This is a genomic window from Pseudomonas sp. EggHat1 (assembly GCF_014892995.1).
GTDB classification, from domain to species: Bacteria; Pseudomonadota; Gammaproteobacteria; order Pseudomonadales; family Pseudomonadaceae; genus Aquipseudomonas; species Aquipseudomonas chaetocerotis.
Genome location: NZ_JACKQK010000011.1, coordinates 172,225 through 228,706 on the forward strand (window position 1 = coordinate 172,225; position 56,482 = coordinate 228,706).

The following is a 56,482-nucleotide window of genomic DNA, read 5'->3' on the forward strand; positions in this document are numbered from 1 at the left end:
GGTGGTCTGCGTGCGCTGCACAGCAGCAAGCAAGCCCAGCTGCGCGTGCTCGACGAGCAATTGCTGGGCCTGCGCGAGCTGGCGGCGGACAACTATATTCCGCGCAACCGCCTGCTCGATGTCGAGCGCCAGCGTGCCGAGCTGATCGGTCTGCTGGCCGATGATGCCGGTCGCATCGGCCAGTTGCAGCGGCAAATCGCCGAATTGCGCCTGCGCGCCGCGCAGCGCCGCGAGCAGTTCCAGGAACAGGTGCGCAGCCAGTTGGCCGAGACGCAGATCCGCAGCGAAGAGCTGCACCATCGCCTGGCCGGGGTCGAGATCGAGTTGCAGCGCACCCTGTTGCGTGCGCCGGCCAGCGGCCTGGTGGTCGGGCTCAGCGTGTTCACCGAGGGTGGCGTTGTCGCCCCCGGGCAGGCCCTGCTGGAGATCGTCCCGCAGGATCAGCCGCTGCTGGTCGAGGGCCGGCTGAGCCCGGCTTTGGTGGACAAGGTGCACCCTGGCCTGCCGGTCGAGTTGCTGTTCACCGCCTTCGAGCAGCGCACCACGCCGCGTGTCGCCGGCACGGTGGAGCTGGTTTCCGCCGACCGCTTGCAGGATGAGCGCAGCGGCGAGCCGTACTATGCCATCCGCATTCGCGTGGGCGGGGACGCCATGCAGCAACTGGCCGGCCTGCGCATCCGCCCCGGTATGCCGGTGGAGGCCTTCATCGGCACCGGCGAGCGCTCGCTGCTCAACTACCTGTTCAAGCCGTTGCTCGATCGCACTCACCTGGCCCTGGTTGAAGACTGACGATGCGCGTGCTCTGTTTCGTCCTGCTGCTGTGCTTCACCTCGCCTGTGCTGGCCCTCGGCCTGCTCGATGCCTATGCCCTGGCGCTGCGCCATGACCCGACGTTCCAGGCCGCCATTGCCGAGCGCGACGCCGGCCTGGAGAGCCAGGCGATTGGCCGTGCCGGACTGCTGCCGCGCCTGTCGTGGAGCTACAGCAATCAGCGCAACGACTCGCAAGTGACGGCGGGCGGTAAGCGCGTCGACCGCGATTACCGCAGTTACGCCTCGGTGCTCAGCCTGCAGCAGCCGCTGTTCGACTACGCCGCCTGGGCCGACTACCGCCAGGGCGTGGCGCGCACGCTGCTGGCCGACGAGCGCTTTCGCGGGCGCAGCCAGGAGCTGGCGGTGCGCCTGTTCGAGGCCTACAGCCAGGCGCTGCTGAGTGACGAGCGCATCGCCCTGGCGCGCGCCCAGCGTCGCGCTCTGGTCGAGCGTCTGCATCTCAATCAACGCTTGGTGCGGGCCGGCGAGGGCACCCGCACCGACGAGCTGGAAACCGAAGCGCGCCTGGCCCTGGCCGAGGCCGAGCTGATCCAGGCCCAGGATGATCTGGACATCGCCCTGCGCGCGCTGGAGGCCATCGTCGGCGAGCCGTTGGCGCACAGCGACCTGCAACCGCTGCTTGATGATTTCCCGATTCAGCCCCCGCAGCCTGCGCGCTTCGAGGCCTGGCGCGACCTGGCTGTGGCCGGCAATGCCGAACTGGCCGCGCAGCGACGCGCCGTCGAGGTGGCGGCCCAGGGCATCGAGAAACAGCGCGCCGGCCATCTACCGACCCTGAGTCTGGTGGCCAGCAGCCGCCTGACCAGCTCCGATTCGGAAAGCGCCTACAACCAGCAGTACGACACCGACAGCATCGGCATTCAGCTCAGCGTGCCGTTGTTCGCCGGTGGCGGCGTGAGTGCAGCGACCCGCCAGGCCAGCGCCGCGCATACGCAGGCCGGCTTCGAGCTGGACGCGCAAACTGCCGAGCTGCTCACCCGTCTGCGCCAGCAGTTCAACCTGTGCAACAGCGCGGCAGCACGGGTGCGTGCCTATCGTCTGGCCGTGAGCGCTGCCGAGACGCTGGTGCAGGCGACGCGCAAGAGCGTGGTCGGTGGCGAACGGGTCAACCTCGACGTGCTCGACGCCGAGCAGCAACTGCATGGCGCCCGCCGCGACCTGGCCGAGGCGCGGCATGGCTACCTGCGTGCCTGGTTGCAGCTGCGTTATCTGAGCGGATTGATGGGCGAGGCTGACTTGAGCCGGTTGGCGGGGTACTTCGCCGCGAAGCAGGGCTAGCAGGCCGTTGAAAAACGTAGGCGAGGCAGCCAGTGCAATACCGATGGCGGCCCCGAAAAAACAGGCGAAAAACGGTCGGGGTCGCGGTCGACTTTACGAGCTGTAAATGAGCATTTTGACTGGGCTCGCACGCGAGCCTGTTTTTAACGCAGCAATGGCAACGCAGGTAGTTTTTCAACAGCCTGCTAGCAAAGACCGGAGGCGGCCGCTGCGACCGCCTCCAGTGCCTGGGCTCAGATGTCCCAGACCAGGTTGATCGAGAAGTTGCGCCCCGGTTGAGTCAGGCGGTCGAGATTGGCGGGGGCGGTCACGCCGGCCTCTCCGTTGCCGTCGTAGCCGCGCACGTCGTCCCACTGCCAGTACTTCTTATCCGTCAGGTTGTACAGACCGGCATTGACGGTGAGATCGTCGGTCAGCTTGTAGTAGCCGGTCAGATCGACAATGCCATAGCCGGGTGTGGCGAACTGGCTGCCGTCGCCGGTCGGAGAGTTGAAGCCGCTTTGGTCGATGCGGGATTTGCGCTTGACCAGTGTCCAGTTCAGCAGGCCGCCGAAGCGTTCCTGCTCGTAGCCCAGGCCAAATACGCCGGTCAGCGGGTTGATGCTGTTCAGCGGCTCGCCGGTTTCCTCGTCGCGACCACGGGCATAGGCGATCGAGCCTTGCGCGTACAGACCGGGCAGTGCGCCGAAGTTGTCCAGATTCAGGCGGCCCTTGGCTTCCGCACCACGAATGCTGGCACGGCTGATGTTGCGGCTCTGGAACACTGTCAGGCCGCCAGCTGCACCTACGGCATCCTCGTCGATGAAGTCGCGATAGCGGTTATAGAACACGGCCAGGCTGAAGCTGCCGCCCTCGAAGTTGCCACGCAGACCGGTCTCGAGACTGCGGCTGGTTTCCGGGTCGAGGTCGGGGTTGGGCTCCACGATGTAGGGCGGGTTGTTGTTCTGGAAGCGGCCATACATTTCCTTGGCCGTAGGTGTGCGGAAGCCTTCGGCGTACTGGGCGAAGCCGGTGTAGTGCTCATCGAAGGCATAGGTCACGCCGAGCTTGGGTGAAACGCGCTGCCAGGCCGTGCTCGCGTCTGTGGGGTCGAAGGTACTGCTTGCGGGGGCGCTGGCGAGGTACTCGTCGGTCAGATCGGGTTTGAGTTTGGTCCGGTCGTAGCGAACACCCGGCAGGAACGTCCACTGGTTCCAGCGGATTTCGTCTTGCAGAAATACGCCGTAGACATCGATGGTTGGATCCGGGAAGTCGCTCTGGGTGGTCAGGGTATCGCCGCTATTGCTGCTGATCGCGCCGACGGTGGGGCAGTTGGCGCCCAGCGCCCGCAGGCAGACGCCATAACCGCTGCGCTGGCCGGTGACTTCCTGGCGCTTGAGGTTGAAGCCGTAGGTCAGCAGGTGATCGGTTTCGCCCAGGGCGAAGGCCTTGTCCAGCTGTGCGTTGAGCACCCACTGGCGATCCTTGTAGTCGGTGCTGCGATAGCGCATCACGTCGCGGGTGATGGCCTGGGTAAAGAAGTTCCTGGGGGTGTAGCGCTCCTGGGTGCTCTGGTCGGTCTTGGCGATCTGGTAATTCAGGCTCCATTTCAGGCTGTCGGCCAGCAGACTGTCCAGCGCCAGGCTGTGCTCCAGGCCGAAGCGCTCGCGGGTGATGGTGTCGTTGCCAGCACGACTCGCGTAGTAATTCTGCCCCGCACCGATGGTCGGAGCGTTGAACGGCCCGCCGACGGCGCTGAGTTGATTGCTGTCGCGATCATCCTTGTACTTCTCATAGGTCAGCTGCAGGCGGTCGCTGTCGTTGTAGTTCCAACCCAGTTTGGCCAGGACATTGGTGGTGCGTACGTCTTCCGGGTTGGCCGCAGTACGATCCAGGCCGGTACCGCCGTGGTTGCCGTAGGATTCGGTCTCATGGCCGTTGCGCTGGGACAGGTGCAGCAGCGCATCGAAGTCCTCATGGCGACCGGCGACGGTGGCCGAGTTCAGCCAGCTTTCGTCGGCGGAGCTGTAGCCTGTCTTCAGGCGGGCGCCGCTATTGCGGCCATCCTTGATGATGTCGTCAGCATCGAGGGTGAAGTAGCTCACCGCACCACCAATGGCATTGCTGCCGTACAGGGCCGAGGCCGGGCCGCGGAGAATTTCCACCCGCTTGATGATCTCCGGGTCGACATAGTTGCGCTGGGTATTGGCATAGGGACCGTAGTAGAAGCTGGCAGGGATCTCGACGCCGTCGACCTGCGTCAACACCCGGTTACCATCGATGCCACGGATGTTGTAGCCGGTGAGGCCGGAGCGCTGACCAGTGCCACCGACGGAGACGCCAGGCTCATCGCGTACCAGCTGCTTGATGGTGTTGATGTTGTTGCGGTCCAGGACGGTTCGATCGCGCACGCTGACCGTGCTGGGAACGGCGTTTACATCCTGCTCGTGAAGCGTGGCGGTGACCGTAGTTGGTTGGAGGGCGAGCGATTGCGCAGGATTCTTCACCAGCACCACGCTACGTTCCCCAACGCTGCGGTAGCTCAAACCGGTGCCTTCGAGCAGGCGCGCCAGGGCCAGCTCCGGCGATTGGCGGCCACTGGTTCCCGGCGAGTCGATGCCGTCGGCCAATTGTGCCGGCAGGCCGATCTGCCACCCCGTGACGTCGCTGAATGCGTTCAGCGCCGAAACCAGTGGCTGGCGCTCGATGGCGAAGCGGTAACCGCTCTGGCTCTGCTGCTGTGCCGCAGGCGACGGCTCGGCAGCGTTGGCCAGCGGCAGGCTGGCGCAGGCGATGGAGAGTGCCAGCAGCGACAGGCTGGCGGTGGACAGTCGCGGGAAATGCGGGCGCCTGGTGTGAAGGGGCATCGTTGTGCTCTCTGCGGGTGTCGTCGGAAGGTCAGTTAATGCGAATTATTTGCATTGTTATGACGGGACGAACGAAGCCCTCCTGGAGCGTAAAAATTCTTTTTCTCAGTTGAGAATCAGCAGCGATGGGTACTCTTGAAGCTGCGCCGAGGTCACCTGCGCCAGCGAGCGCATGATGTCGGCCGGTTCGCTCAGGCGATAGTTGCCGGTGATGCGCAGATCATCCAGACGGGCGTTGCGGTTGATGATCCAGCCGGGGTAGTAGCGGCGCAGTTCATCCAGGACTTCGTACAAAGGGCGGTCATCGAAGATCAGGCGGCCCTGAACCCACGCGAGCTGATTGGCTGTGGCGCCGTGTATGCGCTTGTCGACACCGTCCGGGCCGACACGGATGCTATCGCCGCTTACCAGGTAGATGCGCGTGTCGTTGCCGCGCGCATGCACTTCGATCTCGCCCCGCTCGACGCTGACTTCGGCGGTATCGTCGAGGTAGCGCACGGAGAATGCGGTGCCGCGTACCGATATCAGAACGGGGCCAGCGGCAACCTGAAATGGACGGCTGCTGTCCTTGGCGACATCGAAATAGGCTTCGCCTCTGAACAACTGCGTGACGCGCTGACTCGCGTCGATCTGGCTGGAGAACGCGCTACCGGTGTTGAGCAGAACGTGCGAGCCATCGGCCAGATCCAGGCTCTGGCGCTGGCCAACGGCAGTGACATGATCGGCGCGCAGGCGCAGCAGCAGATCGCTTTGCAGGGTGATGCCGACCACCAGCAGCAGCGAGGCGGCGATCGCCAGCGTTCTACCGATGCGCCGCGAGCGCCTGGGCGCCGGTTGTCTGCGCTGCTCCAGGCGCGCGGCTGCGGTGACCAGCGTGGATGATTGCCAGCACTGTTGCGCACGCTCGAATGCTTCGGCATTGGCAGGGGAGGCGGCCAGCCATTCGGTGAATCGCGCCCGGCAATCATCGTCCGCATGTTCCAGCAGAAGCAGCCAGTCCAGCGCCTGGCTCAGCGATGCGTCGCTGTCGTTGGGGGTTCCCTGCTGCGGGTGCATCGGGCTGTTCTCGAAACCGGGGGGCGATATTCTGGCCGAAGGTGCGGGTGAGCGATAGTTGCTCATGTCGGAGGCGCGAGGCGCTCGAGCAGGGTCATGCACAGGGTCATGATCAACTTGAGCTCTTTCTGCACCGTGCTGGCTGACACGCCGAGCTCTGCAGCGATCTCGGCATAACCCTGACCATGCAGACGGCTGAGGATGAAGATGCGCTGCTGGCGTTCGCTCAACTGCTCCAGTGCGTTGCCCAGCCGTTGTAGCAGGCGTTCGGCGTGCAGACTGTCTTCGCTGGATGAACCCGGAGCGGGAACGGCCTGCATGATGGCGTCCGGCACGTCATCGAGCATGGTGCGTGACTGCATGCGCTCGCGGCGCAAGTGGTCGAGCGCCAGATTGCGGCCTGTCTGGAAGAGAAAGGGTTCGAGGTGATCGACCGGTTTGTCGCGCAGGCTGCGGGCGACCCGCAGGTAGGTTTCCTGCACCAGTTCCTCGGCGATGCTGGCGTTCTTAACGATTTTTACCAGCGTGCGCAGCAGCGGGGTGCGCTGGCTGATGAATACGCTGTCTAGATTGGAGATGGTCACTGGCAAGCCTGATTCGCCGACTACTTCGTGAATAATAATCACTTTTAATAAGGCCGGATAGCGAGCGCGTGCGCGAAGCCCGTCTGTAGCGTGATATCCCTGTGTTTCGCTTTATTTTTACGGAGCTTGGCAGGTTCGTTCGTCTTTATAAGGCAGTGGCGGTCTAACGTCCTGCACGCTTCATCGAGCGGTGCAAGGGACGGGCTGCCTTACTTCATGCCAGTCATCAGCGAGCTTTCCATGACCGCCTCTTCGCAACTGTCCCATCCTCTGCGTTCGCAGCGCCTGAACCAGATTACCCACGAGCCGCACAGTCACCTCGACAACCTGGTCAAGAGCCATGATCCGTTCGGGAGCCCGGAGCGGTTTTCCCACTTCGTGGCCGCCCAATATCTGTTCCAGCGTGATCTGGAAAAGCTCTATAACGACCCGCAGCTGATCAGGCTCGTGCCTGATCTGCCGCAGCGCTGCCGTGTCGAGCAGGCCGTGCTGGACCTGGCCGATCTGCAGCGCGCGCTGCCAGAGGGCGATGACGCCATCCGCAACAAGGTCATGGGCACCGGCGAAGCGCTCGCCTGGCTGTTCGTTTCCGAAGGCTCCAAGCTGGGCGCCGCTTTCCTGCTCAAGCGCATGCCGGCGCTGGGCCTGAGCGAGACCTTTGGCGCGCGTCATCTGGGCGAGCCGGAAGGTGGTCGCGCGCAGGGTTGGAAGGCTTTTACCGCCGTGCTCGACAGCGTCGAACTGGATGCCGAGCAGGAGCGTCTGGCCGAGGTAGCGGCCATCGCGGCCTTCGAGCGTTTCACCGTACACCTGGAACGCTGCTTTGCCTGAAATCACGCTGGCGCGCTCGGCCTGGCAGCGTTGGCTATGGCTGCTGTTGGCCTACCTGAGCATTGGTATGGCCATGCTCGGAGTGATATTGCCGGGCCTTCCCACGACCGAGTTCGTGCTGTTGGCGGCCTGGGCAGCGTCGCGCAGTTCTCCGCGTCTGGCCGCGTGGCTGGAGAATCATCGGGTGTTCGGCCCGCTGCTGCGCGACTGGAAGAACGGCGGCCTGATCGCCCGGCGTACCAAGTGGGTGGCGAGTGGCAGCATGCTGCTAGCGCTGATCATCCTGCTGCTGACCGTCGATCACCTGCCTTCCGTGCTGTTCGCCGCCGCCGGCATGAGTTGCGGCGCACTGTTCATCTGGACGCGGCCGGAAAAAACCAGAGTCAAGTAGGGTGCGCCGTGCGCACCGACGATTTCGGATGATCGTAGCCCGGATGCAATCCGGGGCGGTGGTCGCGTTGCCCCCGGTGCGCACGGCACACCCTACGGATCGCCGAGGGCTTGCCGATGCATGCCGCACATGAAAATGCCGCGCAGCTTTGCAGCGGCGCGGCATCGGGTACAGCGTCAGCGGTGATCAGAACGCCGGGACGACGGCGCCTTTGTACTTCTCTTCGATGAACTGCTTGACCTCGGCGCTGTGCAGGGCCTTGACCAGCTTCTGTACGGCGTCGCTGTCCTTGTTGTCGGCGCGGGTCACTAGGATGTTGACGTACGGCGAGTCGCTGCCTTCGATGGCCAGGGCATCCTGGGTCGGGTTCAGCTTGGCTTCTAGGGCGTAGTTGGTGTTGATCAGGGCGAGGTCGACCTGGCTCAGCACGCGCGGCAGGGTGGCCGCTTCCAGTTCACGCACCTTGATCGCCTTCGGGTTCTCGACGATGTCCTTCGGCGTGGCGAGGATGCCGGCTTCCGGTTTGAGCGTGATCACACCGGCTTTCTGCAGCAGCAGCAGGGCGCGGCCGCCATTGGTGGCATCGTTGGGGATGGCCACGGTGGCGCCCTGCGGCAGCTCGCTGAGGTCCTTGATCTTGCTCGAGTACGCGCCGAAGGGCTCGACGTGCACACCGGCAACGCTGACCAGATCGGTCTTGCGGCTGGCATTGAACTCGTCCAGGTACGGCTGGTGCTGGAAGAAGTTGGCGTCGAGGTTCTTCTGCTGCACCTGCAGGTTGGGCTGCACGTAGTCGGTGAACACGCGCACCTTCAGCTCCACGCCTTCTTTGGCCAGGGCCGGTTTGACGAACTCGAGGATCTCCGCGTGCGGCACCGGGGTGGCAGCGACGTTGAGGGTTTCGGCCTGGGCCGAGAAGGCCGCGCAGGCGGCGATGGCAGTCAGCAGCTTCTTCATTTCAAGGTTCCTTTTGGGAAGGTTGGCGCGGGTCTCGCGGGTGGCGAGTCGCCGCTTTTCATAATCACTTGCGAGAAAAATGTACGACCAGCCGATCACCGACCATCTGCAGCACCTGCACCAGGATCAGTAGCAGGATCACGGTCACGGCCATCACGTCCGGCTGGTAGCGCTGGTAGCCGTAGCGCACGGCCAGGTCGCCGAGGCCGCCGCCGCCGATCAGGCCGCTCATGGCGGTGTAGGACACCAGGGTAATCGCGGTGACGGTGGTGGCCGCGAGCAGACCGGGCAACGCCTCGGGCAGCAGCGCGCGGGTGATGATCTGCCAGGTGGTGGCGCCCATGGCCTGAGTCGCTTCGATGATGCCGCGCTCGACTTCGCGCAGGGCGGTTTCCACCAGGCGCGCGAAGAACGGCGTGGCGCCCACCACCAGCGGCGGAATGGCGCCGGCCACACCCAGCGAAGTACCGACCAGCAGCTCGGTGAAGGGGATCATCAGGATCAAGAGGATGACGAAGGGCACCGAACGCAGGATGTTCACCACCAGCGACAGCGCGCCGTAAAGGGCCTTCTGTTCGAACAGCTGACGCGGGCCGGTGAGAAACAGCAGCACGCCGAGCGGCAGGCCGAGCAGCACGGTGAACAGCATCGAGCCGAGTAGCATGTTCAGGGTGTCGAGGCTGGCCTGCCAGATTTCCGGCCAGAACACGTTGGGTAGCAGTTGTTCGAGCATCAGCGCAGTACCTCCAGATGCACGTCGGCGGTTTCAAAGCGCGCCAGCGCGGCGTCGATGTCGCCACCGGTCAGGGCCAGGGTGAGCTGGCCGTAGGGTGTGTCCTTGATGCGGTCGATGCGCCCGGCGAGGATGCTGTAGTCCACCCCGGTTTCACGGGCCACGGTGCCCAGCAGTGGTGCGTAGGTGGCTTCGCCCTGGAAGGTCAGGCGCAGGATGCGGCCCTCGACATGGGCGAAGTCGTCGCGCTGCTCGGCCTCGTCGACATGCTCGGACTCCTGCACGAAGCGCCGCGTGGTCGGGTGCTGCGGGTGCAGGAACACCTCGGCCACCGGGCCTTCCTCGACGATGACGCCGGCATCCATCACTGCCACGCGGTCGCAGACGCGGCGGATCACGTCCATCTCGTGGGTGATCAGCACGATGGTCAGGCCCAGTTCGCGATTGATCTCGGCCAGCAGTTGCAGCACGGCGGTGGTGGTCTGCGGGTCCAGAGCGCTGGTCGCCTCGTCGCACAGCAGGATCTTCGGCCGGGTGCTCAGTGCACGGGCGATGCCGACGCGCTGCTTCTGCCCACCGGAGAGCTGCGCCGGATATTTGTTGGCGTGATCCTGCAGGCCGACGCGCGCGAGCAGCTCGGCGACGCGGGCGTCGATCTCGGCGCGGCTCAGCTCGCCGGCCAGACGCAGCGGCATGGCGATGTTGTCGGCAACGGTCTTTGACGACAGCAGGTTGAAGTGCTGGAAGATCATCCCGACCTGCTGACGGAAACGGCGCAGGCCACCCGCATCGAGGGCGGTGACGTCGACACCGTCGATCTCGATGCGCCCACCCGAGGGTTCCTCCAGGCGGTTGATCAGGCGCAGCAGTGTGCTCTTGCCGGCACCGGAGTGGCCGATGATGCCGAACACCTGGCCGCTGCCGACCTGCAGCGTGGTGGGCTGCAGTGCCGGAATCTCGCGACCGGCGACGCGGTAGGCTTTGTGGACGGATTGAAACTGGATCACGCGAACGACCTTTTGGGTATGTTCAGGGCCGGGTTCTGGGATTGCTGAAGCGGCCGTTGGCGCCGGGTAGGCGCAAAAGGGCGCTAGTTTACCCGGCGGTGTTTAGGCCGAGAAAATCTTTGTTGGCCTATAGTTATTACAAAATGGCATTACCGATAAGCGACCGACATCAGTTGCGCTTTGGGCTCAACAGCAGGCGCGGTATCTGCTGCGGAGCGATCTTCTGGCTCAGCTGCGGACGGAAGCTCGGATCGAGTTTCTTGATGCGTGCCGAGAGCAGCGCGGCGACCCAGGGGTAATCCTTGGCCTCGCGTACTTCGATGCGCACCGCGCAGCGAAAGGTCACGACATCGGCGGCCACGCTGTCGAGCAGGCGGCGCAGGTTTTCGTTGTCCTGGCTGTCCAGCATAGGCATGGCCACGATGCTGGTGGCCGCGCTCGGATCGATCAGGCGTGCTGTCGGCTTGCTCTCGACCACGGGCGTCGGCTGGCTGGCAGGTATGGCTGCGACGCTCGCCGCGGCCTGGCGTTCGCTGGTCAGGCGCTGCTGGCGCAGTCGTTCCTGGCGCTCGGCGTCGAGCTTGGTGGCGGCATCGCGCGCCTGTTGCTCGGCAGCCGCCTGGCGCGCCGTGCGGGCGCTGTCGATGGCCTGGTTGAGGTCGTGACTCAGGGCTGGCGCCTGTGGCATCAGGCTGCGGGCCTGGCCCAGCGCCTGCGCGGCGCGGTCCAGATCGCCCTGCTGCAGCGCTTCGCGGCCCTGCTCCATATAAGCCTCGGCCAGCTGGCGCTGGTACTGCTCCAAGCGTGTGTCGCCGCTGGCGCGTTGCTGTAGCGTGCTGAGCTGGCTGCGCGCGTCGTCGAGACGTTCTTCGGCAAGGCTCAGGTCGAGCTGACGGAAGGCGACGACCAGATCGTCGACCGGCGGGAGGCTGTGCTGCTGGCTGCTCTGGCAACCGGCCAGGAGTAGAACCAGAAAAAGCGGAAGACCACGAAAAGCGAACGACTTCATAACTACGCGTCTCGAATTGTGCAAAAAACGCGCAATCATACAGGTTCGTACCACTGATTTCATCTCGATCGGTCGCGCCGTAGCCCGGATGCAATCCGGGGAAAACGTGCTGGAGCCTTCCCGGATTGCATCCGGGCTACGCAGAGCGCGCCATCAGCTGTTGCGCTTGGGCAGCGCAAAGCTGGCCAGAAACAGCGCAGCGGCGCTGACCACGATGGAGGGCCCGGCCGGCGTGTCCTGATACCAGGACAGCGCCAGGCCACAGCACACCGCCAGCAGGCCGAGCAGGCTGGCGCCCACGGCCATCTGCTCCGGCGTGCGCGCATGACGCTGGGCGGCGGCGGCGGGGATGATCAACAGCGAGGTGATCAGCAATACGCCAACGATCTTCATCGCCACGGCAATCACCACGGCGATCAGCAGCATCAGTGCCAGGCGAATCGCTGCCACCGGCAGGCCTTCGACCCGCGCCAGTTCCTCATGCACGGTGATCGCCAGCAGCGGCCGCCATAGCCAGGCCAACAGTGCCAGCACCAGCGCGCTGCCACCGATGATCCAGGCCAGGTCGGTGGGGCTGACGGCAAGCAGGTCGCCGAACAGGTAGCTCATCAGGTCGATACGCACGTCATGCATGAAGCTCAGCGCCACCAGGCCCAGCGACAGGGTGCTGTGGGCGAGGATGCCGAGCAGGGTGTCGGAGGCCAGTGGCTGGCGTTGTTGCAGGGTGACCAGCAGCACCGCGAGCAGCACGCAGCCGACCGTCACCGTCAGGGTCGGGCTGACGTCGAGCATCAGCCCCAATGCCACGCCAAGCAGGGCGGCATGGGACAGGGTGTCGCCAAAATAGGCCATGCGCCGCCACACCACGAAGGAGCCGAGCGGGCCGGCCACCAGGGCCAGGGTAAGGCCGGCGAGCAGAGCGTTGAGGAGGAAGTCGGGCATCAGTGTTTGCAACCAGGGCCGTGAACGTGCGCCGGGCCGTGGATGGTCAGGCCTGGCTGAACCACGCCGCCATGCAGGTCGTGAGCGTGGTCATGATGGTGGTGGTAGACGGCCAGGCTCTTGGCGTCCTGGCCGAACAGTTCGATGAAGGCCGGGTCGCCGCTGACCTGCTCCGGGTGACCGGAACAGCACACATGGCGGTTGAGGCAGACCACCTGGTCAGTGGCACTCATCACCAGGTGCAGGTCGTGCGAGACCATCAGCACGCCGCAGCCATGGCGCTCGCGCAGCCGCGAGATCAGCCGGTACAGCTCGGCCTGGCCGGCCACGTCGACGCCCTGCACCGGCTCGTCGAGCACCAGCAGTTGCGGCTCGCGCAGCAGGGCACGAGCCAGCAGCACGCGCTGCATCTCGCCACCGGAAATGCTCTGCAGCGGGCTGTCGATCACCTGCTCGGCGCCCACCTCGGCCAGTGCCGCCAGCGCGCGCTTGCGATCCACCCCCGGCACCAGGCGCAGGAAGCGCAGCACTGACAGCGGCAGGGTGGCGTCGACGTGGAGTTTTTGCGGCATGTAGCCGATGCGCAGGCGTGGCGCCCGGCGCACGTTGCCGCGCTCAGGCTGCAGCAGGCCGAGCACGACGCGCACCAGGGTGGTCTTGCCGGCGCCGTTGGGGCCGATCAGGGTGACGATTTCGCCGGGCTGCACGCTTAGTTGCACGTCATCCAGCACAGGCTGGCCGTTGAAGCTGACAGCGACCCCGTCGAGCTGTATCAGCGCATCGCTCATGCCGCGCCCTTGCAGCCTGCGCAGAGGCCGACCACTTCAACGGTCTGGCTTTCGACGACGAAACCGACGCCGGCCGCGCCGTCGACGATGGCCTGGCTGATCGCTGGCTGCTCCAGTTCGGTGGCCGCATGGCACGCGCGGCAGATCAGGAACTGGCCCTGATGCGCATGCTCGGGGTGGCTGCAGCCGACGAAGGCGTTGAGCGATGCAATGCGATGTACCAGGCCGTTTTCCAGGAGAAAATCCAGCGCGCGGTAGACGGTGGGTGGCGCGGCGCGGCGGCCGTCTTCGTCACTCAGTACGCCGAGAATGTCATAGGCGCCGAGTGGCTTGTGGCTGGCCCACACCAGCTCCAGCACGCGCTTGCGCAGGGCGGTCAGGCGCAGCCCCTGGCGGGCGCAGATGGCTTCGGCCTCGGCCAGCGCATGGCTGACGCAGCGGGAGTGGTCGTGAGGGCGTGCAGCCAGAGGTGTGTCGGTCATGGGCAAGGACGGCGCTGATAAGAGACGTTATTATATTACCCGTTCATTTCCATCCGAGTATGCCCCGTGTTGCGTCTTTTCTGCTTCTTTACCCTGTTTTTCGTCGCCAATGCCCAGGCCGAAGTGCGTGTCCTGACCAGTATCAAACCGCTGCAACTGATCGCTGCGGCGGTGCAGGACGGCCTCGGCGAACCCGAGGTGTTGCTGCCATCTGGTGCATCACCGCATCACTATGCATTGCGCCCGTCCGACGTACGGCGAGTGCGTGATGCCGACCTGCTGTACTGGATTGGCCCGGACATGGAGAGTTTTCTGCCGCGCGTGCTGGACAGCCGTGACAAGCCGCAGGTGGCTGTGCAGGATCTGCCCGGCATGACCCTGCGTCACTTCGGAGAAGATCATGAAGAGCATGAAAATGGCCACGATGATCATGATCACGCGCACGAACATGCCGGTGACGACCTGGGTCATGACCATGATCACCGTCCGGGCAGCCTGGATGCGCACCTTTGGCTGGCCGCTGACAATGCCCGGGTGATCGCCGCGCGCATGGCGGCCGACCTGGCTCAGCTGGATGCCGCCAACGCCGCGCGTTACGACGCCAACCTGCAAGCCTTCGAAGCGCGCCTGGATGCGCTCGATAGCCGTATCCGTCCGCAATTGGCTGCCTTGCAAGGCAAGCCGTATTTTGTCTTCCACGAGGCCTTCGACTATTTCGAGGCTGCCTACGGCCTCAAGCACGCCGGCGTATTCAGCGTGTTGACCGAAGTACAGCCCGGCGCGCGCCATGTCGCTGCCATGCGCAAGACGCTGCAAGAGGCTGGCCCGAGCTGCGTGTTCAGCGAACCGCCGCTGCGTCCGCGCCTGGCCGAAACACTCAGCGCCGGTTTGCCGGTCAAGCTGGCGGAACTGGATGCGCTGGGCGGTACCTTGCCGGTGAGTGCCACCGGTTACGAGCAATTGCTGGAAAACCTGGCAAACGGCCTGACCGAGTGCCTGGATAGCCTATAGGGCCTTTGGCGTCGTGAACTTTTTTCACGTAGCCCGGATGCAATCCGGGAGCGATAGCAACGGCCCCGGATTGCATCCGGGCTACAACCAATCGAACGTCCTGCCCCGTGGGAGGGGCTTCAGCCGCGACGAACCCGGCTACGAACTGTAACCACCCTCGCATTGCCGCTTGCAGGCGCAAACCACTAGGCTTGCGCTTTTGCCGCGAGCGCCCGCCATGTCGCCCACCGCACCTCGCCCATCCAACGCCACACTGGTGCTGCTGGCCTCGCTGTACTGCGCGCAGGGCCTTCCTTCCGGGCTGATCGCCCACTCGCTGCCGGTGCTGCTGCGCCAACATGGCGTCGACCTGGCGCTGATCGGCTTGCTCAAGCTGCTGGCGCTACCCTGGCTACTTAAAGTCTTGTGGGCGCCCTGGATCGACCGTCTGGCCTCGCCCCGCCTGGGCCATCACCGTGGCTGGATATTGCCGCTGCAAAGCGGCGTCATCGCCTGTGTCGCGGCACTGGCGCTGCTCGCCCCGCAGACGCTGTTCGGCTCCGGCCTGTGGTTGTTGCTCGGCTTGCTGCTACTGATCAACTTGCTGGCATCGACCCAGGACATCGCCACCGATGGCCTTACCGTGCGCCTGCTGCCCGAACGCTGGCGTGGTCTGGGCAACAGCCTGCAGGTCGGCGGCTACAAGGTCGGCATGATCGTCAGTGGCAGTGGCCTGCTGCTGGTGATCGACCCGCTGGGCTGGAACCTGGCGCTTGGCCTGCTGGCCGGCCTGATCCTGCTGATGACCGTGCCGATCTGGCTGTTCCCCGAGCGCCGCGTGTTGCCCTTCCAGCCAGCCCTGGCCGAAACCGCCCTCGGCCCGCGTCTGCTGTTGAACCACTATCGCGGCCTGCTGGCGCAGCCGGGCATGCTGCTGTGGCTGGCGGTGGTGCTGACCTTCAAGTTGGGCGACTCGCTCGGCTCACCGATGATCAAGCCGATGCTGGTGGATCAGGGCTGGAGCACCGGGGAGCTCGGCCAACTGACGCTGATCAGCAGCCTGGCCGGCATCGGCGGCGCGGTGATCGGCGGCCTGCTCTACGCCCGTATCGGCGTGCTGCGTGCGCTGATCCTGTTCGGCGCCCTGCAGGCCATCGGCATCGCCGCCTTGGCCTTGCTGGTGGGACAGGGCGCCAATACCGGGCTGGTCTACGCCGTGACTCTGTTCGAGCAGGTGGCCGACGGCATGTCCACCGTCGCCCTGTTCGCCGCGATGATGCGCATGTGCCGCCCCGAACACGAAGGCGCTGACTTCACCCTGCAGGCCTCGGCGCAGGTGCTGTTGTCCGGCTTCGTCGGGGCCAGCAGCGGGGTACTGGCCAAGGCACTGGGGTATGAAGGGTTGTTCCTCGGCGCCGGAGCGCTGGGCGTACTGGTGCTGGCGATGGTGTTGCTGCACCAAGGCAGCCTCAGGCGACAAGCCGCAAGCCAGTCGCCCGGATGAAATCCGCGGCGGTGCTGAAAGCCCCCGGATTGCATCCGGGCTACGCCTTCAGGCCCAGTGCCGGCCGTGGCGCTCGAGTAGGTGTTGCAGTTGCTCCGGCCCGTCGCTGCCGGCCGGGTAGGGGCGCGGGCTCTGGTAGTGCTGGTGCCAGCCCTGCAGAATCGGATCGACCCACTGCCAGGCCGCCTCCACTTCATCGCGGCGCATGAACAGCGTCGAATCACCGTCGATCACATCGAGCAGCAGGCGCTCGTAGGCGTCCCAACGGCGTTGCTGGTTGAAGGCGTTGGCCAGGTTGAGATCCAGCTCCACCGGTTTGAGGTGCATGCCCTTGCCGGGGTTCTTGGCCATCAGTTGCAGGCTGATGCGTTCTTCCGGCTGCAGGCGAATCAGCAACTGGTTGGCTTCGCCTTCGTGGAACAGGCGGTGCGGCACCGGTTTGAACTGGATGAGAATCTCCGAGGCCTTCTTCGCCAGGCGTTTGCCGGTGCGCAGGTAGAAGGGCACGCCAGCCCAGCGCCAGTTGTCGATCTCGACCTGCACGGCGACGAAGGTTTCGGTGTCGCTGTCATTGTCGACGTTCTTCTCGAAGTAGTAGGCGGGCACGTCATGGCCGCCGATCTTGCCGGCGGTGTACTGGCCGCGCACGGTCTTGTCCTGCACGTCGAGGCCGGAGATGGGTTTCAGCGCTTCGAGTATCTTCACCTTTTCGTTGCGCACCGCTTCGGCGTCGAAGCGCACCGGTGCTTCCATGGCCACCAGGCACAGCAGCTGCAGCAGGTGATTCTGGATCATGTCGCGCATGGCGCCGGCCTGGTCGTAGTAGCTGCCGCGATTTTCCACACCGAGGGTTTCGCACACGCTGATCTGTACGTGATCGATATGCCCGGCGCGCCATACCGGCTCGAACAGGGCATTGGCGAAGCGCAGCGCCATGAGGTTCTGCACGGTTTCCTTGCCCAGGTAGTGATCGATGCGAAACACCCGCGCTTCGTCGAACACGGCGCCGATGGCGGTGTTGATCGCACGGGCCGATTCCAGCGAGTGGCCAATGGGTTTTTCCAGCACGATGCGTGCTGCCGGGCCTGCCAGGCCGGCGTTGGCCAGATGCGCGGCGATGGCTTCGAACAGGCTTGGCGCGGTGGCCAGGTAGTAGACTCGCACGCGCTCGTCATCACGCCCCAGGCGTTTGGCCAGGCGGCCGAAATCGGCGCTTTGCGCAGCGTCCATGGCGAAGTAGTCGAGGCGCGCGGCGAAGCTGGCCCAGGTCTCGTTGGCGAAGTCGGCGCGCGCCACCTGAGCGCGGCAGTGACGCTCGGCCAGGGCCTGGTAGGCCTCGCGGGTGTGGCTGCTGCGGGCCAGGGCGAGGATGCGCACATCGGCGTGCAGGCGTCCTTCGCGGTGCAGGTGATAAAGCGCTGGCAGCAGTTTATGTAGGGCCAGATCGCCCGTACCACCGAAGACCAGCATGTCGCAGGGGATGCTCAAGGGAAGACTCCGACTCGTTGTGGCAGGCCGTTGCAAGCTACCTGCGTTTGCAGCAAAGAGGCAGTGAAAAGATCGGCTGCGCCCCTCTGCCGGAAAGTTCGTTCAGCGAATTGGCAGCCGCTTGGCTGTGCGCGGGTGCGAGCTATGTAGTATAACTACAAGGTCACTACAACCGCCGGCCGCCGATCATAACCGAGCCATGACCCGCCGAGTGCCGCGGTAGACCCTTTTCTGCATAGAGCCTATCTCAGTGAATCTGTTGCAACACATCGCCCAGTCGCGCCACCTGCTGCGCAAGTCCGAGCTCAAGGTGGCCGATCACGTCTTGCTCGATCCTGCATCGGTGATGCACAGCTCCATGGCCGAGCTGGCGCATAGCGTCGGCATCAGCGAGCCGACCATCGTGCGCTTTTGCCGTGCCATCGGTTGCAGCGGCTTTCAGGACCTCAAGCTGAAGCTGGCGCAGAGCCTGGCGGCCGGGGCCAGCTTCGGCCAGTTCGCGATTCACGAGGATGACTCGGTCGCCGACTTCAGTCTGAAGATCTTCGACACCACCCTGCATACGCTGATGGAAGTGCGCGAGAAGCTCGACCCCGAGGCGTTGCAGCGCGCCATCGCCGCCTGCTCGAAGGCTCAGCGCGTGGAGTTCTATGGCTTCGGTGCGTCCGGCGCGGTGGCAGCCGATGCCCAGCACAAATTCTTCCGCCTGCTGCTCAACGCCGCGGCCTATTCCGACCCGCACATGCAGGCAATGAGTGCGGTGACCCTGCAGCCGGGCGACGTGGCGGTGTGCATTTCCCAGTCCGGCCGTTCCAAGGACCTGCTGATCACCGCCAACCTGGTGCGTGAGTCCGGCGCCAGCCTGATCACCCTGTGCCCGAGCCAGACACCGCTGGCGGAGCTGTCGACCGTCAACCTGGCGATCGACGTACAGGAAGATACCGAGATCTACACCCCACTGACTTCGCGCATCGCCCACCTGGTGGTGATCGACGTGCTGGCCATGGGCGTGGCCATGGCGCGCGGGCCGAGCCTGGTCAACCACCTCAAGAGCGTCAAGCGCAGCCTGCGCAGTTTGCGCCTGTCGCCGAAGTCGCTGCGCAACACCGAGGATTGAGAGAACGGGTTCACCGCCTGTTCATCCGCTCGCCGTCAAAGCGTCATCTTCGCGGAACAAGCTGAGGCCTCCAGTCCTCGTTCCGGGAGAACCGAGATGCCTCGTATCTTCGATGACGCGCACCTGCACGACCAACCTGACGCCAAGACCCGGCGCAAACTGCAAGACCAGCGCCGCATGGCCTATCGCCGGGCCATCGAACACTACGCCGAGCAGTGCCAGCTGCAACGCGAGCTTGCCGACTTCCCCGAGCTGGTTTCCGCCAGCTACCTTCAGCACGCCGAACCTGATTCGCGCCGCGCCGCCTGACTTTCTTGTTGCCCTGCCTGCGGGCAGGGCAGTGAGCTTGCCCGATTCTACGAACTTATTGCCCGGTTCTGCCGATCTCTGTGGTCGGCGGCGACAGCAGGTTTTGCGCCCTCTACAGTGGTGATCTGGCCCCCTGCGTGCGGGGTTGACCGTGACCACCGGCATGCCATGCCGGAACCATCAGACACCATCAGAACAAGGTGGGCAGACCATGATTACCCTGAATCTCAATGGCAAGGACCATGAGCTGGACGTGGCCGCTGACATGCCGCTGCTCTGGGCATTGCGCGACGTCGCCAATCTCACCGGCACCAAGTACGGCTGTGGCATGGCCCTGTGCGGCGCCTGCACGGTGAACGTTGAAGGCCAGCCGACCCGCTCCTGTGTCACCCCGGTATCGGCGGTGGCCGGCAAGCGCATCAGCACCATCGAAGCGGTCGGCGAAGACGCCGTGGGCAAGGTGGTGCAGGAAGCCTGGCGGCAATTGGACGTGGTGCAATGCGGCTACTGCCAGTCCGGGCAGATCATGGCGGCGACAGCGTTGCTGAGCAGCAACAAGGCGCCGAGCGATGCCGATATCGATGCAGCCATGAGCAGCAACATCTGTCGCTGCGCCACCTATGTGCGGATTCGTGCCGCCATTCATGAAGCTGCCGGCAAACTGGCCTGAGGAGGCGCATAGACATGGGCAAGATCGAAACCCCCGATAGCGCCACTCGCGGCATCCTCAATGTCAGTCGTCGCACCCTGCTCAAGGGGGCAGGTGGCCTGGCGCTGGGCATCTTCTTCGCGCCGCTGATCCGCGGTATGGACGCGCTGGCGGCGGGCGGCCCGCTGGAGCCGAACGCCTTCGTCCGTATAGACGTTGACGGCACGGTGACCGTGCTGGCCAAACACCTGGAAATGGGCCAGGGCAGCTACACCGGCCTGGCCACCTTGCTCGCCGAAGAACTGGATGCCGACTGGGACAAGGTGCGCGTCGAAGGTGCGCCGGCCGACGCCAAGCGCTACAACAACCTCGCCTTCGGCCCCATGCAGGGCACGGGCGGCAGCACCGCCATGGCCAACTCCTGGGAGCAGATGCGTAATGCCGGTGCGACCGCCAAGGCCATGCTGGTGGCTGCGGCCGCGCGGCGCTGGGGCGTGCCGGCCAGTGAAATCAGCGTCAGCCAGGGCGTGGTAAGTCACCCCGGCTCGGGTCGCAGCGCCGGTTTCGGTGAGCTGGTCGAGGCGGCGGCGTCACTGCCGGTGCCGGAGCAGGTGCAACTCAAGGACCCTAAGGACTTCAAGCTGATCGGCAAGCGCGAGCTGCGCCGCAAGGACAGCCCGGGCAAGACTGATGGCAGCGCCATCTTCACCCAGGACTTCAAGCTGCCCGGCATGCTGGTGGCCATGGTTGCCTACCCGCCGCGTTTCGGCGGCGTGCCGCGTTCGGTCGAAAGCAGCAAGGCCAAGGCCGTGCGCGATGTGGTCGAGGTGGTGGAGTTTCGCGATCTGCCCCACGGTCGCTCCGGTGTCGCCGTGCTGGCGAAGAACACCTGGGCGGCGCGGCAGGGCCGCGATGCGCTGGTAATCGAGTGGGACGAGAGTCAGGCCTTCACCCTTGGCAGCGAGGAGATTTTCGCGCAATACCGCGACAGCGCCAGCAAACCAGGTCTGCCGGCGGCAAGCAAGGGCGATACAGATGCGGCGCTGGCCCAGGCGGCTAAAACCGTCGAGGCCGACTACGAGTTTCCTTATCTGGCCCATGCGGCGATGGAGCCGATGAACTGCCTGGTGAAACTTTCCAGCGATCGCTGCGAAATCTGGAACGGCGAGCAGTTCCAGACCGTCGACCAGGCCGTCATCAGCAGTTATCTGGGCCTTACGCCCGAGCAGGTTTCGCTGACCCAACTGTACGCTGGCGGCAGTTTCGGTCGTCGCGCCAGTTCGGTGTCGGATTACCTGCTGGAAGCGGTGGCAATCACCAAGGCCGCGCGCGACAAGGGCGTGGATGCCCCGGTGAAAATGGTCTGGACGCGCGAGGACGATATCCGTGGCGGTTCCTTCCGGCCGTTGTACCTACACCGCGTACGCATCGGCCTGGATGAGGCCGGCAAGCTGCAGGCCTGGCATAACCGTATCGTCGGCCAGTCGATCATTGCTGGCACTTCGATGGAGCCGTTCCTGGTCAAGGACGGGATCGACCACACCTCGGTGGAGGGGATCTCCAATCTGTCCTACGCGGTGCCCAACCTGCAAGTGGAGCTGAGCACGCCGACCAATATCAAGGTGCCGGTGCTCTGGTGGCGTTCGGTCGGTCATACCCACACCGGTTACGTCGCTGAAACCATGATCGACGAGGCCGCCGTCGCTGCAGGCCAGGACCCTTACGCCTTCCGCCATGCGTTGCTGGAAAGTCATCCGCGTCATCGCGGTGTGCTGGAGCTGGCCGCCAAGCAAGCCGGTTGGGACAAGCCGCTGGCGGCGGGTGCCGAGGGCGAAAAGCGCGGGCGTGGCATTGCCGTGCACGAGTCGTTCGGCTCGTTCGTGGCGCAGGTGGCCGAAGTCACGGTGAAGGCCGATGGCAGCTACCGTCTGGATCGCGTGGTGTGCGCCGTGGACTGCGGTATCGCCATCAACCCGGACGTGATCAAGGCGCAGATGGAAGGAGGTATCGGCTTCGCCCTGGCGGCCGCCCGGCACAGCGCGATCACCTTGAAGGAAGGGCGGGTCGAGCAGTCGAACTTCCACGACTTCCAGGTGTTGCGCCTGAACGAAATGCCTAAGGTCGAGGTACATATCGTACCGTCGGCGGCAAATCCGACCGGTGTCGGTGAGCCGGGTGTACCGCCGCTGGCGCCAGCGTTGGCCAACGCCCTGTTCGCGGCCACTGGCGTGCGTCTGCGCAAGTTGCCGTTCCCGGCGCAGATCAAGGCCTGAGGTCTGGTACGGTAGACACGACGCCCGGGCAATTGCCCGGGCGTTTTTGTTTCAGCCGGTCGCGGCTAAAGCCCCTCCCACAACTCTGGCATCCTGCTTCCTCTAGCTCCTGCTTCCGTGCAGTCGCAGCGGCGAGCTTTTTGAGTATTGATCGCGGCTGAAGCCGCTCCTACGGGGGGCTGTGTCGGACGGTAGACGGTGCCGCTCTGTGTAGGAGGCGCTCCAGCGGCGAGCTCTTGCGGTTGATCGCGGCTGAAGCGGAGTGTCGCTCTCACAGAGGTGCTGTGTCAGGCCGTAGCCCGGATGCAATCCGGGGCTTTGATCAGGAGGCCGTCCGCCTGGTCGCTGGCTCGATCTCGCTGCAACCCTGCGCCGTCGGCGTATGGATCGCCGCCTGGCGGTGCTTGAGCATGCCACCTGTGCGCAGGTTAATGGCGGCGGTCATCTCGGCGAGAATCGCCGTGGCCACGCTTTCCGGCGTATCGCCGCCGATATCCAGGCCGATGGGATAGTGCAGTCGTTCCAGCGCCGGTAGTTGTTCGCTGTGCTGGCGAATCTCGTCCAGCAGGCGTTCGGTACGGTCGCGCGGCCCCAATTGGCCGATGTAAGCCGGTGCGCCCTGTAGCACGCTGCCTAGCCAATGACGATCCTGGCTGTAGCTGTGACTCATGATCGCCACCATGGCGCCGTCGGTGAGCGTGTGCAGATCGTAGGGCGGCCGGGCATCGACCTGCAGTACAGCATCGGCGTCGGGAAAGCGCTCGGCGCGGGCGAAATGGGCGCGGCCATCGACCACGGTGACGTGCCAGTCCAGCAGCTTGGCCATATGCGTCAGCGGCTGCGCGTCATGCCCGGCGCCGAAGATCACCAGCCGCCGCTGCGGCGCCAGGTATTCGCAGAACACCTCGATCTCGCCACGCGCATCACGGTAGCTGCGCAGTGAGGATCGGCGATCGGTCAGGGTTCGTTGCAGATCGGCGCGAACCTCGGCGTCGAGCGCGGGATCGAGCAGGCGGCCGTTGTCGCTGAGCGATGGATGCAGCAACAGGCGCTCACCCACACGCACACGGGCGTTGCGATAACTGCAGATCACCGTGGCGACCGCCCCCGCCTGGCCGCTCTCACGCACCTGGCGCAGCAGTTCGAGCACGGCCAGCGGCTTTTCCGCGCTGTGGCGCTCGAGCAGCACATGCACGGTGCCGTTGCAGCCGAGGCCGAAGGTCAGTGCGGCGTCCTGATCGTCCTCGTCGTCCTGGGTGGCGGTGCTGTAGCGACGGATCACGGCTTCGCCGCCATCGGTCAGCCACCAGGCCTTCTTCGCCACCTCGGACTCCAGGCAGCCGCCGCTGATGGTGCCCACGGTGCCGCCGTAGAGCGGGATCAGCATGCGCGCGCCGGGGCGGCGATAGGCTGAGCCTTCGACCTTGACCACGGTGGCGAGCACGGCCTGGCCGTTGTCGCGCTCGAGCGCGTGAAGGGCGCCGAGCAGGGCGCTGATTCCCGACAGCATTGATTTCTCCCAGGCAGGTTTTGGTGGAGCGATCGCAGGCTGCCAATGTCCCGTATGCCAGTTAAGAAGGGTTAGGCCGATCCTGCGAGATTCTTGCCCGATCCTGCGTGGCTGGGCTGGAAGCGTTCGGCCAGTTTGACGATTTGCGCGCGCTCGGTGCGGATGAAGTCGACGAAGGCCTGCGCCACTGGCGACAGGCGCCTGCCACGGATATTCACCACGCACCAGCTGCGCTGCAATGGCAGCTCGGCCACCGGCAGTTCACTCAGCAGGCCATGCTGCAATTCCAGGCGCACGGCATGGCGCGGCAGCAGGGCGATGCCGAGTCCGGCCAGTACCGCCTCGCGCTGCGATTCCAGCGAACCGATTTCCAGGGTATTCGGGAAGTGCGCACGTTTCTGATGGCAGTACTCCTCACAGGCGCGGCGGGTCCCCGAGCCGCTTTCGCGAATCAGCAGCGGGTAGGGCGTGAGGTCGTGCAACTGCAGGCTGTCCGCCTCGCACAGGGGATGATCCGGTGGCGCCACGGCAATGATGGGGTTGTTGAGGAAGGGCATGAAGTCCAGCGCCATGTCCTGCGGCACCTGGCTCATGATCATCAGGTCGTCGCGGCTCTGGGTCAGGCGACGCACCACCAGCGCGTGATTGACCACCGTTAGGTTGAGGCTGACTTCCGGGTATTGGCGGCGAAATTCGGCGAAAAGGTGGGGAATGAAATATTTCGCGCTGGATTCCACGCACAGGTTGAGCTGCCCCTGCAGTGAGCCCTGCAGGTCGGACAGCTGCATGTCGAGGCTCTCCAGGCGGCCGAAGATATCGCTGCTGGCGCGTTTGAGTGCCTCGGCGGCCTCGGTCAGGTAGAGCTTCTTGCCGACGTATTCGAACAACGGCTGGCCCACCAGCTCCTCCAACTGACGAATCTGCAGGCTGACGGCGGGCTGGGTCAGTGACATCTCCTCGGCCGCGCGGCTGTAGGAGCCGTGTTCGCACACGGCACGGAACACCTGGAGCTGGCGCAAGGTCATGCGCAGCAGGGTTTTACGCACGGTTTCGTCCTCGTTCGGTCAATGCATAAGTAATTACTTATGCACGATCAAATAATTATTCATTTTTGTTAATTCGTATAGCCGGATAGGGTTTCACCACGTTTGCAACCAACTGTTGCAGCGGCCCTTGCAGCTCTGCGCTGAGGATTGGATCGTGATAAGAAAAATACTGATCGCCAACCGTGGTGAGATTGCCGTCCGCATCGTGCGGGCCTGCGCCGAGATGGGCATTCGCTCGGTAGCGATCTACTCCGATGCGGACCGTCATGCCCTGCACGTCAAGCGTGCCGACGAGGCGCACAGCATTGGCGAAGATCCGCTGGCCGGCTATCTGAACCCGCGCAAGCTGGTCAATCTGGCCGTGGAAACCGGTTGCGACGCGCTGCATCCCGGTTACGGTTTTCTTTCCGAAAATGCCGAACTTGCAGAGATATGCGCCGAACGCGGCATCAAATTCATAGGCCCAAGCGCGGAAGTCATCCGCCGCATGGGCGACAAGACCGAAGCCCGCCGCAGCATGATGGCCGCTGGCGTACCCTGCACCCCCGGCACCGAAGGCAACGTCGCCGACCTGGCCGAAGCCCTGCGTGAAGCCGAGCGCATTGGCTACCCGGTGATGCTCAAGGCCACCTCCGGTGGTGGCGGTCGCGGCATTCGTCGCTGCAACAGCCGCGAGGAGCTGGAGCAGGCCTACCCACGTGTCATCTCCGAGGCGACCAAGGCCTTCGGCTCGGCCTCCGTCTTCCTGGAAAAATGCATCGTCAATCCGAAGCACATCGAGGCGCAGATTCTCGCCGACAGCTTCGGTAACACCGTGCACCTGTACGAGCGCGATTGCTCGATCCAGCGCCGCAACCAGAAGCTCATCGAAATCGCCCCCAGCCCGCAGCTCACCCCCGAGCAGCGTGCCTACATCGGCGACCTGGCCGTGCGCGCCGCGCAGGCCGTGGGCTACGAGAACGCCGGTACCGTGGAGTTCCTGCTCGCCGAAGGCGAGGTGTACTTCATGGAAATGAACACTCGGGTGCAGGTGGAGCACACCATCACCGAGGAAATCACCGGCCTCGACATCGTACGCGAGCAGATTCGCATCGCCAGCGGCCTGCCGCTGTCGGTCAAGCAGGAAGACATCATCCACCGTGGATATGCCCTGCAGTTCCGCATCAACGCCGAGGACCCGAAGAACAACTTCCTGCCCTCGTTCGGCAAGATCACCCGTTACTACGCGCCCGGCGGCCCCGGCGTGCGCACCGACACGGCGATCTACACCGGCTACACCATTCCGCCCTATTACGACTCGATGTGCCTGAAGCTGATCGTCTGGGCGCTGACCTGGGAAGAGGCAATGGACCGTGGCCTGCGCGCGCTGGACGACATGCGCGTGCAGGGCGTGCGCACCACCGCGCCCTATTACCAGGAAATTCTGCGTAATCCGGAATTCCGTAGCGGCCAGTTCAACACCAGCTTCGTCGAAAGCCACCCGGAACTGACCCAGTACTCGATCAAGCGCAACCCGTCGCACCTGGCCATCGCCATCGCCACCGCCATCGCTGCCCACGCGGGCCTGTAGGGGACATCATGAGTAAGAAGATCACCGTTACCGATACCGTCCTGCGCGATGCCCACCAGTCGCTGCTGGCCACGCGCATGCGCACCGAAGACATGCTGCCGATCTGCGACAAGCTCGACCGCGTCGGCTACTGGTCGCTGGAAGTCTGGGGCGGCGCCACCTTCGACTCGTGCGTGCGTTTCCTCAAGGAAGACCCGTGGGAGCGCCTGCGCCAGCTCAAGGCGGCGCTGCCCAACACCCGCCTGCAGATGCTTCTGCGCGGGCAGAATCTGCTTGGCTACCGCCACTACAGCGATGATGTGGTCAAGGCCTTCGTGGCCAAGGCCGCGGTCAACGGCATCGACGTGTTCCGCATTTTCGACGCGATGAACGACGTGCGTAACCTGCGCGTGGCCATCGAGGCAGTGAAGGCTGCCGGCAAGCACGCCCAGGGCACCATCGCCTATACCACCAGCCCGGTGCACACCACCGAGGCCTTCGTCGCCCAGGCCAAGGCCATGCAGGCGATGGGCATCGATTCTATCGCGATCAAGGACATGGCCGGCCTGCTCACGCCTTACGCCACCTTTGCGCTGGTCAAGGCACTGAAGAGCGAAGTCGACCTGCCGGTATTCATCCACAGTCACGACACCGCCGGTCTCGGCTCGATGTGCCAGCTCAAGGCCATCGAAGCGGGTGCCGACCATATCGACACCGCTATCTCCAGCCTGGCCTGGGGCACCAGCCATCCGGGTACCGAGTCGATGGTCGCCGCGCTCAAGGGCAGCGAGTTCGACACCGGCCTCGATCTGGAGCTGATCCAGGAGATCGGCATGTACTTCCATGCAGTGCGCAAGAAGTACCACCAGTTCGAGAGCGAGTTCACCGGCGTTGATACCCGCGTGCAGGTCAACCAGGTGCCGGGCGGGATGATTTCCAACCTGGCCAACCAGCTCAAGGAGCAGGGCGCGCTGAACCGCATGAACGAAGTGCTGGAAGAAATTCCGCGCGTGCGTGCCGACCTCGGCTTCCCACCGCTGGTTACGCCGACCTCGCAGATTGTCGGCACCCAGGCGTTCTTCAACGTGCTGGCCGGCGAGCGCTACAAGACCATCACCAACGAGGTGAAGCTGTACCTGCAGGGCCGCTACGGCAAGGCGCCGGGCAAGGTCGACGAGCAACTGCGCAAGCAGGCCATCGGCAGCGAAGAAGTGATTGACGTACGCCCGGCCGACCTGCTCAAGCCCGAGTTGGCGCGCCTGCGTGAAGAGATCGGCAGCCTGGCCAAGTCCGAAGAGGACGTGCTGACCTTCGCCATGTTTCCCGATATCGGGCGCAAGTTCCTCGAAGAGCGCGCGGCCGGCACCCTCAAGCCGGAAGAACTGCTGCCCATGCCGAACGGTCAGGGCAAGGCCGCGCCGGTGGGTGGCGAAGGCGTGCCGACCGAGTTCGTGGTCGACGTGCATGGCGAAAGCTACCGCGTGGACATCACCGGTGTGGGCGTCAAGGGCGACGGCAAGCGCCACTTCTACCTGTCCATCGACGGCATGCCGGAAGAAGTGGTGTTCGAGGCGCTCAATGAATACGTCGCAGGCGCCGCTGGCAAGCGCAAGCAGGCCGGTGCACCGGGCGACGTGTCCACCACCATGCCGGGCAACATCGTCGATGTGCTGGTCAAGGAAGGTGACACGGTCAAGGCTGGTCAGGCGGTGCTGATCACCGAAGCAATGAAGATGGAAACCGAAGTGCAGGCGCCGATTGCCGGTACCGTCAAGGCCGTTCACGTGGCCAAGGGCGACCGCGTCAATCCGGGCGAAGTACTGGTGGAAATCGAAGGTTAACCTCTATGGAGCCCGGCCTGTTGGATGGGCAAGTTTGACGGGGCGTAACCCGGGCTCCTTTTTTATTCAGCGCCACGGCGCAGGTTTGTCCCGGGGGCCGCGAGGCTCCCTTTTTTTGCACGGCACATCCATGTGCTTCACCCCTCGGTGGCCCCGCGCAAAACGCTAACGGCGTTTGTGCGACTCGCCAGCGCGGGGGCAGCCGGGCATGCCGGCTAAGCTTTCCGGCCATGCCCCGGCGTTTCGCCTTCGTGGCGAGGCAAAGCAGGGCGATCAGCACCGCCTTGTGCCGGGGTATGGCCCTTTCCTTTGCGTGTACGTGGCCGTCCGGGTGGGGTGCGCCGTGCGCACCGGGGCGGGTGGTGAACAGTGGCAGGTGTGCACAGCGCACCCTGAGAAGCAGGGGAGGTGAACTGAGGTGGGTCTGGATCCGGTGGTGCTGTTTTTCGTCTTCGGCCTGGTCGCCGGCCTGCTCAAGAGTGAGCTGAAGCTGCCGGCGGCGCTGTACGAGACGCTGTCGATCATTCTCTTGCTGGCCATCGGTCTGCACGGCGGTGTGGAGCTGGCACAGCAGGCCAGCCTGCAGCTGCTCGGTCAGTCGGCGCTGGTACTGGCGCTCGGCGTGCTGCTGCCGATCCTGGCGTTTGTCCTGTTGCGCGGCCTGCGCTTCGACCGCGTCAATGCTGCGGCGGTGGCGGCGCACTACGGTTCGGTCAGCGCCGGTACCTTCGCCGTGGTGGTGGCCTACATGCTGGCCAAGGGCATCGAGTTCGAGAGTTACATGCCGCTGTTCGTGGCCATCCTGGAGATTCCAGCGATCCTGGTCGGTATCGTCCTGGCCAAGGGCATTTCGCGCGAGACGCACTGGGGCGAACTGGGCCGCGAGATCTTCCTGGGCAAGAGCATCATGCTGCTGCTCGGCGGCCTGGTGATCGGCGCGATCGCCGGCAAGGAGGCGATCAAGCCGCTGGAGCCGCTGTACACCAGCATGTTCAAGCCGGTGCTGGCGTTCTTTCTGCTGGAGATGGGCCTGATCGCCTCCGGCCAGCTCGGTGCGCTGAAGCAGTTCGGTGTGCGCCTGGCGGCCTTCGCCCTGCTGATGCCGCTGCTCGGTGCGTTGATCGGCGCCTTGCTGGCGCGCTTCATGGGCCTGAGCCTGGGTGGCACGGCGATGCTTGCCACGCTCGCGGCCTCGGCGTCCTATATCGCGGTGCCGGCGGCCATGCGCCTGGCCTTGCCCGAGGCCAACCCGTCGCTGTCGCTGACCGCCTCGCTGGGCATCACCTTCCCATTCAATATCCTGATCGGCATTCCGCTCTACCTGGCGCTGGCCGAACGACTGATCGCCTGGGGGTTCTGAGATGAACGCACATAGCCGCACCCTGCTCACCGTGATCTGCGAGGCGGCGTTGGAGAAGCGCCTACTGGCCGATCTGGAAGCGCTCGGCGCACCCGGCTGGACCATTTCCGACGCGCGTGGTCGTGGACACCGTGGCGTGCGCAGCGCCGGCTGGGACACCGAAGGCAACATCCGCCTGGAAATCATCTGCAACCGCGAATTGGCCGAGCGCATCGCCGAGCATCTGCAGGCGCGCTACTACGACCACTTCGCCATGGTCTGCTACCTGGCGCAGGTGGAAGTGCTGCGTGGGGAGAAGTTCTAAGGCGCATCAGGGGACGGAGCCGCCTGGGCCGTGAAACTCTGGGAGGAGCATCGCGGCTAAAGCCCCTCCCACAATACCCACCGTGACCGTGGGAGGGCTTTAGCCGCGAGCCTGCGTATCAGCTTTGTGGAAAACGCGCGCGTGGCGTCGCCATTGGAATCTTGTCGCCGTCGAGCGGCAGGAAGCTGCCCAACTCTGCATCGTAGGCCTTGATCTGGCTGGTTTCGATGTCATACACCCAGCCATGGATGAACAGTTGGCCGCGCGCCAGTTTGGCCGCCACCGACGGGTGAGTACACAGGTGGTTGAGCTGCGCCACCACGTTCTCTTCGGTGAGTACGCTCAGGGCTTCCTTGTCGTCGCTGCAGTTGCAGTTCTCTGCCACTACGCTGCGCGCCACCTCGGCATGACGTAGCCAGGCTTTTACAGTGGGCATGGTTTCCAGTGAGGCCGGGTTGAGCACCGCCTTCATCGCGCCACAGTCGGAGTGGCCGCAGATGACGATGTGTTGCACGCCCAGGGCCATCACCGCGTACTCGATGGCGGTGGAGACGCCGCCCATCATCTGCCCGTAGGCCGGCACCACGTTACCGACGTTGCGGTTGACGAACAGGTCGCCAGGCGAGCTCTGGGTGATCAGCTCCGGCACCACGCGCGAGTCGGCGCAGGTGATGAACATGGCGCGTGGGTTCTGGGCGGTGGCGAGCTTCTTGAACAGTTCTTCCTGCTGCGGGAAGACCTCGTTGCGAAAGCGCTTGAAGCCATCGACGATGCTGTGCAGCGCCTGCTCGGCGGTTTCGTTGCCCTCGTGGACCTGAAGCGGAATCACCTGATGTTTGTAAGGCATGCCCTGAACCTCTGGGTTATCTGAAAATACGCTGCTAGAACGACAGTCGCTGCGCTGTGCGAGTCACACACCAAGTGTCGCCTCCAGCGAGCTGAGCGACAACCGGCGGTTTCGGGCCATTCGCCTCGGCGCACAGGGAGCCTGTGCCGCTGCCAGGTGATGCAGCGAGGGGTGGCTGGGTCAGCGCGCGCTCTGCCGCTCCAGCTCATGCAGGTAGGGCAGGTCGGGGCCGACCCGCGAGCAGGTCAGCGCAGCAGACTCGATGGCCAGGCGTAGCATGTCGTTGATCTGTTCACGGCTCAGCGTTTCCAGCGCCTCGGGGGTGTCCAGGGCATGGCGGGCCAGGTAACTGAGCAGCGCGGCCTGGAAGGTATCGCCAGCGCCGACGGTGTCACGGGTGTGCACCTCCACTGCCGGGGCCGACCAGTGCCCGTGGCGGCAGTGGACGCTGGCGCCTTTGCTGCCGTGGGTGAGAAACACCAGTTGGCAGCGCTGGTTGAGCCAGCTCGCCGCTACCTGCTGCGGGTCGCGCTCGGGGTACAGCAGCTGCAGATCCTCTTCGCTGACCTTGATCAGGTGCGCATAGCCGGCGAAGGTCTCGACGCGCTCGCGCCAGTGGGCGATATCAGGCGCCGGACCGAGACGCACGTTCGGGTCGAGGCTGATCAGGCGCTGCCGGTGTTCGCGTTGCACCAGCTGCAGCAGCGTGCTGGCCACCGGCTCCACCACCAGAGAGAAGGAGCCGACGTGCAGGCCGCGCACCTGCGCATCCAGTGTCGGCAGGTGCTCGGTGAGCAGTTGGCGGTCGGCACAGCCTTCGCCACGGAAGGAATACTGCGGTGAGCCGGCAGCGTCCAGGCCGACCATCGCCAGGGTGGTCGGCGCATCGCTGGCGATCAGGTAGGCATCGTTCACGCCCTCGTCACGCAGCACCTGGCGCAGGCGCTGGCCGAGGCTGTCCGAGGAAATCCCGGTGAACAGCGCCGAGTCGGCGCCCATCCGGCGCAGGCCCAATGCCACGTTGAACGGCGAGCCACCGGCGATGGCCTTGAAGGCCAGCTCATTGCCACGCCCATCGTCGCTCTGGATGAACACATCGAACAGTGCTTCGCCACAGACCAGGTACATAGGCGTCTCCTCTATCGTCGTGGCGTTCTCACGCCGGTATGTTTTCGGCGAGCCGGCGGACCTGCTCGCGGTAGCGTTGATAGACCATTTCGTACTGCGCCGTGCGCGCTGGGTCTGGCTGCGTTTGCGTGCTGGTATCGAGGTGCACGCAACGCTCGCACAGCGCGGCCAGCTGCGCCTGGCGCTCCGCTCCGGGCGTCAAGCACCAGGCGGCCTGGATTGCGGCGCCCAGTGCGGCGGCTTCGGTGTGCTGCGGGCAGACCAGTGGCGTGCCCATGATGTCGGCGATCACCTGGCGCCACACCGGGCTCTTCGCCGCGCCGCCGATCAGGCGGATGGTCTGGCTCTGCAGGCCGCTGGCGCGCAGCAGGTCGAGGCCGTAGCGCAGGCTGAAACTGGTGCCCTCGACCACCGCCCGACACAGATTGGCGCGGGTCAGGTTGTCGCTGTCCATGCCCAGCAGGCTGGCGCGCGAGCGGGGCAGCGCCGGCACCCGTTCGCCATTGAAGAACGGCAGCATCAGCAGGCCCTCGGCGCCGATGGGCGATTGCCCGACCAGCTCGCCGAAGGCCTGGATGTCCAGCTCCAGCAATTGCTGGATCAGCCCGGTGGCGCTGGTCAGATTCATGGTGCAGATCAATGGTAGCCAGCCGCCGCTTGATGAGCAGAAGGTCGCCACCTGGGCATGCGGGCTGACCGTCGGTTGGTCGCTGTAGGCGTAGAGGGTGCCGGAGGTGCCCAGGCTCATGGTGATCGCGCCCGGGCGAATGTTGCCGGTGCCGATGGCGCCCATCATGTTGTCGCCGCCGCCGCTGGCTACCACGGCATTCGGGTTCAGGCCCAGTTGCCGGGCGATCTGCGGGCGGAGGCGGCCCACTGGCTGATCCGGCTCGATCAGCTCTGGCAGTGCACGCTGCAGGCGCCCGCTGGAGTCGATGAAGTTCAGCAGCTCGCGGTCCCAGCTGCGCGTGCGCACGTTGAAATAACCCGTGCCGGAGGCGTCGCCGTACTCGCTGCAGGCACGGCCGGTGAGCCAGTGGTTGAGGTAATCGTGCGGCAGCAGGATATGCGCGATGCGGGTGAACAGATCCGGGTGCTGCTCCTTGGTCCAGAGCAGCTTGGACACCGTGTAACCGGGCGCGATGGCCACGCCCAGGCGCTGCAGCGAACCGGCCTCGCCGCCGAGATGATCGAGCAGGCGCTGGTTCTCCGGGGTCGATTCGGTGTCGCACCAGAGCTTGGCCGGGCGCAGCACCGCGCCCTGTTCGTCGAGCAGCACCAGACCATGCTGCTGGCCGGAAACGCCAATGCCGAGAATCCGCTCGCCGCTGATTCCCGCGGCTGTCAGCGCCTGCCGGGTCGCCTGCTCGAAAGCCTCCAGCCACTGCTGCGGATGCTGTTCGCGGCGGCCGTTGGCAGCGCTCTGCAGGGTATGGCTGGCGCTGCCTGCACCGAGCACCTGACCGCTGCCTGCATCCAGTATCAGCGCCTTGGTGCCCTGGGTGCCGCAGTCGATACCGAGGTACATGGCTCAGTCGCCCAGCAGGGTCTGCAGGGTGCGGGTCACGCCGAGCTTGCGCAGGCTGTCGTAACACAGCTCGAAGGCGGCGACGAACGCCGCCGACTGCGGGATCGCCGTGCCGAAGATCGCCTCGACGCCCAGTACCCGTTCACACACCTTGTCGTCGTCGGCCACCAGTGCCTGGCAGAACTCGGCGCGCGGATCGGGGATGCGATAGCGCGCGCCGTTCTCGTCGACGCCCTTGAGGTACAGCGCCCAGGCCGCGACCACCAGCGCCACGCGCTCCAGCGGTCGACCGTCCTCGATCAGGCGGTTGAGGGTGGGCACGATGAACTTGGGAAACTTCGACGAGCCATCCGAGCAGACCCGCTCCAGCTGATCGGCGATGGCCTGGTTGGAGAAGCGCTCGATCAGCGTGTCCTTGTAGGTGCTCAGGTCGATGCCCGGCACTGGCGCCAGCTGCGGCGTCACGTCGAGGTCCATGAAGGTGCGCACGTACTGGCGCATCAGCGGGTCGTTCATTGCCTCGTGGACGAAGCGATACCCCTTGAGAAAGCCCAGGTAGGTCAGCGCCAGGTGGCTGCCATTGAGCAGCTTGATCTTCATCTCCTCGTAGGGCGTGACATCGTCGGTGAACTGCACGCCGACCTCTTCCCAGGCCGGCCGACCGCTGACGAACTTGTCTTCCAGCACCCATTGCACGAAGGGCTCGCAGACCACCGGCCAGGCGTCATCGACGCCGTGCTGCTCGGCCAGTTGCTGGCGATGGGCGGCGCTGGTCATCGGCGTGATGCGGTCGACCATGGCGTTGGGAAAGCTCACGTGCTGGTCGATCCAGGTGGCCAGCTCATGATTGGCCAGGTGGGCGAAGGCCAGCAGCGCCTTGCGCGTGACATCGCCGTTGTGCGGCAGGTTATCGCAGGACATCAGGGTGAAAGCCGGAATGCCGGCGGCGCGACGTTTGGCCAGGGCGGCGCAGAGAAAACCGAACACGCTTTGCGGTGATTCCGGGTGGCGCAGGTCGTGGGCAATGGCTGGCAGTTCGGCGAGAAATTCGCCGGTGCTGTCGTCGATGCAGTAACCACCCTCGGTGATGGTCAGCGAGACGATGCGAATCGCCGGATCGGCCAGTTTGTCGATCAGTGCCTGCGGCGACTCTTCGGCCAGCAGCATGTCGTTGACCGCACCGATCACCCGCACCGGCAGGTTCGGCTCGTCGCCCAGTTCGACCAGGGTGTAGAGGTAATCCTGGCTGGCCAGGGCATCGCGCATGGCGCGGTCCTCACTGCGCACGCCGACCCCGCAGATACCCCAGTCCAGCGCCAGGCCCTGGTTCATCAGGGCGTCTGTGTAGACCGCCTGGTGGGCGCGGTGAAAACCGCCGACGCCGAAATGGGCGATGCCGGTGCGGATCATCTCTGCGGTGTAGCTGGGCAGCGCGACGGCGCCGCCAAGCCGGGAAAGCTGCTGGCGATTGAGTTTCATCTGGAACATCCCGTGGTGGAGCGGCGTCAGGCGGCCTGCTGCAGTGGTTTGGCGACGGCTTGGCCATCGGCGTCGAAGAGGTGGCAGTGCGCTGTGTCGAAATCCAGGGTCAGGGCTTCGCCATAACGCGGCGCGAAGTCGCCGCGTACGCGCACCGTGAGCATCTCGCCCGAGGTGCAGCGCACATGGCAGAAGGTGTCGCTGCCCAGGCGCTCGCTGACGTCGGCGGTCACCTGCATGCGGCCCGCGCCGGTGCTGACCACGTTGAGGTGTTCCGGGCGTACGCCCAGGGTCACCGTGCTGCCGACGCTCAGGCCAGCGGCGGACTGCGGCAGCGTCAGGTGCGTGCCGCACTCCAGTTGCACGTCGCAGTTGTCGGCCTCGACCCTGTTCAGGGTGCCACGCAGAAAGCCCATCTTCGGTGTGCCGAGAAAGCCGGCGACGAACAGGTTGGCCGGGTGGTGATACAGCTCCAGCGGCGAGCCGACCTGCTCGATACGCCCGCCATTGAGCACCACCACCTTGTCGGCCAGGGTCATGGCTTCGACCTGGTCATGGGTCACGTAGATCATGGTCGCCTGCAGGTCCTTGTGCAGCCGCGCCAGTTCCAGGCGGGTCTGCACGCGCAAGGCGGCGTCGAGGTTGGACAGCGGCTCGTCGAACAGGAAGATCTTCGGGTTGCGCACGATGGCGCGGCCGATGGCGACGCGCTGGCGCTGGCCACCGGAGAGCTGTTTGGGCTTGCGTTCGAGCAGGGCGTCGAGCTGCAGGATGCGCGCGGCGTTGGCGACCTTGGTCTCGATCTCCTGCTTGCCCACGCGGGCCAGGTCGAGGGCGAAGGACAGGTTCTTGCGCACGGTCATGTGCGGGTACAGCGCGTAGGTCTGGAACACCATGGCCAGGTCGCGGCGCGCCGGGGCCATGTCGGTGATGTCCTGGCCATCGAGCTCGATGTGGCCGCTGCTGACTTCTTCGAGCCCGGCGATCAGGCGCAGCAGGGTGGATTTGCCACAGCCCGAGGGGCCGACGAACACCACGAACTCGCGGTCGCGGATGTCCAGATCGATGCCCTGGATGATCGCCGTGCCGTCGAAGCCTTTTTGCAGATTGCGGATTTTCAGATCAGCCATATGGAAGGTCTCCCGTTATTTCACGGCGCCGAAGGACAGGCCGCGTACCAGTTGTTTTTGGCTGATCCAGCCGACGATCAGGATGGGCGCGCAGGCCAGGGTCGAGACGGCGGAGAGCTTGGCCCAGAACAGACCTTCGGGGCTGGAATAGGAGGCCACCAGGGCGGTCAGCGGAGCTGCGGCGGAGCTGGTCAGGTTGAGCGACCAGAACGCCTCGTTCCAGCACAGGATCAGCGACAGCAACATGGTCGAGGCCAGGCCGCCGCGAGCGATTGGCAGCAGCACGCGGACGATTTCCTGCCAGGTGGTGGCGCCATCCAGGCGCGCCGCTTCGAGGATGTCCACGGGGATGTCCTTGAAGTAGGTGTACACCATCCACACGATGATCGGCAGGTTGATCAGGGTGTAGATGATGATCAGCGCCAGCCGTGAATCGAGCAGGCCGAACTGCTTGGCCAGCAGGTAGATCGGTACCAGCACGCCCACCGGTGGCAGCATCTTGGTCGACAGCATCCACAGCAGCGTGCGCTTGGTGTGGCGGGTTTCGAAGAAGGCCATGGAGTAGGCGGCTGGCACGGCCAGGAGCATGCACAGCAGCGTCGCGGATACTGAGATCAGCACCGAGTTCCAGGCGAAGGCGAAGTAGTCGCTGCGCTCGTTGATGTGCAGGTAGTTCTCCAGCGTCGGGGTGAAGATGAACTGCGGTGGCGTGGCGAAGGCGTCGATCTCGGTCTTCAGGCTGGTCAGCACCATCCAGAAGATCGGGAAGAAGATCACCGCGGCGATCGCCCAGGCCAGCGTGCCGATGAACAGGCTTTGCAGGCGACGGGACTGTTTGAGTGTCAGCATGTCGGCGCCCTCACTGTTTATCGGTCAGGTTCTTGCCGATCATGCGGATCAGCACGATGGCAGCGATGTTGGCGATCACCACCGCGATCAGCCCGCCGGCCGAAGCCATGCCGACGTCGAACTGCAGCAGCGCCTGGGTGTAGATCAGGTAGGCGAGGTTGGTCGACTCGTAGCCGGGGCCGCCGCTGGTGGTGGTGTAGATCTCGGCGAACACCGAGAGCAGGAAGATGGTCTCGATCATCACCACCACGGCAATTGGCCGCGCCAGGTGCGGCAGGGTCAGGTGCCAGAAGATGGCGATGGGGCCGGCGCCGTCCAGGCGCGCGGCTTCTTTCTGCTCCTGATCGAGCGACTGCATGGCGGTCATCAGGATCAGAATGGCGAACGGTAACCACTGCCAGGACACGATCATGATGATCGAGAACAGCGGGTGGTGCGCCAGCCAATCCACCGGTTGGGCGCCGAAGAACTGCCAGATGGCGGCGAGAATCCCGGAAACCGGGTGGAAGATCAGGTTCTTCCACAGCAGCGCGCTGACCGTCGGCATGATGAAGAACGGCGAGATCAGCAGCACCCGCACGATGCCCCGGCCGAAGAACTCGCTGGCTTCCAGCAGCGCGGAGATCAGCACGCCGAACACCACGCTGATCAGCAGCACGCTGCCCACCAGCAGCACGGTATTGCCGGCGCCGGAAAGGAAGGCGGCATCGGTGACGAAGTATTCGAAGTTCTCCAGGCCGACGAAATCGTTCTCGCCGGGGTACAGCAGGTTGTAGCGGATCAGCGAGAAATAGACGGTCATGCCCAGCGGTATGATCATCCAGATCAGCAGCAAAGCGACCGAAGGGCTGACCAGAAACCAGCCGGGCGCCAGACGTCGCGATTTACGCGGTGCCGGCTCGCGGGCCTGCGCGGCGGGGGTGTCGATGGCCGGAGAATTCATCATGCCTCCGAGGGCGGGATGGGTGGTGGCGTAACGCGAGTGGCGGCCGGTAGGGTGGGCTTCAGCCCACCGTTCTGCTCGTTCCTACGCTCCGCGTTGGAATGCATCCTCGGGCGCTCTGCGCCCCGTGACACCGAGTCAGCGGACGCGGAGCGTCCTCACATGGGCTCCCACGCAGAGCGTGGGAGCGGTCCTGGTGGTGTTACTTCGGATAACCGGCGCGCTTCATTTCCCGCTCGGTACTCTGCTGGGCGGCCTGCAGGGCCTGCTCAGGCTGCATCTGTCCGGTGAGAGCGGCGGTGAACAGCTTGCCGACGCTGGTGCCGATGGCCTGGAACTCGGGAATGGTCACCAGCTGGATGCCCACGTAAGGCACCGGCTTGGCGCTGGGGTGGGCCGGGTCGGCCTTCTTCAGCGAGTCCAGGGTGACCTTGGCGAACGGCGCGGCCTGCATGTAGGCGTCGCTGTAGGTCGAGGCGCGGGTGCCTGGCGGCACGTTGGCCACACCATCCTTCTCGGCGACCAGTTCGGCATAGGCCTTGGAGGTCGCCCAGGCGCTGAAGGTCTTGGCGGCGTCCTTGGACTTGGAGCTGGTGGGAATCGCCAGTGCCCAGGAGTACAGCCAGGAGGCGCCCTTGTCGGTGACTTGGGTCGGCGCGAAGGTGAAGCCGACGGCGTCGGCGACCTTGCTCTGCGAGGTGTCGGTGACGAAGGAGCCGGCCACGCTGGCATCGACCCACAACGCGCACTTGCCGCTGTTGAACAGCGCCAGGTTCTCGTTGAAACCGTTGCTGGAGGCGCCGGGCGGGCCGTACTTATTCATGTTGTCGACGTAGAAGTTGAGCGCGTTCTTCCATTCGCTGCCGGTGAATTCAGGCTGCCACTGCTCGTTGAACCAGCGCGCACCATGGGCATTGGCCAGGGTGGTGATCAGCGCCATGTTCTCGCCCCAGCCAGCCTTGCCGCGCAGGCACAGACCGTACTGGCCCTTGTCCGGCTGGTGCAGCTTGCCGGCGAATTCCGCCATCTGCTCCCAGGTGGGCTGCTCGGGCATTTCCAGGCCGGCCTGCTCGAACAGGTCCTTGCGGTAATAGGTGATAGAGGCTTCGGCATAGAACGGCAGGGCGTACAGCGTGCCCTTGGCGGAAAGGCCTTCGCGTACCGAGGGGAAGACGTCGTCGAGGTCGTAGTTGGCCGGCAGCTCGGTCATCGGCTCCAGCCAGCCTTTCTCGCCCCACAGCGCCGCTTCGTACATGCCGATGGTGAGCACGTCGAACTGGCCGCCCTGGGTGGCAATGTCGGTGGTCAGGCGCTGGCGTAGCACGTTCTCCTCGAGCACCACCCACTTCAGGCGGATGTCGGGGTTCTGTTCTTCGAAGGTCTTGGCGAGCCGCTGCATGCGGATCATGTCGCTGTTGTTTACCGTGGCGATGGTCAGGGTTTCAGCGCCCTGGGCGATCACGGTGAGGGACAGGCAAGAGGCTGCAACGAGGGCCTTGATCGAGTTGTTCATGCTTGTGAACTCCTCTCCCGCGCCACTACGGCTACGGAAGAACGTTATTGTTTTTGTTTGGCTCGGGCCGGATTACACCCCCGCAGGCCTGCACGAACAAATCCTTGAGTGCACAGTGACCGATACTTTTTTGCACAGACTGGTCAACAAGAAACCGGCTGAGTAAGGGATGGAGCTCTCTGGCATGAGGGGTGTAGGTGACGCCGGGGTAGAGAACGGCTGCCGATTCAGTACAGGTTTTGCTCGGTCAGGCGCTGCACTGCGAGCTTGCGATAGCCCGAGGGTGTCATGCCCTTGAGCTGCTGGAAGCGGCGGTTGAAGTTGGAAATGTTGCTGAAACCGGACTCGAAGCACACGTCGGTCACTGGCTTGTCGCTTTTGCTCAGCAGCTCGCAGGATTTGCTCACCCGCAGGCGATTGACGAATTCGACGAAGCCGCGCCCGGTGGCCTGCTTGAAGAAGCGCGAAAAGTAGGTGGTGGTCATGCCCAGGTGCTCGGCGACTTCCTCCTGGCTGATGCCCTGCGCGTAGTGCTGGAAGATGTAGTCCACCGCCCGGTTGATGCGCTCGACATGCTGCTCGTCGCCCAGCTCCGACGAGGTCACGGCCGAGAGCAACTGGTAATCCTCGCTGCCGGCGAGCAGCTCCATGAGGATGAAGAAATGGCCCAGGCGGGTAATGCCTCCGCTGTTGGCGATCTTGCCCATCAGTACGCCGGCTTCGCGAATCAACTGCGGGTTGCGGAACTCGATCCCGAACTGCGCGCGGGCCAGCAAGGGCTGCAGGGTCTTGAGCTCGGCGAACACGGCGGTACCGCTCTCCAGCACTTCATCGGTGAAGTTGACCAGCATGTCGCGAGTTTCCACCACCTCGTCTTCCTCGACCTGGCTGATCCAGTTGTGCGGCAGGCCAGGGCCGGTGAGGAACAGGGTGTGGGGGGAGAAGTTGCCGATGTAGTCGCCGATGAACACCTTGCCGGAGCTGGCGACGATCAGGTGCAGCTCGTATTCCTTGTGAAAGTGCCAGCGCACCAGGGGCGAGGGAAAGCCGTGCTGACGGTAGATCAGCGAATGGCCTTCGTGGTCGTCCATCAGTTCGTAGGACGGGTCGGCTACGCGGGATGTGCGGTTCATGGTTGTCGTTGGCCAGTACCTCGATCACCACGTTTTAACATATCGAGACGTGCTGCCAAGTCAGAGCAGGCTCAATTGCGCACCGGGCGGACAGAACTGCGAACAGTCCAGCATCACGCTGCCTCGTCGATCCAGGCCGAGCTTGCGCCGCGCCAGGCGAAAGCGCTGCTCCAGCAGGTCGGCGAACTGGCCTTCGCCGCGCATGCGGCTACCGAAGCGGCTGTCGTAGTTCTTACCGCCACGACTCTGGCGAATCAGGCTCATGACGTGTGCGGCGCGATCCGGAAAGTGCACCTGCAGCCATTCCTCGAACAATCCGGCGATCTCCAGCGGCAGGCGCAGCAGCACATAACCGGCCGAGCGGGCGCCGGCATCACGGGCGGCTTCGAGCAGCGCCTCCAGCTCCATGTCGTTGATCTGCGGAATCATCGGCGCGCAGATGGCGCTGACTGGCACACCCGCTTCGTGCAGCGTGCGCATCGCGCGCAGGCGAGCTGCTGGGGCGGCAGTGCGTGGCTCCATGATGCGTTTCAGTTCGTCATCCAGGGTGGTCAGGCTAAAGGCCACGCTGACCAGGTTGTGCCTGGCCAGCTCGCTGAGCAGGTCGAGGTCACGCAGGATCAGCGAGCCCTTGGTGATGATGTGCAGCGGGTGCTTGTAGCGCAGCAGGATTTCCAGGGTCTGGCGGGTCAGGCGCTGCTCGCGTTCTATGGGCTGGTAGGCGTCGGTGTTCATGCCCAGAGCGATGGGTTGTGGCACATAACCGGGCTTCTGCAACTGCTCTTCGAGGCGCTCGGCCAGGTTGGTCTTGGCGATCAGGCGGGTTTCGAAGTCGATACCGGGCGACATGTCCCAGTAGGCGTGAGTTGGTCTGGCGAAGCAGTAGATGCAGCCGTGCTCGCAGCCACGGTAGGGGTTCACCGAGCGGTCGAAGCCGACGTCCGGTGAGTTATTACGGGTGATCGCCGTCTTCGCCTTCTCCTTGCGCACTTCGGTGGCGCGACTTGGCGGTGTTTCGTCCTGATACCAGCCGTCGTCTTCCTGCTCCGAACGGGTCGGCGCATAGCGGTTGTGCGGATTGCTGGCGGTACCACGGCCACGTGGCGGCAGGCTTACGGACATGCTCGGACTCCAAAATATACTGTATAAAAATACAGTTATCTGAGGTCTGGGCAAGTCCCTTCTGTCGTGGCGTCGATCAAACGGTCGCGATCTGCGGCGCTTCCTCGCGCTTGGCATAACGCTGCGCCAGCACCGCGCAGACCATCAGCTGGATCTGGTGGAAGAGCATCAGCGGCAGGATCAGTACGCCGATGGTGCTGCCGGCGAACAGTACCTGGGCCATGGGTACACCGGTGGCCAGGCTCTTCTTCGAGCCGCAGAAGAGGATGGTGATGCGGTCTTCCAGGCTGAAACCCAGCCACTTGCCCAGCAGGTGGGTCAGCACCAGGGCCAGGGCCAACAGCACGCAGCAGGCGGCTATCACGGTCAGCAGGGTGACCAGCGGCACCTGTTGCCACAGGCCGCCAATCACTGCGGCGCTGAAGGCGGTGTAGACCACCAGCAGGATCGAACTCTGGTCGACGTATTTCAGCCAGCTCTTGTTCTGGTTGACCCAGCCGCCGATCCAGCGCTGAGCGATCTGACCGAGAACGAAGGGCAGCAGCAACTGCAGGCTGATCTTGCCGATGGCGTCGAGGGTCGAGCCGTTGTCGCCTTGTACGCCCATCAGCATGGCCACCAGCAGCGGGGTGACGAAGATACCGAGCAGGCTGGAGGCCGCCGCGCTGCAGATAGCCGCCGGGATGTTGCCGCGCGCCAGCGAGGTGAAGGCGATGGCCGATTGCACGGTGGCCGGCAGGGCGCACAGGTAGAGCATGCCCAGGTACAGCTCTTTACCCAACAGCGGCTCAAGCGCTGGTCTGAGCGCCAGGCCGAGCAGTGGGAAGAGGATGAAGGTGCAGGCGAACACCAACAGGTGCAGGCGCCAGTGCCCGGCGCCAGCGAGAATCGCCTGACGCGACAGTTTGGCGCCGTGCATGAAGAACAGCAGGGCAATGGCCAGGTTGGTGATCCACTCGAAGATCGTCGCAATCTGGCCGCTGGCAGGCAGCAACGTGGCGGCGAGCACCACGGCAAGCAGGGTCAGGGTGAAATTGTCGGGCAGCAGGCGGCGCAGGAACATGGCGAATCTCGGGCTTGCGATACAGGAGGGCGCCAGACTATCGTCGTCGAAAATTTCCGGCTAACGCTAAAGAGCCAGCAAGTGTCGCCAAACAGACATCCCGCCACCCTGCATCGCAGCCTGCCCGAGCTGCCCAGCCTGCCTCGGCCGCTGTATGGCCGCACCGAGTCGCTGACCAACCGCGCCCTGACTTTCCGCCATACCCACCCATGGGTGCAGCTGTCTTACGCCATCGCCGGGGTGCTGGAGGTGCAGACCGCTGGCGCCCGCTTCGTCGCCCCGCCGCAGCGGGCGGTGTGGGTACCGGCGGGTGTCGAGCATCAGGTATTCAGCTCGCCACGTACCGAGATGCGCAGCCTGTACATCGACGGCAGCGCGGTGCCCTGGGGGCCGGATGAATGTCGGGTGCTGGCGGTCAGCCCGCTGCTGCGCGAGCTGATTCGCGGTTTCAGCGCGCTGCCGGCCGAATACGACGAGCAGGGGGCGCCGGGCAGGTTGGCGGCAGTGCTGCTGGACGAACTGCGGGCTGCACCAGACGTTGAGTTGATGCTGCCGCTGCCGCAGGATGCGCGGCTGCGCGAGGTCTGTCAGGGGCTTGAGGATGCGAACCTGCGCCAGCTTGGCCTGGGCGAGTGGGGCGAGCGCCTGGGTGTTTCGGAAAAGACCCTAAGCCGGCTGTTCCTGCGCGAAACGGGCCTGAGTTTCCGCGTCTGGCGTCAGCGCCAGCGCCTGCTCGATGCGCTTACCCCGCTGGAGCAGGGCGAGCGCGTCACCGACGTGGCGCTGGCCTGCGGCTACGACTCGCTATCGGCCTTTATCGCCGCCTTTCGCCGCCAGTTCGGCGCAACACCGGGGGAGTTCTTCCGCGATTAACCTACCGAGCGGCCGTTGCGTAGCCCGGATGCAATCCGCGGAATGCTTGGCACACTGCCCCGGATTGCATCCGGGCTACGCGCTGCGGCGCCGCTAACCCACGCGTCACTCGCTCGGCTTCTTCAGCTTCGGGTTGGGAAAGAACTGCACCGCCTGCACGTTGGGGTCGGCAGCCTTGGGCTTCAGGCCGCTGACGTTGACCCGCGTGGGGATCTCCTTGGGCACCGAGTTGCCGCGTGCGTCGAGGGTGTCGGCGTAGCCGCACTTGACGCATTCGCGGTGCGGCACGCCGTCGACGTTCCACATCTTGATGCTGTCGGTTTCGCTGCACGCCGGGCACACGGCGCCGGCGATGAAGCGTTTCGGCGTGCTGTTCACAGGCGCATCGCTCATGCTGCCTCCTGGCTCAGACCGAGGTGACGCAGCAGGGCGTCGATGCTCGGCTCACGGCCGCGGAAGTCGACGAACAGCACCATCGGCGCCTGCGAGCCGCCACGGGCCAGGATCGCTTCGCGGAAGGCGCGGCCGGTATCGGCGTTGAACACGCCTTCTTCCTCGAACTTGGAGAAGGCATCGGCGCTGAGCACTTCGGCCCACTTGTAGCTGTAGTAACCGGCTGCATAGCCGCCGGCGAAGATGTGTGCGAAGCCGTTGGCGAAGCGGTTGTAGGCCGGCGGGCGTAGCACCGAGACTTCACTGCGGATCGCCTCGATCACGTCCAGCGCGCTGCGGCCGTCGCCGTGGGTGGCGTGCAACTCGAAGTCGAACAGGGAGAACTCCAGCTGGCGCACCATCATCAGCCCGGACTGGAAGTTCTTCGCCGCCAGCATCTTGTCCAGCATGGCCTGTGGCAGCGCCTCGCCGGTTTCAAAGTGGCCGGAGATCAGCGCCAGGCCTTCCGGCTCCCAGCACCAGTTTTCCATGAACTGGCTCGGCAACTCGACCGCATCCCAGGCCACGCCGTTGATGCCCGAGGCACCGGCGTGCTCCACGCGGGTCAGCAGGTGGTGCAGGCCGTGGCCGAATTCGTGGAACAGGGTGGTGACCTCGTTATGGGTCAACAGCGCCGGCTTGCCGCCGACCGGCGGGGTGAAGTTGCACACCAGGTTGGCCACCGGGGCGATCAGTTGGCCGTCGGCACTGCGGCGTTTGTCGCGGGCGCCGTCCATCCAGGCACCGCCGCGCTTGTTGGCACGGGCGTAGAGGTCGAAGAAGAAACGCCCAACGTGCTGGCCGTTCTCCTGAATCTCGAACAGGCGCACGTCCGGGTGCCAGGTGTCGAAGTCTTTCAGCTCGCGAATCTCGATGCCGTAGAGCTTATGCACAATGGCGAACAGACCGGTGAGCACCTTGTCCACCGGGAACCAGGCGCGCACTTCTTCCTGGGAGATGCTGTAGCGCTGCTGGCGCAGGCGCTCGCTGTAGTAGCCGACGTCCCAGCTCTGCAGGTCATCCAGGCCCTGCTCGGCGGCGAAGGCCTTGAGCTCGGTCAGGTCCTGCTCGGCGAAGGGTTTGCTGCGCACCGCCAGGTCGCGCAGGAAGCTCAGCACCTGGTCGGTGTTCTCGGCCATCTTGCTGGCCAGGCTCAGTTCGCTGTAGTTGGCGAAGCCGAGCAGGCGCGCCAGCTCCTGGCGCAGGTCGAGAATCTCGCTCATCAGCGGGCCGTTGTCGTTCTGCCCGGCGTTCGGCCCCTGGTCGGAGGCGCGGGTGCAGTAGGCGGCGTAGACCTCTTCGCGCAGGGCGCGGTCGTCGGCGTAGGTCATCACCGCGTAGTAGCTGGGGAATTCCAGGGTGATCAGCCAGCCGTCCAGGCCTTTGGCCTCGGCGGCCTGTTTCATCTGCGCCTTGGCCGAGTCGGTCAGGCCGTTCAGCACGGCTTCGTCGGTGACCTGCTTGGTCCAGGCCTGGGTGGCGTCGAGCAACTGGTTGGAGAACTTGCTGGTCAGTTCGGAGAGGCGCATCTGGATTTCGCCATAGCGCTTCTGCTGCTCGGCCGGCAAATCGATACCGGACAGACGGAAGTCACGCAGGGCGTGTTCGAGGATGGTCTTCTGCGCCACATCGAAGCTGGCGGCGGCCGGGCTCTTGGCCAGCGCGTCATAAGCCTCGAACAGCGGCTTGTTCTGGCCCATTTCGGTCCAGTATTCCGACAGTTTTGGCAGGCAGGCCTCGTAGGCCGCGCGCAGCTCGGCGCTGTTGCATACAGCGTTGAGGTGGCTCACCGGGCTCCAGGCTCGGCCCAGGCGGGCGCCCAGTTCGTCCAGTGCCAGTACCAGGCCGTCCCAGCTCGGGTTGGCCTGCTGCTGTTCGAGCAGTTTGGCGATGGCAGCGCGGCTGTCTGCCAGGATCTGGTCGACGGCAGGTTCGACGTGTTCCGGTTTGATCTGCGAATAGGGCGGCAGGTCGAAGTCTTGCAGCAGGGGATTGTTCGCGGTCACGACGAGGCACCTGTGGCGAATGAATGTGGGGTTGCGGCGCAGAGCGGCAATAATTCTGGCGCGATAGCAACCGACATGGGGGTCATCTTAATTAGAATCAAGCTTTCCCGCAGCTCAGGAGCTTCTATCGTGGCGATTCGCAAATACCAGCAGCACGCTCCACAACTCGGCGCGCGCGTCTTCGTCGACGCTTCTGCCGTGGTCATTGGCGATGTCGAACTGGGCGAGGACAGCTCGGTCTGGCCGATGACCGTGGTCCGTGGCGACATGCACCGCATCCGCATCGGTGCGCGCACCAGCGTGCAGGACGGCAGCGTGCTGCACATCACCCACGCCGGACCGTTCAACCCGGATGGCTACCCGCTGATCATCGGTGACGAGGTGACCGTCGGGCACAAGGTCACCCTGCATGGCTGCACCCTGGGCAACCGGATTCTGGTCGGCATGGGCAGCATCGTCATGGACGGCGCGGTGGTCGAGGACGAGGTGATCATCGGTGCCGGCTCGCTGGTGCCGCCTGGCAAGCGCCTGGAAAGCGGCTACCTGTACGTCGGCAGCCCGGTGAAACAGGCGCGCCCGCTGACCGATAAGGAGCGCAACTTCTTCAGCTACACGGCCGGCAACTACGTGAAGCTCAAGGATCTGCACCTGGCCGAAGGCTATGCCTGCGGAGCTTAGTGCCGTGCATCACCTCACTCGCTGCTCAGCGCTGTGACCGGGTCGAGGGCCGCTGCGGTCTTCGCCGGAAGGTAGCCGAACAGCAGGCCGGTGGCGACCGCGCAGGTGAACGCCAGCACGATCGCGCTGAGGGAAAATATCAGTGGCACGCCAGCGGCCAGCAGTGTTGCGCCGGCTGCCAGGCCGAGCAGCACGCCGGCGCTGCCGCCGAGCAGGGTGACCAGCACGGCTTCACTGAGAAACTGGCGCAGAATGTCGCGCTGGCGTGCGCCGGTGGCCATGCGGATACCGATTTCGCGAGYTCGTTCGCGCACTGTCATCAGCATCACGTTCATCACGCCGATGCCGCCGACCAGCAAGGACACGGCGGCGATCAAGCCAAGCAGCAGGGTCATGCTGTCCTGGGTCTTGGCCTCGGCCAGCAGTTTGGCGGCGGCGTTGCCGATGGCGATGTCGTCGCGGCCATGGCGGGCCCGCATCAGCCCGCGGATGGCGGCTTCGGCGGCCAGCACCTGCTCGCTCGAGGTGGCGTCGACTACGGAGTAGTCGGGCTGATCGAAGGCCTGGAATACGCGGATGCGACCGGAGCGGTAGGGGATGAAGACCATCTCGTCGTAGTCCTCGTTACCCGAGTCGGCGCCTTTCTCGGTCATCACCCCGATCACCTCGAAGGGAGCATCGGCGATCAGCAACTGGCGGCCGAGCGGGTTGTCGATGCCGGCAAAGAACTGCTGCCGGGCCTTGTGCCCGAGCACCACCACCGGGGCCAGCGCGCGGTCATCGGCGGCGCTGAAGAAGCGTCCCAGGGCCACCGGCCAGTGGTGAATGCGCGGCATCTCATCAGTGCCGGCGAGGGTGTAGACGCGTCGTGAGACGTTGCCGTGGCGCAGGGTCAGCGGGTCGCCGATCACCGGCATGGCGGCGCGCACCTCGGGCAATCCGGCGATGGCTTCGAGGTCCTCCAGGGTGACCACGCCTTCCGGGCCGCCTTCCTCTGGCTGGGTGCCGCCGAGGTACATCATGGTCGCGCCCATCGAGGCCATCTGCGCGACGACCCGCTGCTTGGTGCCCAGGCCGATGGCCAGCATGACGATCACCGAAGCCACGCCGATGACGATGCCAAGCAGGGTCAGCGCGGTGCGGAAGCGATTCAACGCCATTACCCGCCAGGCGGCGCGGAGTACCTCGCCCAGTTCGCCGCAGAAGCTGGCGCCACTATCGATTCCAGCGTGTTGCAGATCCCAAGGCACCTGGGCGCTTTGGGGGGGAGTCGCGCCGCTGTCGGCGACGATCTGGCCGTCGCGAATCTCGATTATCCGCCGGGCCTGCTTGGCGACATTGTGGTCGTGGGTGATGAGAATGATGGTGTGGCCGGCGTCGGCCAGTTCGCCCAGCAGCGCCATGACCTCGCGGCCGCTGTGGCTGTCGAGAGCGCCGGTGGGTTCGTCGGCGAGGATGATGCGACCGCCGTTCATCAGAGCGCGGGCGATCGACACGCGCTGCTGCTGGCCGCCGGAGAGCTGGGCTGGACGGTGTTCCAGGCGTTCACCGAGGCCGAGGCGGTCGAGTAGAGCGCTGGCCCGTGCGCGGCGCTCGGCGGCTGGCACGCCGGCGTAGAGCGCCGGCACTTCGACGTTTTCGCGCGCCGACTCGGTGGCGATCAGGTGGTAGCCCTGGAACACGAAACCAAACGCCTCGCGGCGCATCCAGGCCAGTTCGTCGGCATTCAGTTGCGCCACGTCGCGGCCGGCGAAGCGGTAGTGGCCGGCGCTGGGACGGTCGAGGCAGCCGAGCAGGTGCATCAGCGTCGACTTGCCAGAGCCACTGGCGCCGACGATGGCGACGAACTCGCCGGCGTGGATCTGCAGGCTGATACCGCGCAGGACTTCGACTTCCGGCGCGCCACCCGCGCCGCCGTAATGGCGGCGGATGTCGTCCAGTTCGATCAGCGCAGGCGTCACCACTGGAACCTCGGCGGGCGTTCGTCGAGGTGTTCGCCCGTGATCAGACGTTCGCCTTCGGTCAGGCCAGCGAGCACTTCGGCGCTCTGCCGGCTGCGTGTTCCGACACGCACCACGCGTGGCTGCGCACGGCCCTCGGCATCGAGTACGCGGGCGGCGAACAGTCCGGGGTTACCGGGCTGCTGGGTGAGGGCTTCCAGCGGGGCGGTGAGCACATCGCGGGCCACGGCAGTGATGAACGTCACCTGCGCGGTCATCTGCGGCAGCAGTTCGCCGTCGCGATTGTCCACGTCGAACAGCACGGTGTACTGCACGGCCTGGGTGCTGCTCGGCGCGCCGTCGCCGACGGCGGACGTCTCCAGCGGCGGCGCTGGCAGTACCTGGCGGATCTGACCGTCCCAGCGCCGCTCGTCGCCACCCAGGGTGGAGAAGTACAGCGGCATGTCCGGCTCCAGCGCGCGGATGTCGGCCTCTGAAACCTTGACCCAGGCGGTCATCTGGGTGAGATCGGCGATGCGCATGACGGTCGGGGTCTGATAGGTGGCATTGAGGGTCTGGCCCTGCTTGACGTCGATGCCCAGCACGGTGCCGTCGATCGGTGCGTAGAGCCGTGTGTAGCTGAGCTGCGCCTCGTTGCCGCGCAGGCGCGCCTGAGCTTCGGCGATCTGCGCGCGCAGTTGCCGCTGCCGAGCCTCGGCCGAACGCAGAGTGGCCAGGGCGATCTGCACCTCTTCCACGCGGGTGGCGGCGGCGGCCAGCAGACGTTGCCGGCGCGCATGCTGCTGTTGCGCCAGGTCGAGCTGCGCCTGCTGCTCGGCCAGCTGTGCGCGCAGGGCTTCGAGCGCGGCGCGGTCGGCCTCGACCTCGGCCTGGTGCAGGCTGGCGTCGATCTCGACGAGTAGTTGGCCTTGCCTGACCTGTTCGCCGGGCTCGACGTGCAGGCGGGTGACCTGGCCGGACACCTGTGCGCCGACCTCCACCGACTGGCGCGGTTTCAGGGTGCCGATGGCCACCACCGTGGCCTCGATATCGCCGCGAGCGATGGGCTGGCTGAGATAGCGCTCGGGCGGTCCGCTCTGCCACCACCAGCCGCCCAGCAGCAGGGTGAGCAGCAGCGCCGGCAGGCCGCGGGTTAACAGTGATCGCATGTTTCACGTCCTTGGCGGGGGCGGCAGGCCGAGGCCTGCCGCCCTACTCTTAGAACTCCAGGCGCAGGCCGAGGCTGGCGTTGCGTGGGGCGCCGTAGTAGCTGGAGGAGGTACTGGTGTAGTACTTCTCGTCGAGCAGGTTGTTGAGGTTGAGAGTGGCGCTGAGCTGGCGGCTTAGCGGGTAGCGCGCCATCAGATCGACCAGCGCGTAGTCGTCCTGGGTGAAGCGCTGATTGCGTCCCGGGCCGACGCCGTCGCTGTAGATCTCGCTCTGCCAGTTGACCCCGCCGCCCAGGGTCAGGCCGTTGCCGACACCACGCAGGGTGTAGCTGGTGAACAGCTTGAAAGTGTTCTGCGGGATGTTGGTGTTGAGCTTGTGGCCATCGGCGTCCTGCACCAGGTTGCGACTGAAGCTGACGCTGGCCTGCCAATCGGTAGCCAGCTCGCCGTTGACTTCGACCTCGACGCCACGGGTCTCGGTGCCGGATTCGGCACGGTAGGCCTGGCTGCCGTCGGGGGCGAACTCTCCGGGAACGGCCACTGCCAGGTTGTCCTGCTCGATCTGGTACAGCGCCAGACCGAGGTTGAGGCGACCATCGAAGAACTCTGCCTTGCTGCCGATCTCGTAGCCGACCCCTTCCAGCGGGTCCAGGTAGCCACCGGTATTGGTCATGCGACTCTGCGGCTTGAAGATCGAGGTGTAGCTGGCATAGAGCGACCAGTGCTGGTCGAGGTCGTAGACCACCCCGGCATAGGGCGTGAAGACCCCGGACTCGCTGCGTTTATCCACGCTGTCGGCCTGGCTGGGATCGAAGTTATCGGTCTTCTTGGTGCTTTCCCAGTTGCTGACGCGGCCGCCGAGGATGATCGACAGGTCGTCGCTGGCCCTGATCCGGGTATTGGCGTAGGCACCGCTCTGCTGCTCGCTGGTGTCGATGCGACTGACGGCCGGCATGTCCGGCCGGGCCGGTTGCTTGCCGTCCCAGTTGTAGATGTCCTCGATGCTCCAGTCCCAGTTGTCGTGCCACCACAGGTTGTAGCCTGGGGCCTTGTAGTCGGTGCTATGGCGGGAGTAGCCGAGCACCGCGTCGTGCTCCTGGCCGAACAGGGCGAAGCTGCCGATGCTGCTTAGGTCGATGCCGGTCTGTACCGGCTTGGCCTCCCAGCGCCCGGCCCACAGGTTGACGCCCGTGCCAGTGGCCGGGTTAGGGTTGCCGCCGGCGGCGTAGCCGAGCACCTCGTCGTACTCGAAGCGGCCCTGGCTGAGGTTGGCGCGCACCTTCCAGGCATCGTTGAACTGGTGTTCGAGGGTGGCGAAGGCGGAGACGAAGTGTCTCTCGGAAGAGGCCCAGGCTGCTGCCGCTGAGTCCGAGCGCGACCAGTCGGTCCGCGATCCGTCCTGGTTGAACAGCGGAAGGCCGCCGCGCGAGTGATTGTCGGCGTCGTGGTACTGGGCGTCCATACCGAGGGTCAGCAGGGTGTCCGGGCTGAGGTCGGCTTCGACGATGCCGTAGAGTACCTGCTTGCGCTCGTGCAGACGCTCGACGTACGAATCGTTCTCCTGGTAGGCGCCGACGATGCGGGCGCGCAGCGTACCCTCGGCGTTGAGCGGACCGCCGACATCCAGTTCGCCGCGCTGGTAGTCCCAGGAACCGCCCTTGAGGGTGACGCTGCTCTGCCACCGGGCGGTCGGCCGCTTGCGCACCAGGTTGATGGTGGCGCCGGGGGTGCCGATGCCGTTCATCAGACCGGTGGCGCCGCGAAGCACCTCGACGCGGTCATAGATGACCATGTCGCTGGTCTGGAAGATGGAGTTGTAGTTGCTGTCGAGCAACTGTTCGCCGTCTATCTGGTAGTTCTCCACGGCGAAGCCGCGTGAATAGATCTCACTGCTGTCGGAGCCGGCGTTACCCGCTTGGTTGACGCTCAGGCCCGGGGTCTGGCGGGCGACGTCGAGCAACTGAGTGAGGTTCTGGTCGTCCATGCGCTGGCGGGTTATCACGCTGACCGCCTGCGGTGTCTCACGCAGCGACAAAGGCAGCTTCAGTGCGGTGTTGCTCGACCCGCTGGTGTAAGAGCCGCTACCCTCGGTGGTGGCGTCCAGGCCCCTGGCGGTGACGGTGGTGACGCCCAGGTTCAACGCGCTGTCATCGCGCACGGGCTGCAGCGAGTAGCTGCCGTTGGCTTGGCGCTGTGCCTGCAGGCCACTGCCGGCGAGCAGTGCCTGCAGCGCCGCGTCGCTGGCATAGCGCCCTTGCAGACCGGCGGACTGGCGGCCGTGCACGGCCTGCGGCGCGAACGACAGGGTGACCCCAGCGGTGGCGGAGAACTCCATCAGCGCCGCCTCCAGCGAGCCGGCGGCGATTGCGAAGTCGAACTCGGCCGCGCGCTCCTGCGCCTGCACCGGCGGCGCCAGCAACAGACCGCCGACGAGCGGTGCGGCCAGGGTCGCGCCGAGCAGGGCCAGGCGGACGGCCTGGTGCAGAGGCGACACGCGGAGCGAAGGGGAGAAAGCACGGAACGGATTGGCCATGGAGTTTCCTATCGGGTCTTGGCAGGTGGCGTCTGCAGCGCCGTTAACTTCCAAGTCGAACGAGAATCGGAATCAACAACCCCTGGGATCAAATTTTTTCTCAGCTCGCTTCGATGCGAGCCCAATACCGCGTGAAATAGCGGATGCGCACCGGCAGGGTGCTGGCGATATTGGCCAGCACTGCATCGATATCCTGCAGATGAAAAGCCCCGGACAGGCGCAGGTCGGCCACAGCCGGGTCGCAGCTCAACTGGCCGGGGCGATAGCGCGCCAGTTCGGCGGTCAGCTCGGCCAGGCGCCAGTCGCTGACGATCAGCAGGCCACGGCTCCAGGCGTCGGCATTGGCCGGCAGCGGGCGACTGGGGTACAGCTGGTTGCTGGAGAACCACAGCTGTTGCCCGGCCTCGAGACGCTGGGGCGCTACGCCGGTTCTGGTCGGAGTCACCGCTACCGCATGCTGCAGCACACCGACGTGGGTGCGATGATCCTCGCAGCGCACGGTGAAGCGGGTGCCCAGGGCGCGCACGCTGCCGTGCGGGCTGTACACCACAAGGGGGCGGCGCGCGACATCGGCGGCGCTGTGCACGAGGATCTCCCCGCGGAGCAGCTGGATCGTCCGGCTGTGCGCATCGAAGCGCAGGTTCAGCGCAGTGTCGGTGTTGAGCTGCAGCTCGCTGCCGTCGTCCAGATGCAGGCGGCGCTGTTCGCCGACGGCGGTGCGCTGCTCGGCCAACCAGTCGCGCCAGGGCGTCGCCTGCCAGGCCAGGGCGCCACTGCCGCCGCACGCCAGGAGCACGCCGAGCGCCTTGACCAACTGTCGTCGCGAGCGACGTTCGCCATCCAGTACCGGACGGGCCACCGTGGCAGGCAGGGCGGCGAAGGTGCTCTGCAGTCTTTCCACACGCGCCCAGGCCTGGCGATGGCGCGGGTCACGTTCCAGCCATTGGCGGTGGGCGGCATGCTGTGGCGCCCCGGGGGCGGCGTCGCGCAATTCGAGGTACCACTGGGCGGCGGTTTCGAGGACCTGCAGGTCAGGCTCGTCGCGCATCTCAGTCGCCGATCAGCAGCAGGCAGTGCGCCACGGCGCGCACGAAGTGCTTGCGCACGGTGTTGACTGACAGCCCGAGGCGCCGCGCGATGTCGACAAAGCTGAGGCCATCGAGTTGGGCCATGAGGAATATCTGTCGTGTTCGCGCACCGAGGCCGTCGAGCAGGGCGTCTATCTCCAGCAGGGTTTCCAGAAGCATGCTGCGTGCCTCCGGAGACAGCTCCAGCGGTTCGGGCAGATTGGCCAGGGTCTCGAGGTAGGCCTGCTCCAGGCTGCGCCGCCGGAAGCGGTCGATCAGCAGGCTGCGGGCGATGCTGCTGAGGTAGGCGCGCGGCTCGCGCAGGTCGAACGCCTTGCGCGTCAGCAGCACGCGGACGAAGGTGTCCTGAGCCAGGTCGGCGGCGCTCTCCGAACAGTCCAGGCGCTTGCGCAGCCAGGCTCTGAGCCAGTCGTGGTGCTCGTCGTAGAGCCGGTGCACGGCGTGTTGCAGGGTCTGATCGGGGCTGGACATGGAGGTGGCTCAGGGCGGATGCGAGTGAATGATAATAAATGTCATTCGCTATCTTCCAGCAGAATTATGCATCTTCTGTCGGCCGGTCGGAGGTACTGGTGAATTGGGTCGCGCCGACAATTACCTTATCCTGCAGCCATCAATCAGCGGATTAGCGCCCAACGCCATGCATTACCAGACCATCCTCTTCGATCTCGACGGTACCCTGACCGACCCGCGCGAGGGCATCACCCGTTCGGTGCAGTACGCGCTGGCCAAGCTGGGCATCGATGAGCCGGACCTGACCGCGCTGGAGCATTTCATCGGCCCGCCCTTGCTGCAGTGTTTCATGGCGACTTACGCGCTGGACGAGGCCACCGGCTGGCAGGCGGTCAATCACTACCGCGAGCGCTTCCGGGTTACCGGGCTGTACGAAAATCGTGTGTTCGACGGCGTGGAAACTCTGCTCGAGGCGCTGGTGGCGCAGGGCCGCACGCTCTATATCGCGACCAGCAAACCGACGGTGTTCGCCGAGGAAATCGCCCGGCACTTCGGCTTCGACCGCTACTTCAAGCGCATCTACGGCAGTGAGCTGGATGGTACCCGCACCAACAAGGTGGAGCTGTTGGCGCATCTGCTGGACTCGGAACGATTGGCGCCCGGCTCGGCACTGATGATCGGCGACCGCAAGCATGACCTGATCGGCGCACGCAGCAATGGTTTGCAGGCGGTGGCGGTCGGTTACGGCTTCGGTAGTCGTGAGGAGTTGCTCGGCGAGGCGCCGGACTTTCATTTCGAGACGCTGGAGGAAATGCGCCGGGCATTCATCTGCTGAGAACTGTAGGAGCGAGCTCTGCTCGCGAATGAAAGCGAAAGCTTCGCGAGCAAGCTCGCTCCTACAGGGGCGTATCAGCCGTTGCGCTGATAGATGATCTTCCTGGTGCCGCCGTCGCAGCTGCCGACGACCATGCTCTGATCCTGAACTTCGTCGTTGGGCACGATTTCCAGGGTGTAGCTGGGCACGTTGTTGGCCTGAATCTTCACTTCGATTTCCTGCTTGAGTTCTTCGCAGGGCTTGGGCGCGGCCAGCGCGCCGCCAGCAAGAAGCATCAGGGCCAGGGCGGGAATCAGTCGTTGCATCGCTTGTACCTCCGGTGTTGGGCGAAACCTGAATAGGTTGGACTGGCAATGTGCCCCGCAGTTCTAGTTGGTTTGCATCAGGCCTTCCAGCGCGGCCCGACGATCCGCTTCCGGCAGCCGACCGAGCGCGGTCACGGCGGCGTAGAACGCGCGCCAGTCCCGTCCCTCGCGCGTGAACAGTGCGGCGAAAGCCGGCACCCATTGATCGTAGAGGCCGAAGGGCAGCAGCTTGGCGTTGTTCAGAGGGCTTTCGATCCAGGCGTCATAGCGACCCTGTCCACCCCATTCACGCTGGCGCAATGCTCGGTAGTCGCTGCGCAGGCGCTCGAACTCGGCCTGTTTGGCGGTGCGCATGTCTGACTCCGGCAGGTCGCTGGTGTACAACCGACGCAAACGCTCGCGGCTGGTCAGCACCAGTTCGATGAACTGCTGGCGCTGGCGGTCGTCACCGGCTGGCGGCGTTTCACCACGGGCCGCGTGCCACTGACGCAGGCCTTCGCGTTCGACGAATGTGGCGAAGGATTCGTTGAAGGCGGTGTCGCCCGGCAGGTAGTACTGCTGGTGCGCCAGCTCATGAAAGATCACCGCGATGAAGCGCTCGTCGCTCCAGCGCAGCATGGTGTTGAGCAGCGGGTCGTCGAACCAACCCAGGGTGGAGTAGGCCTCGACGCCACCGATATAGGTGTCCAGTCCCTGCTGGCGCAGTAGAGCAGCAGTGCCGCGTGCACGGCCCTGCTGATAATAGCCGCGGTAGGCGACGCAACCGGCGATAGGGAAGCAATGCAGTTCGGGGTCGAGGGAGAACTCCGGTGTGGCGAAGACATTCCACACCACGAAGGGGCGCTCCAGGTCGGCGTACAGGCGATAGCTGCGGTTCTCCGGTAACTGCAGGCTGGCGCTGGCGAAGTCCCGCGCCTGCTGGCTCAGCGTCAGGCGCCTGGCCAGATCGGGGTCGGTAGCAGGGTCGTGCAGCAGGCGTTCGATTGGCTGGCGTGCCTGCAGCAGCTGCCATTGGCCCTGACCGAGATGAGCGTAGTAGTCGAGGGTCGAGCAGCCGCCCAGCAGCAGGGCGAGCAGGGGAACCGCGCAGCGGCGCAGCAGGTCTTTAGGAGAGGCGTTGGGCATGCCGTCACGCTAGCTGATCGCGTTGCTTGTCTCCAGCCCCATGCGTGTGAATACGCCGTTTCGCCTCGGTTTTGCCCGCCTCCCGATGTAGGCTGGTGTCTGAACCCTATCGTGGAGGTCGCCATGCGCGCCCTGTTTCTCGCTCCCGCCCTGCTGATGCTCGGGGCCTGTGCTTCACCCCTGCCCAAGCCCGACCCACAGCAGGCCTGGGTCGAGCTGTATTCCAGCGCCGACACCCTGCTGATGGCCGACCGCCTGGATGACAAGCGCTGGCCGGATGGCCGCTACTTTCAGGTGACACCCGGCCAGCATGAGCTGGAAACACGCTTCCAGTTCGAGGTGCGTAGCGGCGGGTCGATTGGCATGCAGAGCGAGCCATTGCGCATGACCTGCGAGATTCGCTTGCGCTATGACGACTTCGTTGCAGGTCAGCGCTATCGCATCGAGGCGCGCCAACAGCTGATGAAAGCGCAGGCCTGGCTGTATGACGAGCAGCGCAATGTGCTGGCGCGTGGCGAGGTGCTGCGTTGCGGGACAGCCATCTAGGCCGCGCCTGATCCGCACGGCGCACTCCGCTGATAATCGGGTGCGCCGCCGGTACCAGGTCAGGCTTCGAGTATGCCTTCCAGGGTGATC

52 protein-coding genes (2 of these 52 running past the window's edge) are annotated in these 56,482 nt (G+C 65.0%); 18 read left to right on the plus strand and 34 right to left on the minus strand.

Annotated elements, in window-relative coordinates:
* Together INS93_RS17710 and INS93_RS17715 are read left to right on the plus strand one after the other, a co-directional pair.
* Positions 1–789 carry the 3' portion of an HlyD family type I secretion periplasmic adaptor subunit gene (locus tag INS93_RS17710; protein ID WP_192984414.1) on the plus strand. The gene continues 528 nt to the left of window position 1, outside the view, so only the last 789 of its 1,317 coding nucleotides appear in the window; the start codon falls outside the window, past its left edge; it ends in the stop codon at positions 787–789.
* Between the two features lie 2 nt (positions 790–791).
* The gene (locus INS93_RS17715; protein ID WP_192984417.1) at positions 792–2,111 is read left to right on the plus strand and encodes a TolC family outer membrane protein; all 1,320 of its coding nucleotides are present in this window, start codon (positions 792–794) and stop codon (positions 2,109–2,111) included.
* Between the two features lie 233 nt (positions 2,112–2,344).
* On the opposite strand, the gene INS93_RS17720 is transcribed toward INS93_RS17715, so the two are convergent.
* From INS93_RS17720 to INS93_RS17730, 3 genes are all read right to left on the minus strand, one after another.
* Positions 2,345–4,957 carry a TonB-dependent receptor gene (locus INS93_RS17720; RefSeq protein WP_192984419.1) on the minus strand — a complete coding sequence of 871 codons (2,613 nt, stop codon included), beginning with the start codon at positions 4,955–4,957 and terminating at the stop codon, positions 2,345–2,347.
* A gap of 105 nt (positions 4,958–5,062) precedes the next feature.
* Positions 5,063–6,013: a FecR domain-containing protein gene (locus INS93_RS17725; protein WP_192984593.1), complete on the minus strand. Its 951-nt coding sequence runs from the start codon at positions 6,011–6,013 to the stop codon at positions 5,063–5,065.
* A gap of 62 nt (positions 6,014–6,075) precedes the next feature.
* Positions 6,076–6,597, minus strand: coding sequence for an RNA polymerase sigma factor (locus tag INS93_RS17730; RefSeq protein WP_160016512.1), 522 nt, complete (start codon positions 6,595–6,597; stop codon positions 6,076–6,078).
* A gap of 240 nt (positions 6,598–6,837) precedes the next feature.
* On the opposite strand from INS93_RS17730, the gene INS93_RS17735 reads away from it, so the two are divergent.
* Both INS93_RS17735 and INS93_RS17740 read left to right on the plus strand, forming a co-directional pair.
* Positions 6,838–7,428 carry a biliverdin-producing heme oxygenase gene (locus INS93_RS17735; RefSeq protein ID WP_192984421.1) on the plus strand — a complete coding sequence of 197 codons (591 nt, stop codon included), beginning with the start codon at positions 6,838–6,840 and terminating at the stop codon, positions 7,426–7,428.
* Positions 7,421–7,819 (plus strand): YbaN family protein, encoded by a 399-nt coding sequence (locus tag INS93_RS17740; protein ID WP_192984424.1) that lies wholly within the window; start codon positions 7,421–7,423, stop codon positions 7,817–7,819. The genes INS93_RS17735 and INS93_RS17740 overlap by 8 nt, the downstream gene beginning before the upstream one ends.
* Positions 7,820–8,005: 186 nt before the next feature.
* Here the strand turns inward: INS93_RS17740 and INS93_RS17745 are convergent, their stop codons facing one another.
* The 7 genes from INS93_RS17745 to zur all read right to left on the minus strand — a co-directional run bounded on the left by INS93_RS17745 (position 8,006) and on the right by zur (position 13,737).
* Positions 8,006–8,776, minus strand: a complete 771-nt coding sequence (locus INS93_RS17745; RefSeq protein ID WP_192984427.1) for a MetQ/NlpA family ABC transporter substrate-binding protein — start codon at positions 8,774–8,776, stop codon at positions 8,006–8,008.
* A 64-nt stretch (positions 8,777–8,840) separates the two neighbouring features.
* On the minus strand, positions 8,841–9,509 hold the full coding sequence (locus tag INS93_RS17750; protein ID WP_012020239.1) for a methionine ABC transporter permease: 669 nt from the start codon (positions 9,507–9,509) through the stop codon (positions 8,841–8,843).
* On the minus strand, positions 9,509–10,516 hold the full coding sequence (locus INS93_RS17755) for a methionine ABC transporter ATP-binding protein (RefSeq protein ID WP_192984430.1): 1,008 nt from the start codon (positions 10,514–10,516) through the stop codon (positions 9,509–9,511). The genes INS93_RS17750 and INS93_RS17755 overlap by 1 nt, the downstream gene beginning before the upstream one ends.
* Positions 10,517–10,685: 169 nt before the next feature.
* Positions 10,686–11,525 (minus strand): PA5502 family lipoprotein, encoded by an 840-nt coding sequence (locus INS93_RS17760; RefSeq protein ID WP_192984433.1) that lies wholly within the window; start codon positions 11,523–11,525, stop codon positions 10,686–10,688.
* A gap of 153 nt (positions 11,526–11,678) precedes the next feature.
* The gene (znuB, locus tag INS93_RS17765; protein WP_192984436.1) at positions 11,679–12,467 is read right to left on the minus strand and encodes a zinc ABC transporter permease subunit ZnuB; all 789 of its coding nucleotides are present in this window, start codon (positions 12,465–12,467) and stop codon (positions 11,679–11,681) included.
* Positions 12,467–13,255, minus strand: a complete 789-nt coding sequence (gene znuC, locus INS93_RS17770; protein WP_192984440.1) for a zinc ABC transporter ATP-binding protein ZnuC — start codon at positions 13,253–13,255, stop codon at positions 12,467–12,469. Before znuC ends, znuB begins: the two co-directional genes overlap by 1 nt.
* Entirely contained in the window at positions 13,252–13,737 is a 486-nt protein-coding gene (gene zur / locus INS93_RS17775) for a zinc uptake transcriptional repressor Zur (RefSeq protein ID WP_079785179.1), read from the minus strand. The genes znuC and zur overlap by 4 nt, the downstream gene beginning before the upstream one ends.
* A 66-nt stretch (positions 13,738–13,803) precedes the next feature.
* Between zur and znuA the strand changes: the two genes are divergently transcribed.
* Entirely contained in the window at positions 13,804–14,748 is a 945-nt protein-coding gene (znuA, locus tag INS93_RS17780; protein ID WP_192984443.1) for a zinc ABC transporter substrate-binding protein ZnuA, read from the plus strand.
* 217 nt (positions 14,749–14,965) lie between these two features.
* Complete coding sequence (locus INS93_RS17785; RefSeq protein ID WP_192984446.1) at positions 14,966–16,231, plus strand: MFS transporter; 1,266 nt, start codon at positions 14,966–14,968, stop codon at positions 16,229–16,231.
* A 48-nt stretch (positions 16,232–16,279) separates the two neighbouring features.
* Here INS93_RS17785 and zwf read toward each other — a convergent pair whose 3' ends face one another.
* Positions 16,280–17,701, minus strand: coding sequence for a glucose-6-phosphate dehydrogenase (gene zwf / locus INS93_RS17790; protein ID WP_226945609.1), 1,422 nt, complete (start codon positions 17,699–17,701; stop codon positions 16,280–16,282).
* Positions 17,702–17,969: 268 nt separating this feature from the next.
* Here zwf and hexR point away from each other — a divergent pair, with 268 nt between their 5' ends.
* The 4 genes from hexR to INS93_RS17810 all read left to right on the plus strand — a co-directional run bounded on the left by hexR (position 17,970) and on the right by INS93_RS17810 (position 22,067).
* Entirely contained in the window at positions 17,970–18,836 is an 867-nt protein-coding gene (gene hexR / locus INS93_RS17795) for a transcriptional regulator HexR (RefSeq protein ID WP_017676165.1), read from the plus strand.
* A 96-nt stretch (positions 18,837–18,932) separates the two neighbouring features.
* Positions 18,933–19,145 carry a PA3496 family putative envelope integrity protein gene (locus tag INS93_RS17800; protein WP_192984452.1) on the plus strand — a complete coding sequence of 71 codons (213 nt, stop codon included), beginning with the start codon at positions 18,933–18,935 and terminating at the stop codon, positions 19,143–19,145.
* A gap of 211 nt (positions 19,146–19,356) precedes the next feature.
* Positions 19,357–19,815 (plus strand): (2Fe-2S)-binding protein, encoded by a 459-nt coding sequence (locus tag INS93_RS17805; RefSeq protein WP_192984455.1) that lies wholly within the window; start codon positions 19,357–19,359, stop codon positions 19,813–19,815.
* A 14-nt stretch (positions 19,816–19,829) separates the two neighbouring features.
* Positions 19,830–22,067: a xanthine dehydrogenase family protein molybdopterin-binding subunit gene (locus tag INS93_RS17810; RefSeq protein ID WP_192984457.1), complete on the plus strand. Its 2,238-nt coding sequence runs from the start codon at positions 19,830–19,832 to the stop codon at positions 22,065–22,067.
* 322 nt (positions 22,068–22,389) lie between these two features.
* Here the strand turns inward: INS93_RS17810 and INS93_RS17815 are convergent, their stop codons facing one another.
* Positions 22,390–23,577 carry an XdhC/CoxI family protein gene (locus tag INS93_RS17815; protein WP_192984459.1) on the minus strand — a complete coding sequence of 396 codons (1,188 nt, stop codon included), beginning with the start codon at positions 23,575–23,577 and terminating at the stop codon, positions 22,390–22,392.
* Positions 23,578–23,648: 71 nt separating this feature from the next.
* Positions 23,649–24,623 (minus strand): LysR family transcriptional regulator, encoded by a 975-nt coding sequence (locus INS93_RS17820; protein ID WP_319017558.1) that lies wholly within the window; start codon positions 24,621–24,623, stop codon positions 23,649–23,651.
* Between the two features lie 154 nt (positions 24,624–24,777).
* On the opposite strand from INS93_RS17820, the gene INS93_RS17825 reads away from it, so the two are divergent.
* The 4 genes from INS93_RS17825 (at position 24,778) to INS93_RS17840 (ending at position 29,677) form a co-directional block, all read left to right on the plus strand.
* Positions 24,778–26,193, plus strand: a complete 1,416-nt coding sequence (locus INS93_RS17825) for an acetyl-CoA carboxylase biotin carboxylase subunit (RefSeq protein WP_192984462.1) — start codon at positions 24,778–24,780, stop codon at positions 26,191–26,193.
* An 8-nt stretch (positions 26,194–26,201) separates the two neighbouring features.
* A complete protein-coding gene (oadA, locus tag INS93_RS17830; protein ID WP_160016529.1) occupies positions 26,202–28,013 on the plus strand; it encodes a sodium-extruding oxaloacetate decarboxylase subunit alpha in 1,812 nt (603 codons plus the stop codon).
* A gap of 418 nt (positions 28,014–28,431) precedes the next feature.
* Entirely contained in the window at positions 28,432–29,373 is a 942-nt protein-coding gene (locus INS93_RS17835; RefSeq protein ID WP_017676156.1) for a sodium-dependent bicarbonate transport family permease, read from the plus strand.
* 1 nt (position 29,374) lies between these two features.
* Positions 29,375–29,677 (plus strand): P-II family nitrogen regulator, encoded by a 303-nt coding sequence (locus INS93_RS17840; protein ID WP_116620385.1) that lies wholly within the window; start codon positions 29,375–29,377, stop codon positions 29,675–29,677.
* A gap of 118 nt (positions 29,678–29,795) precedes the next feature.
* Here the strand turns inward: INS93_RS17840 and INS93_RS17845 are convergent, their stop codons facing one another.
* The 11 genes from INS93_RS17845 to INS93_RS17895 all read right to left on the minus strand — a co-directional run bounded on the left by INS93_RS17845 (position 29,796) and on the right by INS93_RS17895 (position 42,412).
* A complete protein-coding gene (locus tag INS93_RS17845) occupies positions 29,796–30,524 on the minus strand; it encodes a carbonic anhydrase (RefSeq protein ID WP_160016531.1) in 729 nt (242 codons plus the stop codon).
* A 180-nt stretch (positions 30,525–30,704) separates the two neighbouring features.
* Positions 30,705–31,652 (minus strand): carbohydrate kinase family protein, encoded by a 948-nt coding sequence (locus INS93_RS17850; RefSeq protein ID WP_192984464.1) that lies wholly within the window; start codon positions 31,650–31,652, stop codon positions 30,705–30,707.
* Between the two features lie 28 nt (positions 31,653–31,680).
* On the minus strand, positions 31,681–33,180 hold the full coding sequence (xylB, locus tag INS93_RS17855; RefSeq protein ID WP_192984466.1) for a xylulokinase: 1,500 nt from the start codon (positions 33,178–33,180) through the stop codon (positions 31,681–31,683).
* A gap of 3 nt (positions 33,181–33,183) precedes the next feature.
* A complete protein-coding gene (locus INS93_RS17860; protein ID WP_192984468.1) occupies positions 33,184–34,659 on the minus strand; it encodes a mannitol dehydrogenase family protein in 1,476 nt (491 codons plus the stop codon).
* A gap of 26 nt (positions 34,660–34,685) precedes the next feature.
* Positions 34,686–35,789 (minus strand): ABC transporter ATP-binding protein, encoded by a 1,104-nt coding sequence (locus tag INS93_RS17865; RefSeq protein ID WP_192984470.1) that lies wholly within the window; start codon positions 35,787–35,789, stop codon positions 34,686–34,688.
* A gap of 15 nt (positions 35,790–35,804) precedes the next feature.
* Positions 35,805–36,638, minus strand: coding sequence for a carbohydrate ABC transporter permease (locus tag INS93_RS17870; protein ID WP_192984473.1), 834 nt, complete (start codon positions 36,636–36,638; stop codon positions 35,805–35,807).
* Positions 36,639–36,648: 10 nt separating this feature from the next.
* Complete coding sequence (locus INS93_RS17875) at positions 36,649–37,581, minus strand: carbohydrate ABC transporter permease (RefSeq protein WP_192984476.1); 933 nt, start codon at positions 37,579–37,581, stop codon at positions 36,649–36,651.
* Between the two features lie 202 nt (positions 37,582–37,783).
* Positions 37,784–39,094 carry an ABC transporter substrate-binding protein gene (locus INS93_RS17880; protein WP_192984479.1) on the minus strand — a complete coding sequence of 437 codons (1,311 nt, stop codon included), beginning with the start codon at positions 39,092–39,094 and terminating at the stop codon, positions 37,784–37,786.
* 227 nt (positions 39,095–39,321) lie between these two features.
* Positions 39,322–40,227 (minus strand): AraC family transcriptional regulator, encoded by a 906-nt coding sequence (locus INS93_RS17885; RefSeq protein ID WP_192984481.1) that lies wholly within the window; start codon positions 40,225–40,227, stop codon positions 39,322–39,324.
* Between the two features lie 60 nt (positions 40,228–40,287).
* Complete coding sequence (locus INS93_RS17890) at positions 40,288–41,349, minus strand: PA0069 family radical SAM protein (RefSeq protein ID WP_192984484.1); 1,062 nt, start codon at positions 41,347–41,349, stop codon at positions 40,288–40,290.
* Between the two features lie 76 nt (positions 41,350–41,425).
* Positions 41,426–42,412: a bile acid:sodium symporter family protein gene (locus INS93_RS17895; protein ID WP_192984487.1), complete on the minus strand. Its 987-nt coding sequence runs from the start codon at positions 42,410–42,412 to the stop codon at positions 41,426–41,428.
* Positions 42,413–42,493: 81 nt separating this feature from the next.
* Between INS93_RS17895 and INS93_RS17900 the strand changes: the two genes are divergently transcribed.
* Positions 42,494–43,285 (plus strand): AraC family transcriptional regulator, encoded by a 792-nt coding sequence (locus INS93_RS17900; protein WP_192984490.1) that lies wholly within the window; start codon positions 42,494–42,496, stop codon positions 43,283–43,285.
* Positions 43,286–43,390: 105 nt separating this feature from the next.
* On the opposite strand, the gene INS93_RS17905 is transcribed toward INS93_RS17900, so the two are convergent.
* Positions 43,391–43,678: a YheV family putative zinc ribbon protein gene (locus INS93_RS17905; protein WP_017676141.1), complete on the minus strand. Its 288-nt coding sequence runs from the start codon at positions 43,676–43,678 to the stop codon at positions 43,391–43,393.
* The gene (prlC, locus tag INS93_RS17910; protein WP_192984493.1) at positions 43,675–45,723 is read right to left on the minus strand and encodes an oligopeptidase A; all 2,049 of its coding nucleotides are present in this window, start codon (positions 45,721–45,723) and stop codon (positions 43,675–43,677) included. The genes INS93_RS17905 and prlC overlap by 4 nt, the downstream gene beginning before the upstream one ends.
* 129 nt (positions 45,724–45,852) lie before the next feature.
* Between prlC and INS93_RS17915 the strand changes: the two genes are divergently transcribed.
* Positions 45,853–46,401 (plus strand): gamma carbonic anhydrase family protein, encoded by a 549-nt coding sequence (locus tag INS93_RS17915; protein ID WP_160016544.1) that lies wholly within the window; start codon positions 45,853–45,855, stop codon positions 46,399–46,401.
* 14 nt (positions 46,402–46,415) lie between these two features.
* On the opposite strand, the gene INS93_RS17920 is transcribed toward INS93_RS17915, so the two are convergent.
* The 5 genes from INS93_RS17920 to INS93_RS17940 all read right to left on the minus strand — a co-directional run bounded on the left by INS93_RS17920 (position 46,416) and on the right by INS93_RS17940 (position 53,602).
* Entirely contained in the window at positions 46,416–48,362 is a 1,947-nt protein-coding gene (locus INS93_RS17920; RefSeq protein WP_192984496.1) for a MacB family efflux pump subunit, read from the minus strand.
* Entirely contained in the window at positions 48,359–49,510 is a 1,152-nt protein-coding gene (locus INS93_RS17925; protein ID WP_192984499.1) for an efflux RND transporter periplasmic adaptor subunit, read from the minus strand. Before INS93_RS17925 ends, INS93_RS17920 begins: the two co-directional genes overlap by 4 nt.
* 49 nt (positions 49,511–49,559) lie before the next feature.
* Complete coding sequence (locus INS93_RS17930; RefSeq protein ID WP_192984501.1) at positions 49,560–52,043, minus strand: TonB-dependent siderophore receptor; 2,484 nt, start codon at positions 52,041–52,043, stop codon at positions 49,560–49,562.
* 100 nt (positions 52,044–52,143) lie between these two features.
* Complete coding sequence (locus INS93_RS17935; protein WP_192984503.1) at positions 52,144–53,091, minus strand: FecR domain-containing protein; 948 nt, start codon at positions 53,089–53,091, stop codon at positions 52,144–52,146.
* A gap of 1 nt (position 53,092) precedes the next feature.
* Complete coding sequence (locus INS93_RS17940; protein ID WP_192984505.1) at positions 53,093–53,602, minus strand: sigma-70 family RNA polymerase sigma factor; 510 nt, start codon at positions 53,600–53,602, stop codon at positions 53,093–53,095.
* A 166-nt stretch (positions 53,603–53,768) separates the two neighbouring features.
* Between INS93_RS17940 and INS93_RS17945 the strand changes: the two genes are divergently transcribed.
* Positions 53,769–54,416 carry an HAD family hydrolase gene (locus tag INS93_RS17945; RefSeq protein ID WP_192984507.1) on the plus strand — a complete coding sequence of 216 codons (648 nt, stop codon included), beginning with the start codon at positions 53,769–53,771 and terminating at the stop codon, positions 54,414–54,416.
* A gap of 74 nt (positions 54,417–54,490) precedes the next feature.
* On the opposite strand, the gene INS93_RS17950 is transcribed toward INS93_RS17945, so the two are convergent.
* Together INS93_RS17950 and INS93_RS17955 are read right to left on the minus strand one after the other, a co-directional pair.
* Positions 54,491–54,721 (minus strand): DUF1161 domain-containing protein, encoded by a 231-nt coding sequence (locus INS93_RS17950; protein WP_160016551.1) that lies wholly within the window; start codon positions 54,719–54,721, stop codon positions 54,491–54,493.
* Between the two features lie 63 nt (positions 54,722–54,784).
* Positions 54,785–55,846, minus strand: coding sequence for an aminopeptidase (locus INS93_RS17955; RefSeq protein WP_192984509.1), 1,062 nt, complete (start codon positions 55,844–55,846; stop codon positions 54,785–54,787).
* A gap of 123 nt (positions 55,847–55,969) precedes the next feature.
* Between INS93_RS17955 and INS93_RS17960 the strand changes: the two genes are divergently transcribed.
* Positions 55,970–56,392: a hypothetical protein gene (locus tag INS93_RS17960; RefSeq protein WP_160016553.1), complete on the plus strand. Its 423-nt coding sequence runs from the start codon at positions 55,970–55,972 to the stop codon at positions 56,390–56,392.
* Between the two features lie 59 nt (positions 56,393–56,451).
* Here the strand turns inward: INS93_RS17960 and INS93_RS17965 are convergent, their stop codons facing one another.
* Positions 56,452–56,482, minus strand: the final stretch of a protein-coding gene (locus INS93_RS17965) for an OsmC family protein (RefSeq protein WP_192984511.1). The gene runs 395 nt beyond the window's last position; only the last 31 of its 426 coding nucleotides appear in the window; its start codon lies beyond the right edge, outside the window; the stop codon is at positions 56,452–56,454.

What these genes read in the sequence shown, in the direction of transcription:
- INS93_RS17715 (WP_192984417.1), top strand. Translation starts at nt 792, where the DNA reads ATGCGCGTGCTCTGTTTCGTCCTGCTGCTGTGCTTCACCTCGCCTGTG.
- INS93_RS17720 (WP_192984419.1), bottom strand. Translation starts at nt 4,957, where the DNA reads ATGCCCCTTCACACCAGGCGCCCGCATTTCCCGCGACTGTCCACCGCC.
- INS93_RS17725 (WP_192984593.1), bottom strand. Translation starts at nt 6,013, where the DNA reads ATGCACCCGCAGCAGGGAACCCCCAACGACAGCGACGCATCGCTGAGC.
- INS93_RS17735 (WP_192984421.1), top strand. Translation starts at nt 6,838, where the DNA reads ATGACCGCCTCTTCGCAACTGTCCCATCCTCTGCGTTCGCAGCGCCTG.
- INS93_RS17745 (WP_192984427.1), bottom strand. Translation starts at nt 8,776, where the DNA reads ATGAAGAAGCTGCTGACTGCCATCGCCGCCTGCGCGGCCTTCTCGGCC.
- INS93_RS17750 (WP_012020239.1), bottom strand. Translation starts at nt 9,509, where the DNA reads ATGCTCGAACAACTGCTACCCAACGTGTTCTGGCCGGAAATCTGGCAG.
- INS93_RS17760 (WP_192984433.1), bottom strand. Translation starts at nt 11,525, where the DNA reads ATGAAGTCGTTCGCTTTTCGTGGTCTTCCGCTTTTTCTGGTTCTACTC.
- znuB (WP_192984436.1), bottom strand. Translation starts at nt 12,467, where the DNA reads ATGCCCGACTTCCTCCTCAACGCTCTGCTCGCCGGCCTTACCCTGGCC.
- znuC (WP_192984440.1), bottom strand. Translation starts at nt 13,255, where the DNA reads ATGAGCGATGCGCTGATACAGCTCGACGGGGTCGCTGTCAGCTTCAAC.
- zur (WP_079785179.1), bottom strand. Translation starts at nt 13,737, where the DNA reads ATGACCGACACACCTCTGGCTGCACGCCCTCACGACCACTCCCGCTGC.
- INS93_RS17785 (WP_192984446.1), top strand. Translation starts at nt 14,966, where the DNA reads ATGTCGCCCACCGCACCTCGCCCATCCAACGCCACACTGGTGCTGCTG.
- zwf (WP_226945609.1), bottom strand. Translation starts at nt 17,701, where the DNA reads ATGCTGGTCTTCGGTGGTACGGGCGATCTGGCCCTACATAAACTGCTG.
- INS93_RS17800 (WP_192984452.1), top strand. Translation starts at nt 18,933, where the DNA reads ATGCCTCGTATCTTCGATGACGCGCACCTGCACGACCAACCTGACGCC.
- INS93_RS17805 (WP_192984455.1), top strand. Translation starts at nt 19,357, where the DNA reads ATGATTACCCTGAATCTCAATGGCAAGGACCATGAGCTGGACGTGGCC.
- INS93_RS17810 (WP_192984457.1), top strand. Translation starts at nt 19,830, where the DNA reads ATGGGCAAGATCGAAACCCCCGATAGCGCCACTCGCGGCATCCTCAAT.
- INS93_RS17815 (WP_192984459.1), bottom strand. Translation starts at nt 23,577, where the DNA reads ATGCTGTCGGGAATCAGCGCCCTGCTCGGCGCCCTTCACGCGCTCGAG.
- oadA (WP_160016529.1), top strand. Translation starts at nt 26,202, where the DNA reads ATGAGTAAGAAGATCACCGTTACCGATACCGTCCTGCGCGATGCCCAC.
- INS93_RS17840 (WP_116620385.1), top strand. Translation starts at nt 29,375, where the DNA reads ATGAACGCACATAGCCGCACCCTGCTCACCGTGATCTGCGAGGCGGCG.
- INS93_RS17845 (WP_160016531.1), bottom strand. Translation starts at nt 30,524, where the DNA reads ATGCCTTACAAACATCAGGTGATTCCGCTTCAGGTCCACGAGGGCAAC.
- INS93_RS17850 (WP_192984464.1), bottom strand. Translation starts at nt 31,652, where the DNA reads ATGTACCTGGTCTGTGGCGAAGCACTGTTCGATGTGTTCATCCAGAGC.
- xylB (WP_192984466.1), bottom strand. Translation starts at nt 33,180, where the DNA reads ATGTACCTCGGTATCGACTGCGGCACCCAGGGCACCAAGGCGCTGATA.
- INS93_RS17860 (WP_192984468.1), bottom strand. Translation starts at nt 34,659, where the DNA reads ATGAAACTCAATCGCCAGCAGCTTTCCCGGCTTGGCGGCGCCGTCGCG.
- INS93_RS17865 (WP_192984470.1), bottom strand. Translation starts at nt 35,789, where the DNA reads ATGGCTGATCTGAAAATCCGCAATCTGCAAAAAGGCTTCGACGGCACG.
- INS93_RS17870 (WP_192984473.1), bottom strand. Translation starts at nt 36,638, where the DNA reads ATGCTGACACTCAAACAGTCCCGTCGCCTGCAAAGCCTGTTCATCGGC.
- INS93_RS17875 (WP_192984476.1), bottom strand. Translation starts at nt 37,581, where the DNA reads ATGAATTCTCCGGCCATCGACACCCCCGCCGCGCAGGCCCGCGAGCCG.
- INS93_RS17880 (WP_192984479.1), bottom strand. Translation starts at nt 39,094, where the DNA reads ATGAACAACTCGATCAAGGCCCTCGTTGCAGCCTCTTGCCTGTCCCTC.
- INS93_RS17885 (WP_192984481.1), bottom strand. Translation starts at nt 40,227, where the DNA reads ATGAACCGCACATCCCGCGTAGCCGACCCGTCCTACGAACTGATGGAC.
- INS93_RS17890 (WP_192984484.1), bottom strand. Translation starts at nt 41,349, where the DNA reads ATGTCCGTAAGCCTGCCGCCACGTGGCCGTGGTACCGCCAGCAATCCG.
- INS93_RS17895 (WP_192984487.1), bottom strand. Translation starts at nt 42,412, where the DNA reads ATGTTCCTGCGCCGCCTGCTGCCCGACAATTTCACCCTGACCCTGCTT.
- INS93_RS17905 (WP_017676141.1), bottom strand. Translation starts at nt 43,678, where the DNA reads ATGAGCGATGCGCCTGTGAACAGCACGCCGAAACGCTTCATCGCCGGC.
- INS93_RS17925 (WP_192984499.1), bottom strand. Translation starts at nt 49,510, where the DNA reads ATGCGATCACTGTTAACCCGCGGCCTGCCGGCGCTGCTGCTCACCCTG.
- INS93_RS17930 (WP_192984501.1), bottom strand. Translation starts at nt 52,043, where the DNA reads ATGGCCAATCCGTTCCGTGCTTTCTCCCCTTCGCTCCGCGTGTCGCCT.
- INS93_RS17935 (WP_192984503.1), bottom strand. Translation starts at nt 53,091, where the DNA reads ATGCGCGACGAGCCTGACCTGCAGGTCCTCGAAACCGCCGCCCAGTGG.
- INS93_RS17940 (WP_192984505.1), bottom strand. Translation starts at nt 53,602, where the DNA reads ATGTCCAGCCCCGATCAGACCCTGCAACACGCCGTGCACCGGCTCTAC.
- INS93_RS17945 (WP_192984507.1), top strand. Translation starts at nt 53,769, where the DNA reads ATGCATTACCAGACCATCCTCTTCGATCTCGACGGTACCCTGACCGAC.
- INS93_RS17950 (WP_160016551.1), bottom strand. Translation starts at nt 54,721, where the DNA reads ATGCAACGACTGATTCCCGCCCTGGCCCTGATGCTTCTTGCTGGCGGC.
- INS93_RS17955 (WP_192984509.1), bottom strand. Translation starts at nt 55,846, where the DNA reads ATGCCCAACGCCTCTCCTAAAGACCTGCTGCGCCGCTGCGCGGTTCCC.
- INS93_RS17960 (WP_160016553.1), top strand. Translation starts at nt 55,970, where the DNA reads ATGCGCGCCCTGTTTCTCGCTCCCGCCCTGCTGATGCTCGGGGCCTGT.